56 protein-coding genes and 1 pseudogene (1 of these 57 only partly in view) are annotated in these 57,135 nt (G+C 70.7%); 12 read left to right on the top strand and 45 right to left on the bottom strand.

Features of this window, described 5'->3' with window-relative positions; genetic code table 11:
• Positions 1–1,642: the 3' portion of a TrkH family potassium uptake protein gene (locus tag K933_RS04240; RefSeq protein WP_049947581.1), read on the top strand. The gene continues 38 nt to the left of window position 1, outside the view; the window shows 1,642 of its 1,680 coding nt (coding positions 39–1,680); its start codon lies beyond the left edge, outside the window; its stop codon occupies positions 1,640–1,642.
• A gap of 232 nt (positions 1,643–1,874) precedes the next feature.
• Complete coding sequence (locus K933_RS19185; protein WP_268744619.1) at positions 1,875–2,006, top strand: DUF7503 family protein; 132 nt, start codon at positions 1,875–1,877, stop codon at positions 2,004–2,006.
• Here K933_RS19185 and K933_RS04235 read toward each other — a convergent pair whose 3' ends face one another.
• From K933_RS04235 to K933_RS04210, 6 genes are all read right to left on the bottom strand, one after another.
• Positions 2,007–4,013 (bottom strand): hypothetical protein, encoded by a 2,007-nt coding sequence (locus K933_RS04235; protein WP_023393452.1) that lies wholly within the window; start codon positions 4,011–4,013, stop codon positions 2,007–2,009.
• Positions 4,014–4,142: 129 nt separating this feature from the next.
• Entirely contained in the window at positions 4,143–5,768 is a 1,626-nt protein-coding gene (locus K933_RS04230; RefSeq protein ID WP_023393451.1) for a TrkH family potassium uptake protein, read from the bottom strand.
• 81 nt (positions 5,769–5,849) lie between these two features.
• Positions 5,850–7,187, bottom strand: coding sequence for a Trk system potassium transporter TrkA (gene trkA / locus K933_RS04225; protein WP_023393450.1), 1,338 nt, complete (start codon positions 7,185–7,187; stop codon positions 5,850–5,852).
• A gap of 78 nt (positions 7,188–7,265) precedes the next feature.
• On the bottom strand, positions 7,266–7,958 hold the full coding sequence (locus tag K933_RS04220; RefSeq protein ID WP_023393449.1) for a DUF4166 domain-containing protein: 693 nt from the start codon (positions 7,956–7,958) through the stop codon (positions 7,266–7,268).
• A gap of 110 nt (positions 7,959–8,068) precedes the next feature.
• The gene (locus K933_RS04215; RefSeq protein ID WP_023393448.1) at positions 8,069–8,938 is read right to left on the bottom strand and encodes an SDR family oxidoreductase; all 870 of its coding nucleotides are present in this window, start codon (positions 8,936–8,938) and stop codon (positions 8,069–8,071) included.
• Between the two features lie 52 nt (positions 8,939–8,990).
• Entirely contained in the window at positions 8,991–9,533 is a 543-nt protein-coding gene (locus tag K933_RS04210) for an SRPBCC family protein (protein ID WP_023393447.1), read from the bottom strand.
• Positions 9,534–9,640: 107 nt separating this feature from the next.
• Here K933_RS04210 and K933_RS04205 point away from each other — a divergent pair, with 107 nt between their 5' ends.
• A complete protein-coding gene (locus tag K933_RS04205; RefSeq protein WP_023393446.1) occupies positions 9,641–10,831 on the top strand; it encodes an ABC transporter substrate-binding protein in 1,191 nt (396 codons plus the stop codon).
• A 67-nt stretch (positions 10,832–10,898) separates the two neighbouring features.
• Here K933_RS04205 and K933_RS04200 read toward each other — a convergent pair whose 3' ends face one another.
• Positions 10,899–12,170: a glycosyltransferase gene (locus K933_RS04200; protein ID WP_023393445.1), complete on the bottom strand. Its 1,272-nt coding sequence runs from the start codon at positions 12,168–12,170 to the stop codon at positions 10,899–10,901.
• Between the two features lie 216 nt (positions 12,171–12,386).
• Here K933_RS04200 and K933_RS04195 point away from each other — a divergent pair, with 216 nt between their 5' ends.
• Entirely contained in the window at positions 12,387–14,348 is a 1,962-nt protein-coding gene (locus tag K933_RS04195; protein WP_023393444.1) for an ABC transporter ATP-binding protein, read from the top strand.
• 109 nt (positions 14,349–14,457) lie between these two features.
• On the top strand, positions 14,458–15,621 hold the full coding sequence (gene coaBC, locus K933_RS04190) for a bifunctional phosphopantothenoylcysteine decarboxylase/phosphopantothenate--cysteine ligase CoaBC (RefSeq protein ID WP_023393443.1): 1,164 nt from the start codon (positions 14,458–14,460) through the stop codon (positions 15,619–15,621).
• 13 nt (positions 15,622–15,634) lie between these two features.
• Here coaBC and mnhG read toward each other — a convergent pair whose 3' ends face one another.
• From mnhG to mbhE, 7 genes are all read right to left on the bottom strand, one after another.
• Entirely contained in the window at positions 15,635–16,045 is a 411-nt protein-coding gene (gene mnhG, locus K933_RS04185) for a monovalent cation/H(+) antiporter subunit G (protein WP_023393442.1), read from the bottom strand.
• A complete protein-coding gene (locus K933_RS04180) occupies positions 16,042–16,356 on the bottom strand; it encodes a monovalent cation/H+ antiporter complex subunit F (protein WP_023393441.1) in 315 nt (104 codons plus the stop codon). Before K933_RS04180 ends, mnhG begins: the two co-directional genes overlap by 4 nt.
• On the bottom strand, positions 16,349–16,933 hold the full coding sequence (locus K933_RS04175; protein ID WP_200862283.1) for a Na+/H+ antiporter subunit E: 585 nt from the start codon (positions 16,931–16,933) through the stop codon (positions 16,349–16,351). The genes K933_RS04180 and K933_RS04175 overlap by 8 nt, the downstream gene beginning before the upstream one ends.
• Positions 16,930–18,639 carry a complex I subunit 5 family protein gene (locus K933_RS04170; protein ID WP_023393439.1) on the bottom strand — a complete coding sequence of 570 codons (1,710 nt, stop codon included), beginning with the start codon at positions 18,637–18,639 and terminating at the stop codon, positions 16,930–16,932. The genes K933_RS04175 and K933_RS04170 overlap by 4 nt, the downstream gene beginning before the upstream one ends.
• Entirely contained in the window at positions 18,639–19,037 is a 399-nt protein-coding gene (locus tag K933_RS04165; protein ID WP_023393438.1) for a sodium:proton antiporter, read from the bottom strand. The genes K933_RS04170 and K933_RS04165 overlap by 1 nt, the downstream gene beginning before the upstream one ends.
• Positions 19,034–19,501, bottom strand: a complete 468-nt coding sequence (locus tag K933_RS04160; RefSeq protein WP_049947587.1) for an MnhB domain-containing protein — start codon at positions 19,499–19,501, stop codon at positions 19,034–19,036. The genes K933_RS04165 and K933_RS04160 overlap by 4 nt, the downstream gene beginning before the upstream one ends.
• A 62-nt stretch (positions 19,502–19,563) precedes the next feature.
• A complete protein-coding gene (gene mbhE / locus K933_RS04155) occupies positions 19,564–22,002 on the bottom strand; it encodes a hydrogen gas-evolving membrane-bound hydrogenase subunit E (protein ID WP_023393436.1) in 2,439 nt (812 codons plus the stop codon).
• Positions 22,003–22,221: 219 nt separating this feature from the next.
• Between mbhE and hpt the strand changes: the two genes are divergently transcribed.
• From hpt to K933_RS04135, 4 genes are all read left to right on the top strand, one after another.
• Complete coding sequence (gene hpt, locus K933_RS04150; protein WP_023393435.1) at positions 22,222–22,788, top strand: hypoxanthine/guanine phosphoribosyltransferase; 567 nt, start codon at positions 22,222–22,224, stop codon at positions 22,786–22,788.
• A gap of 102 nt (positions 22,789–22,890) precedes the next feature.
• Entirely contained in the window at positions 22,891–23,328 is a 438-nt protein-coding gene (locus K933_RS04145; RefSeq protein WP_023393434.1) for a hypothetical protein, read from the top strand.
• Positions 23,329–23,403: 75 nt separating this feature from the next.
• A complete protein-coding gene (locus K933_RS04140; protein WP_023393433.1) occupies positions 23,404–23,646 on the top strand; it encodes a hypothetical protein in 243 nt (80 codons plus the stop codon).
• Between the two features lie 2 nt (positions 23,647–23,648).
• Positions 23,649–24,239, top strand: coding sequence for a hypothetical protein (locus K933_RS04135; protein ID WP_049947580.1), 591 nt, complete (start codon positions 23,649–23,651; stop codon positions 24,237–24,239).
• A gap of 71 nt (positions 24,240–24,310) precedes the next feature.
• Here the strand turns inward: K933_RS04135 and K933_RS04130 are convergent, their stop codons facing one another.
• The 10 genes from K933_RS04130 to K933_RS04085 form a co-directional block, all read right to left on the bottom strand.
• Positions 24,311–24,571 (bottom strand): hypothetical protein, encoded by a 261-nt coding sequence (locus tag K933_RS04130; RefSeq protein ID WP_023393431.1) that lies wholly within the window; start codon positions 24,569–24,571, stop codon positions 24,311–24,313.
• Positions 24,572–24,688: 117 nt separating this feature from the next.
• Positions 24,689–25,159: a hypothetical protein gene (locus K933_RS04125; RefSeq protein WP_023393430.1), complete on the bottom strand. Its 471-nt coding sequence runs from the start codon at positions 25,157–25,159 to the stop codon at positions 24,689–24,691.
• Positions 25,152–25,628 carry a hypothetical protein gene (locus tag K933_RS04120; protein ID WP_023393429.1) on the bottom strand — a complete coding sequence of 159 codons (477 nt, stop codon included), beginning with the start codon at positions 25,626–25,628 and terminating at the stop codon, positions 25,152–25,154. The genes K933_RS04125 and K933_RS04120 overlap by 8 nt, the downstream gene beginning before the upstream one ends.
• A gap of 55 nt (positions 25,629–25,683) precedes the next feature.
• The gene (locus tag K933_RS04115) at positions 25,684–27,066 is read right to left on the bottom strand and encodes an ABC transporter ATP-binding protein (protein WP_023393428.1); all 1,383 of its coding nucleotides are present in this window, start codon (positions 27,064–27,066) and stop codon (positions 25,684–25,686) included.
• A complete protein-coding gene (locus K933_RS04110) occupies positions 27,036–28,193 on the bottom strand; it encodes an ABC transporter ATP-binding protein (protein WP_023393427.1) in 1,158 nt (385 codons plus the stop codon). Before K933_RS04110 ends, K933_RS04115 begins: the two co-directional genes overlap by 31 nt.
• A gap of 6 nt (positions 28,194–28,199) precedes the next feature.
• Positions 28,200–29,162 (bottom strand): ABC transporter permease, encoded by a 963-nt coding sequence (locus K933_RS04105; protein ID WP_023393426.1) that lies wholly within the window; start codon positions 29,160–29,162, stop codon positions 28,200–28,202.
• Positions 29,162–30,127 (bottom strand): ABC transporter permease, encoded by a 966-nt coding sequence (locus K933_RS04100; protein ID WP_023393425.1) that lies wholly within the window; start codon positions 30,125–30,127, stop codon positions 29,162–29,164. Before K933_RS04100 ends, K933_RS04105 begins: the two co-directional genes overlap by 1 nt.
• A 182-nt stretch (positions 30,128–30,309) precedes the next feature.
• Positions 30,310–32,403, bottom strand: a complete 2,094-nt coding sequence (locus tag K933_RS04095) for an ABC transporter substrate-binding protein (protein WP_023393424.1) — start codon at positions 32,401–32,403, stop codon at positions 30,310–30,312.
• Positions 32,404–32,538: 135 nt separating this feature from the next.
• Entirely contained in the window at positions 32,539–32,817 is a 279-nt protein-coding gene (locus K933_RS04090; protein ID WP_023393423.1) for a hypothetical protein, read from the bottom strand.
• A 132-nt stretch (positions 32,818–32,949) separates the two neighbouring features.
• Positions 32,950–33,234, bottom strand: coding sequence for a transcriptional regulator (locus K933_RS04085; protein WP_023393422.1), 285 nt, complete (start codon positions 33,232–33,234; stop codon positions 32,950–32,952).
• Between the two features lie 162 nt (positions 33,235–33,396).
• On the opposite strand from K933_RS04085, the gene K933_RS04080 reads away from it, so the two are divergent.
• Positions 33,397–34,371, top strand: a complete 975-nt coding sequence (locus K933_RS04080; protein WP_023393421.1) for a sugar phosphate nucleotidyltransferase — start codon at positions 33,397–33,399, stop codon at positions 34,369–34,371.
• A gap of 40 nt (positions 34,372–34,411) precedes the next feature.
• Here the strand turns inward: K933_RS04080 and K933_RS04075 are convergent, their stop codons facing one another.
• Entirely contained in the window at positions 34,412–35,149 is a 738-nt protein-coding gene (locus K933_RS04075) for a diphthine--ammonia ligase (RefSeq protein WP_049947585.1), read from the bottom strand.
• Positions 35,150–35,253: 104 nt separating this feature from the next.
• On the opposite strand from K933_RS04075, the gene K933_RS04070 reads away from it, so the two are divergent.
• Positions 35,254–36,249: a M48 family metallopeptidase gene (locus K933_RS04070; protein ID WP_023393419.1), complete on the top strand. Its 996-nt coding sequence runs from the start codon at positions 35,254–35,256 to the stop codon at positions 36,247–36,249.
• A 43-nt stretch (positions 36,250–36,292) separates the two neighbouring features.
• On the opposite strand, the gene K933_RS04065 is transcribed toward K933_RS04070, so the two are convergent.
• From K933_RS04065 to purH, 15 genes and pseudogenes are all read right to left on the bottom strand, one after another.
• Positions 36,293–37,240 (bottom strand): phosphoadenosine phosphosulfate reductase family protein, encoded by a 948-nt coding sequence (locus K933_RS04065; RefSeq protein WP_394295675.1) that lies wholly within the window; start codon positions 37,238–37,240, stop codon positions 36,293–36,295.
• Positions 37,241–37,466: 226 nt separating this feature from the next.
• Positions 37,467–38,435 (bottom strand): phosphoadenosine phosphosulfate reductase family protein, encoded by a 969-nt coding sequence (locus K933_RS04060; RefSeq protein ID WP_023393417.1) that lies wholly within the window; start codon positions 38,433–38,435, stop codon positions 37,467–37,469.
• 418 nt (positions 38,436–38,853) lie between these two features.
• Positions 38,854–39,138, bottom strand: a complete 285-nt coding sequence (locus K933_RS04055; protein WP_023393416.1) for a hypothetical protein — start codon at positions 39,136–39,138, stop codon at positions 38,854–38,856.
• Between the two features lie 152 nt (positions 39,139–39,290).
• A pseudogene (locus K933_RS18955) lies at positions 39,291–39,564 on the bottom strand (helix-turn-helix domain-containing protein); the annotation flags it as partial.
• 148 nt (positions 39,565–39,712) lie between these two features.
• The gene (locus K933_RS04045) at positions 39,713–40,273 is read right to left on the bottom strand and encodes a DUF7110 family protein (RefSeq protein WP_023393414.1); all 561 of its coding nucleotides are present in this window, start codon (positions 40,271–40,273) and stop codon (positions 39,713–39,715) included.
• 84 nt (positions 40,274–40,357) lie between these two features.
• A complete protein-coding gene (locus K933_RS04040; RefSeq protein ID WP_023393413.1) occupies positions 40,358–40,717 on the bottom strand; it encodes a glutaredoxin family protein in 360 nt (119 codons plus the stop codon).
• A gap of 73 nt (positions 40,718–40,790) precedes the next feature.
• The gene (gfcR, locus tag K933_RS04035) at positions 40,791–41,429 is read right to left on the bottom strand and encodes a transcriptional regulator GfcR (protein WP_023393412.1); all 639 of its coding nucleotides are present in this window, start codon (positions 41,427–41,429) and stop codon (positions 40,791–40,793) included.
• On the bottom strand, positions 41,426–42,490 hold the full coding sequence (locus tag K933_RS04030; RefSeq protein WP_023393411.1) for a glucose 1-dehydrogenase: 1,065 nt from the start codon (positions 42,488–42,490) through the stop codon (positions 41,426–41,428). Before K933_RS04030 ends, gfcR begins: the two co-directional genes overlap by 4 nt.
• A gap of 216 nt (positions 42,491–42,706) precedes the next feature.
• On the bottom strand, positions 42,707–43,498 hold the full coding sequence (psmA, locus tag K933_RS04025) for an archaeal proteasome endopeptidase complex subunit alpha (protein ID WP_023393410.1): 792 nt from the start codon (positions 43,496–43,498) through the stop codon (positions 42,707–42,709).
• 2 nt (positions 43,499–43,500) lie between these two features.
• Positions 43,501–43,986, bottom strand: a complete 486-nt coding sequence (locus K933_RS04020; protein WP_023393409.1) for an Rpp14/Pop5 family protein — start codon at positions 43,984–43,986, stop codon at positions 43,501–43,503.
• Between the two features lie 13 nt (positions 43,987–43,999).
• Positions 44,000–44,659 (bottom strand): class I SAM-dependent methyltransferase, encoded by a 660-nt coding sequence (locus K933_RS04015; RefSeq protein WP_023393408.1) that lies wholly within the window; start codon positions 44,657–44,659, stop codon positions 44,000–44,002.
• Positions 44,640–45,431: an RNase P subunit p30 family protein gene (locus K933_RS04010; RefSeq protein ID WP_023393407.1), complete on the bottom strand. Its 792-nt coding sequence runs from the start codon at positions 45,429–45,431 to the stop codon at positions 44,640–44,642. The genes K933_RS04015 and K933_RS04010 overlap by 20 nt, the downstream gene beginning before the upstream one ends.
• Positions 45,424–47,913: a dihydropteroate synthase gene (gene folP / locus K933_RS04005; protein WP_023393406.1), complete on the bottom strand. Its 2,490-nt coding sequence runs from the start codon at positions 47,911–47,913 to the stop codon at positions 45,424–45,426. The genes K933_RS04010 and folP overlap by 8 nt, the downstream gene beginning before the upstream one ends.
• Positions 47,914–48,065: 152 nt before the next feature.
• Positions 48,066–48,554, bottom strand: coding sequence for a universal stress protein (locus K933_RS04000; protein WP_023393405.1), 489 nt, complete (start codon positions 48,552–48,554; stop codon positions 48,066–48,068).
• Positions 48,555–48,860: 306 nt separating this feature from the next.
• Positions 48,861–50,453 (bottom strand): bifunctional phosphoribosylaminoimidazolecarboxamide formyltransferase/IMP cyclohydrolase, encoded by a 1,593-nt coding sequence (gene purH, locus K933_RS03995; protein ID WP_023393404.1) that lies wholly within the window; start codon positions 50,451–50,453, stop codon positions 48,861–48,863.
• A gap of 169 nt (positions 50,454–50,622) precedes the next feature.
• Here purH and purB point away from each other — a divergent pair, with 169 nt between their 5' ends.
• Positions 50,623–52,035, top strand: coding sequence for an adenylosuccinate lyase (gene purB / locus K933_RS03990; RefSeq protein ID WP_023393403.1), 1,413 nt, complete (start codon positions 50,623–50,625; stop codon positions 52,033–52,035).
• A 323-nt stretch (positions 52,036–52,358) separates the two neighbouring features.
• Here the strand turns inward: purB and K933_RS03985 are convergent, their stop codons facing one another.
• The 5 genes from K933_RS03985 to lysA form a co-directional block, all read right to left on the bottom strand.
• Positions 52,359–52,712, bottom strand: a complete 354-nt coding sequence (locus tag K933_RS03985; RefSeq protein WP_023393402.1) for a helix-turn-helix transcriptional regulator — start codon at positions 52,710–52,712, stop codon at positions 52,359–52,361.
• Positions 52,713–52,815: 103 nt separating this feature from the next.
• Positions 52,816–53,592, bottom strand: coding sequence for an NRDE family protein (locus K933_RS03980; RefSeq protein WP_023393401.1), 777 nt, complete (start codon positions 53,590–53,592; stop codon positions 52,816–52,818).
• A gap of 64 nt (positions 53,593–53,656) precedes the next feature.
• On the bottom strand, positions 53,657–54,859 hold the full coding sequence (locus K933_RS03975) for a M20/M25/M40 family metallo-hydrolase (RefSeq protein WP_023393400.1): 1,203 nt from the start codon (positions 54,857–54,859) through the stop codon (positions 53,657–53,659).
• Positions 54,856–55,842: a diaminopimelate epimerase gene (gene dapF / locus K933_RS03970; RefSeq protein ID WP_023393399.1), complete on the bottom strand. Its 987-nt coding sequence runs from the start codon at positions 55,840–55,842 to the stop codon at positions 54,856–54,858. Before dapF ends, K933_RS03975 begins: the two co-directional genes overlap by 4 nt.
• A partial coding sequence (lysA, locus tag K933_RS03965) for a diaminopimelate decarboxylase (RefSeq protein ID WP_023393398.1) occupies positions 55,839–57,135 on the bottom strand: 1,297 nt, incomplete at its 5' end. The genes dapF and lysA, both read right to left, overlap by 4 nt.

Genomic DNA, 57,135 nt, shown 5'->3' with positions numbered 1-57,135 from the left:
CGCCGCGACCGTCGCGCGCGACGTCGGGTCGCTCCTGGTGATGCAGGCGACGATGATGACGGGCTCGGCCGCCGTCGCGCTCGCCTTCCGCGAGTGGTATCCGGCGCTGGCGTTCCTGCTCGCGGGCGGGCTCACGGTCGCCGTCGGCTTCGGCGTGCGGCGGCGGTTCGCCGACGCGTCCAACCCCGAGATGAAACACGGGATGGTGATCGCCGCGGCTGGCTGGCTCACGACCGCGATGTTCGGCGCGCTCCCGTTCCTCTTCGCCGCGTATCTCACCCCCGCCGAGGTGATGGCGACGTTCGTGCCGGCGGGCGCCGATTGGGAGGCGGCGACGGTCGGAGGCGTCACCTCGCAGTCGTCGCTGGTCTACTTCCGGAACCCGCTACACGCGCTGTTCGAGTCGATGTCCGGGTGGACCGGGTCGGGGCTCACGATGGCGATCCACGAGCCGTCGCTGCCGCACGCGTTCCAGTGGTGGCGGTCGTTCATCCAGTGGGTCGGCGGCGTCGGCGTGATCGTGCTCACCGTCTCCATCCTCGCCCGGCCGGGGAGCGGGAGCTACGCGCTCTACCGCGGCGAGGCCCGCGAGGAGCGCATCCACCCGAGCGTGATTTCGACGGTCCGGACGGTGTGGAAGATCTTCCTCGGCTACACCGCGCTGTCGGTGGCGGTGCTGTTCGTCGCGATCTCGCTCAGCGACTACGGCTCGCGACTGCCGCTCTGGGAGGTGGGTTGGCAGGCGCTCAACCACGCCATGACCGGGCTGTCGACCGGCGGGTTCTCCGTGACCGACAACTCGATCGCGACGTACGACTCGCCGCTGATCGAGGGGGTGCTCCTCCCCGTGATGGCGCTGGGGGCGATCGCGTTCCCGGTCCACTACGTCGTCCTCCGCGAGCGGGACCTCTCGTCGCTGTACGAGGACCTCCAGACCCGGTGGCTGTTCACCCTGTTCGCGGTCGGGACGGCCGTGCTCGCGGCGCAGAACGCCGCCACCGTCGCGACGGCCGCGGACGCGTTCACTCCGACCGGGTGGCTGGGTCTCGGCCCCGTCGTCGGTGCGGCCCGCGCCGACGCGTTCCGCGACTCCGCCTTCCAGTTCGTGAGCGCGCTGTCGTGTACCGGCTTCCAGTCGGCGCCGATCGGCGACTGGAGCGCGGGCGGGAAGGTGATCGTCTCGGGCGCGATGGTGATCGGCGGCGCCGCCGGGTCGACCGTCGGCGGGATCAAGATCGTCCGCGCGTACACCGTCGGTCGGGGGATCCGCTGGCAGATCGGTCGGGTGTTCCTCCCCGGGAACGCCGTCGTGAACGTACGGTTCGGCGGCCGGACGCTCGACCGCGAGGAGATGGACCGGGAGTTCGCCGAGGCGTCGATCGTGACCCTGCTGTGGCTGGGCGTGCTCGGGGCGGCGTCGCTCGTGCTCGTCGACCTCGCGGGTCCGGGGTTCACGTACGCCGACGTGCTGTTCGAAGTCGCGTCCGCACAGGGGAACGTCGGGCTCTCGACGGGGATCACCGGCCCCGGGATGCCGTCGCTCGCGGAGGGGATGTTCCTGCTCAACATGTGGGTCGGCCGGCTGGAGATCATCCCGGTGCTCGTCTTCCTCCGGTCGCTGCTGTTCGGGATGGACCCGTAACCGCACGCCCGTAGGTACCGGTTTCTTACCGGTCAGGCAGTCGATACCGCTCCCTACCCCGGCGCCGTAGGGCGATCCTCTCCCGGTCGGTCGTCGACGTGCGTACCGACCCCATCCACTGTGAACTCGGACGGTCTCGATCCGGCAACGAGGTAGTACGTACGTACCTCGCGGCCCGGGTCGGCGTAGGAGGCGTGTAACTTTCTTCCTATGCTACTCTGAAACGAATGCGATGTCAGACAACCCCATCAAGGCGTACCTCGCGGAGCACCCGAAGGCCTGCGGTATCGTGTTCACGATGTGCATGCTACTCGCGAGCGCGAGTAACGCGGCGGCGATCGCCAGCGCCAACAACGGCCCGTAATCACAGCGAGTCGAAGTCGAGTTCGTCCGACCAGCGGAGTTCTAAATCGACGAGAAGCGGGTACCGTCGTCCTTCGGAGACCTCCTCGAACTGTTCCCGAGAGACCCGGTGGTGCGGCGTGACCCCGCCGACGACGTACTGGGTGCCGTCCTCCTCGAACCAGTCGGCGAGGAGGCTCCCGACCCCGAAGTTCCGAGTGGTGTACACGGCGTGGTCGAACTCGACTACGTCGGGAGCGGGTTGGTCGTGCGTGTTCACGACGAGGGCCGTCGGCGTCCCGCTGTTGGCCTGACACAGCGTCACCCCGGCGTCGCCCACCACCGAGTACGACCCGCCGACGACGTGGACCCGCTTGGCCACGTCGAGGACGCCGTGGAGGTCGAACCCGTAGTCGAGTAGCCGCGCCATCGTCCGCCCGACGTTGGTCGCCATGATGTTGCCCACGTCGCTGGTCGTCACCAGCCCGCCGATGGCGCCCGCGCGGACGAGTTGCATCCCCTGGTCGTACGACGAACACGCGTTGAGGAAGAACGCCTTCGCCCCGGTCGACTCCAGCGTGTGGAGGTCGAGGTGGCCGTCGGGGCACTTCATCCCCTCGGGGTCGACGTGGCCGACGAAGTGGAACAGGTCGTGCTCCTCCGCGAGTAGCGCGCGCAACTCGTCGGTCGAGCGGTCGAGTTCGACGTCGATGTCGAACTCCAGGTGGTCGCGGAAGCCGTACAGCCGTTCGGTCTCCTCGCGCATCGACGCCTCGTTACAGACCACGGTCACGTCGATGACGGCCGAGTCGGACGCCCGCTGGTCGAGGCGGTGGCGGTAGGCGTCGACCGTCGGTTTGGACGCGCCGGTTGGGTAGCCGTCGCCGACCCAGACGTGTCCGGAGGTGTCCGTCCGCGCGGGCGAGACGACGCGTTCGTTCGCGCCCGCGCCGCCGTCGGCGTCCGACCCCGCGCGGAAGAACGACTCGATCGAGTCGTCGCCCGCCGCGGAGTCGCCGTGGTCGACCGTCGACGGGTCGCGGACCGACGCCATGTCGTTGACCACGAACGGGAGGAGTTCGGCGCTCTCGGGGGTTGGCTCCACGTCGGCCGTCAGGTGCCACCCCACTAAGTCCGACAGCGGGTCGACCGGCACGTCGAAGTACGCCGCCAGCCGTTCGTCGAGCGGCAGGTCGTACAGCCGCTCGGGGTCGATGTCGACCCGGCGCTCGACGGCCGCCCGTTCGTGGAGGTCGACGTCGTAAAAGCCCTCGGTCCGGACGACACAGTCGAGCAGGAACGCGTGTTCGAGCAGCCGCTGGACCGACTCGAACAGCGGGTCGGCGTCGAGCGGGTACGACCGCCCGGCGGCGCACACCGCCGGCTCGTCGCCCGGAACCACGGTCGCGCCGAGGTAGTACGCGAGCGTCGCGACCGTGTACACGTCGTTCCAGCGGTCGGGGACGACCACCTCGACGCCGGTGTCGGGTGGCTCGGCGAACTCGGGGACCGCCACCTCGTCGCCGAACGCGACCAGCGGCGGGTGCCCGCGGAGGGTGGGGAACGACCGCTCGGGCGAGGTGGTCGCGAGCGCCGACCCGAACGTCGACACCGCGCGCATCAGCCCCCGCGGCGTCTCGGGGACGGTGACGGTGCCCGCCGGCCGGATGTGGAACGACCGCGCGCCGACAGAGACGTCGCGGTCGCCGTCGAACGACAGTTCGGTCCGCCGGCCGTCGTCGACCACCCGGAGCGGCCCCTCCGCGCGGAGGTAGAGCTTCATCGGCGCGGCGGTGACCTGGAACTCGTACGTGCCCGGGCCGAGGTCGACCGTCTCGTCGGGCGCCGTCGTCTCGACGAGGTCACCCCCCTCGTGGACGCAGAGCACGAACGACTGGTAGAACGCCACCCGGTCGGTCCGCACGCGGCACGCCGACTCGACCGGGAAGGTGAACGCGTCGGCGGACGCCGACGCGCGCGGCCCGTCGGCGTCGAGTCGGAGGACGGCGTCCTCGATGTCGTCGCGCACCACCAGGTCCCCCCCGACGTCGGAGAACGCGATCAGTCGACTCCACCCCCCAGCGCCTCCATCGGCCGGTGAGTTCGCTCGGACGAACAAAGGGTTGTCGCCCCGGAGCGGCCGGGGACGCGGAACGTGTCAGCGCCGCCAGTACTCCGGCGTGAGACAGACGAGCACCGGGAGGATCTCCAGCCGGCCGAGCCACATCAACACCACCATCAGCAGCTTCCCCGCCGCCGAGAAGGACCGGTAGCTCCCCATCGGGCCGACGACGCCGAACCCGGGACCGACGTTGCCGAGCGTCGAGGCGGCGGCGCTCATCACCTCGTAGACGGACTGCTCGCCGCCGACGCGCGCGCCGTCCAACAGGAGGAGGAACGCGCCGACGAAGAACAGCACGACGTACAGCAGGGTGAACGCGAAGATGCCGCGCACCGCCCGCTCGTCGACCGCCCGGCCGTTGAGCCGCACCGGCCGGACCGCCTGCGGGTGGCCGGTCGTGAACAGTTCTCGCCGGATCGCCTTCACGATGACCAGCCAGCGCACCATCTTCACCGCGCCGCCGGTCGACCCCGCCGACCCGCCGACGAACATCGCGAACAGTAGGGCGTACTGGGACGCCTGACTCCACGCGTTGAAGTCGGTGCTCGCGTACCCAGTCGTCGTCACGATCGACACCACCTGAAACAGCGCGTGCCGCACCGCCGGCTCCAGGCTGCCGCCGACGCGCTCGGACCACGTCCGGAGGTACTCCGCGTCGTACGTCCCCCCGGCGGGCGCGGCGTCGACGAAGCCGCTCCCCGAGACCAACAGCGTCGCGAGCACCGCGGTGAGCGCCGCCATCACGCCCAGGTAGAAGCGGAACTCCCCGTCGCGCCACAGCCGACGGGGGTCGCCCGTGAGCGCGTGCCAGAACAGCGCGAAGTTGGTGCCCGCCGCGACCATGAACGGGATGATCACCCACTGGACCGCCGCGGAGAACGCCTCGATGCTCCGCGCCTCCGGGGAGAACCCCCCGGTCGGCATCGTCGTCAACCCGTGTGCGACCGCGTTGTACAGCGTCATATTCGGCGCCAGTCCCGGCAGTCCGACCGCCGGCCCGACGACGTGCATCCCGTACAGCAGGGTGATCTCCAGGGCGGTGAACCCGACGTACGCCCCCCACAGCACCCGGGCGGTCTCGGCGATCCGCGGGGTGAGTTTCTCGATGCCCGGGCCGGGCGCCTCCGCGTCCATGAGCTGTGCACCCCCGACGGAGAGTTCGGGGAGGATGGCGACGGCGAGGACGACGATCCCCATCCCGCCGAGCCACTGGGTGAGCTGTCGCCACAGCAGCACCCCGCGGGTGTGGCCGTCGAACGAGATGTCGCCGACGACCGTCGCGCCGGTCGTGGTGAACCCCGACATCGACTCGAACAGCGCGTTCGCGGGGCGGGCGAGCGACGACCCCGGCCGCGCGGCCGGCGCCACGCCGGGGACGCCGTACGCCTCGATCAGGTACGGGACCGCGCCGACGCACGCGACCGCCAACCAGGTGAGAGCGACCATGAGAAACCCCTCTCGGGCGCCCAGATCCGGGTCAGGGTCGAGCCGTTCGAGTCCGCCCCCGACCACCACCGCGAGCAGGACGGCGACGACGAACGGCGCGACCGTCTCGCCGTAGTACAGCGAGACGACCAGCGGCGCGAACAGCGGGACCGAGAGGTACCGAACGACGGTGCCGACCAGGCTCAGGCTGGCGCGGTAGTCGACGCGGACGTTCACGCCCGGAACGGGCGCGGGCGGCGGTTTGAACCTGCCGTTCTCCTCCGGTCGGTCCGCGGTCCGTCGGGCCGGCTCACGGGCTCACAGACGCGGGGTGACCTCGTCGGCGACGTCGGCGTCGGCGAACACGACGACGCGGTCACCGGGTTCGACGACCGTCTCCCCGCGGGGGACGACCAGGCTGTCGCCGCGGGTGATCGCGCCGATGACCAGCCCCTCGGGCAGGTCGGCGATCGACTCCTGGATGGAGCGGTTCGCGAGCGCGCTGTCGGCGTCGATCTCGATTTCGATCACCTCCGCGCGGTCGGACTCGATGATCGCGACGTTCTCGGCGCGGCCCTCGCGTGTAAAGCGGGTTATCTCCTCGGCGACGACCGCCCGCGGGCTGACGCCGATGTCGATGCCGACCGTCTCGAACAGGTCGACGTAGGCGGTCTGGTCGACGACCGCGACGGTGCGCTCGACGCCCAGCCGCTTGGCGAGCAGACACGACAGCAGGTTCTTCTCGTCGGAGTCGAGCGCCGCCACCAGCACGTCCGCCTCGCCGACGTGTTCGCGTTCGAGAAAGCCCACGTCGGTCGCGTCCGACTCCATCACGACCGTCCCGGGGAGTTCCTCCGCGAGCGAGCGGGCGCGGTCGGGGTCGCGCTCGACCAGTCGGGGGTCGAACCCGCGCTCCTCCAGCAGGCGGGCGGTGTGGTAGCCGATCTCGCTGCCGCCGACGACCACCACCTCCTCGTTGGTGCCGACGTGCTCGTGGGGGGCGACGTCGGCGGCGAACTCGCGGACGCTCTCGGGGCTGCCGATCACGACCACGCGGTCGCCGACGTCGATTGGGGTCTCCCCGCGCGGGATCACCACGTCGTCGTCGCGCAACAGCGCCGCGAACGTCAGCGAGTCGAACCGGTCGGCCTCGCTCACGGTCTGGTCGGCGATGGGGCTGTCCTCGCCCACCTCGAACTCGGCCATCTGGACGCGACCGTCCGCGAACGGGTCGACGTCGCGGGCGGCCGGCAGGCCGATCAAGCGAACGATGGACTCCGCGGTGAGGAGGTTCGTACACACCATGAAGTCGATGCCGAAGGCGGTGCCCGACCGCTGCCAGGTGTTGAGGAACTCGGTGTTCTTGATGCGCGCGATGGTGAACGCCTGACAGGTCGCCTTCGCGGTCGAACACGCGACGATGTTGGTCTCGTCGTCGTCGGTCGTCGCGATCACCATGTCGGCCTCGTGGATGCCCGCCTCCTCGAGCGTCGAGATGGCGGTGCCGTCGCCGCTGACGGTCAGCACGTCCAGCCGGTAGGTCAACTCCTCACACCGGCTCGGGTCGGACTCGACGATCACCACGTCGTGGCTGTCGTCGAGGTCCGCGGCGATGGACTCGCCGACCTGCCCCGCCCCGATGATCAGGACGCGCACGGCGGCGTCACCTCGGTCATGGACGTACGAGTCGAGCGGGGCGTATCAGGATTCCGGATCCCCGTGCGGCCCGCCCGCTCACCCGTCGGTCCCGGGAAGGGGAACCCCGCCGAGCGACGACCCGACCCGGTCGTCCCCGGTCGCGCGGAACTCGTTTTCGAACCGGCCGCGGTAGCCGAAGACCGGACCGACCGGGGCCAAAATCGGGGTGGTTATCTCCGCTTCGACCCGGAACTCGTCGGCGTCGTCGTCGTACCGGTCGCGGAGGGTGCCGCGCGCCGAGAGGAGGCCGGGGAGCGGGAGGAACCGGTCGCCGGCGCGGAGCCACTGGTCGCCGACCCGGAGCGCGAGCGCGTCGCCCTCGACGCCGAGGTGGACGTCGGCGACGACCGCGCCGTGGTGGCCGAAGTAGTCGGCGAGACAGCCCCGCTCGGGGTTCCACCGGAGGGTGTCGACGAACTCCCGCGGCGGGTCGGTGTCGAACCGCCGGCGGAGGAACAGCGCCTCCCGGCCCGCGTCGTCGACGAACGCCTCGGCGGCGACGGTGAAGGGGACGTGGGTCCCGGCCTCGGGGAAGAGGAAGTCGTCGAGCGTCCCGAGCCACAGCGCCGGCAGCGCGAGGGGGTTCCGGTCGACCCGGTCCATCACGCCGCGGCCGACGGCGGTCCGGCCGTCGCCCGCGGTGAGGCCGTACCGCTCGCGGATCGCCGGGTGGAGGTCGTCCCAGTCGTCGCCGAGCGCGCGCTCGAACAGCCCCGTCACCGTCGCCACCGCCGAACCGCGGATGTAGGGTGAGTGATGTGCCCGCGTACACGCCGGTCCGCCATTACTGTTCGGTGCCGACGACCGGAGCGTCGGCGTCTCCGGCCGGCGGTCGGCGCCTACCGCCGGAGGTACTCGCGCAGGCGGAGCATCGCCGCCTCGTCGACGCCGAACGCGCCGACGTCGTTGTCGGCGACGGTGTTGTCGAGTCGGAGGACGCGGTACTGGTCGAGACCGAACGGGACCCACGGGAGCAGTTCGGCCGCGCCGAACGCGACGGCGGCGGCCGGGAGCGGCACCGGCACGACGAGACGGACGCGCCGGACCAGCCGCGCGAGTTCCGCGAGCGTGAGCACCTCCGGCCCGCCCAAGCGGTACACCCGGCCGACGTGGCGGGCGTCGGTCACGCCGTCGGCGAGCATCGGTGCGAGGTCGCCGACCCACAGCGGCTGGAGCCGCATCGCGTCGCCGCCGCCGGGGAGGAACGCGACCCCCGGCGGGACGACCGACCGGACGAACGGGAGGATCGCACAGCCGTCGCCGAAGACGACCGACGGGCGGTACACCACCCACTCGAGGTCGGAGCGCCGGACCAGCCGCTCCGCGCGGCGCTTGGCCGCGAAGTAGGCGGTGTGGGCGCCGCCGTCGACGCCCAGCCCGCTGATCTGGACGAACCGGTCGACGCCGCGCTCCCCGCAGGCGCGGACGAGGTTGCGCGTCCCCCCGCGGTGGACGGCGTCGTGGCTCCGACCGCGCGGCTGGACGTGCGAGGGGAGCGCCACCAGGTTGACGACCGCGTCGTGGCCCGCCACCGCGTCCGAGAGGTGGTCCGGGTCGGTCACGTCGACGGCGGCGGTGTCGACGCCCGGCGGGAGTCCGCTCGGGTCGGGCGACCGCGACGCCGCGGTGACGGCGTGGCCGCGGTCGGCCAGCACCGCACACAGCGACCGGCCGACGAACCCCGTCCCCCCGGCGACGAACACGTTCACGGTCGGGGGTCGGCCGGCGGCGGGATAAGCGGGTCCATCGGCCGCGCCGCGCTCAGAGCTCCGCGGAGTTCGTGTCGACGTCGAGCCTGACCGGCCGGTCGCGCCCCTCCAGGTCGCGGACCGCGCGTTTCACGACCCGCTCGGCCTCCTCGCGCACCAGCGGCGTGACCTTGTCGAGCACCCAGCCGAACGACACCATCGCGGGCAGCGACACCGCGGAGGCGTCGGCCGACTCGGCGTCGAACTGCACCTCGAACCGCACCTCACACCCCGATTCGGCGTCGGCGGGCGCGTCCGCGGGGAGCGAATCGAGGGGGTCGATCTGCCACGCGCCGTGGGCGTCGATGTCCTTCACGACCCGCCAGTCGATCCGGTAGGGCGGGTCGACGTCGGTCACCTCCGAGTGGGCGGTGTAGGTGAGCTTCCACCACGAGAAGCGCATCGCGTACCGGCTCCCCGCGCCGCCGTCGCCGCCGGTCCGTTCGACCGAGTCGAGGTACTCCGAGTAGCGCTCGTAGCGGGGGAACTCCAGGAGGAACTCGTACACCGTCTCCGGGTCGGCGTACACGTCGGTCGAGACGACGAGTCGGTCCATGCGGGCGGGTCCGGGGCGAATCGGGTAAGCGTTCCGGGCCGCCGCCGTATCGTTCGGCTCGCCTAAACTCCGATGGCCTTTTGTCGGTTTAGGCTAGCCCAATCCGTATGGACCACGCACCGAACCGACGGCGGTTCCTCGGCGCGAGCGCCGGACTGGTGGCTGCGCTGGCCGGGTGTGCCGGCGGCGACGGGACGACGACCGACGCGGGCGACGGCGGCGCGGCGTCGACCGCGGCCACGGGGACCGACACGGCGACCGACACTTCGACCGAGACCGAGGCGTCGGAGACGGACGCGGCGTCCGGCAGCTACACGGTGTCGATGGAGCCGGTCGGCGACGTGACGTTCGAGTCGGTGCCGGAGGTCTGGGTGGCGAACAACGGCAGTTGGGGCGACATGGGTGTCGCGCTCGGACGCGACCAGCCGCTCGGTGTCTGGCTCCCCAGCCGGTGGCACACCCAGTACTACGACGACATCCCCGACGTGAGTGTCGACCAGGAGGCGCTCCAACAGCTGTGGGGCGACAGCGGCGTCGACAAGGAGCGGTTCTACGAGATGGACGCCGACGTCCACGTGATGGACCCCAACTTCCTCATGAACCGGGGGTCGTGGGAGCAGTCCGACATCGACGAGATCGTCGAGAACGTCGGCCCCTTCTACGGCAACAGCATCTTCTCGACGGGCTACGCCTGGCACGAGGACTACCAGTACTACACGCTGTACGAGGCGTTCGAGAAGGTGGCCGAGATGTTCCAGGAGACCGAGCGCTACGAGGCGTTCAGCGCGCTCCACGACGAGTTCCTCACCCGCGTCTCGGACGTCGTCCCCGACGAGGGCGCGCGGCCCGGCGTGGCGGTCATGTGGGCGAGCGGCGACGAACCGGAGACGTTCTCGCCGTACCTGGTCGGCGACGGGACGAGCTTCAAGCAGTGGCGCGACCTGCAGGTCGACGACGCGCTCGCGAACACGGACGTGCGCGACTTCCACGCCAACCGCGGCGAGGTCGACTACGAGACCCTCCTGGAGATCGACCCGGACGTGCTGTTGCTCCGCGGTCACGAGGCCCAGACCGCCGAGGAGTTCGACGACACGGTCGTCGAGTTCATGCGGAACCACGAGGTGGCGAGTTCGCTCACCGCCGTCGAGGAGGGCGACGTGTACCGCGGCGGACCGCTGTACCAGGGTCCCATCTCGAATCTCGTCTTGACCGAACGGGGCGCCAGCCAACTGTACGGCGTCGAGGAGGAACTGTTCGACCGCCAGCGCGTCGCCGACATCGTCACCGGCGAGTTCTGACCGCGGCGGTCGAGCGCCGCCGGCGCGGCCGCTACGGCCGGCTGAGGTGCCGATGGCGCGGTCGGCGTCAGTCCTCGAACGCGGTCGGATGGACGCCGTCGGCCGACTCGCGCACCAGCCGTTCGGTGCCGTCGTGGTCGCTGAGGTCGCCGGTCGCGAGGCCGGGGTTGACCGCCTCGACCGTCTCGGGGGGAACCTTCTCGGTCACCTCGAACTCCTCGACCGGGCGCAAGATTCCCCACAGCGACCCCGCGGAGTGTGCGACCACGGCGACCGGCGTGAGTGTGAGAAACAGCGGCCACAGAAGCGGACTCTTCCGGTAGGCGCGGACGCCGAGGAGCATGTAGACGAACAGCATCCCGAGCAGCGCCGTCGAGAGGAGCCCGTACGCCGTGGCGCTCGACGGGGCGTCGAACGCGCCGAAGGCGCCGAACGCGAGCGACGGGGCGTCGAGCGCGAGCAGCGACGCGGCGACGAGCACCGGCACGAACGGGGAGAACGCCCACGCGACGACCCGCGTAGCGTACAGCGGCCGGTACCGGAGCGGGAGGAGGTGGTCGTCGGCGACGGTCCCCGACATCCACCGCCGTCGCTGCCGGAGCATCGCCCGGATCGAGGGAGGCGCTTGGTTGCGGAACCGCTTGTCCAGGAGGCGGTAGTCGACGTCTCGGACCGACGCGGCGTACCAGAGGAAGTTGGTGTCCTCGGTGAGCGTCCGTCGGTCCCACCCGAGTTCCGACTCGACGTCGTGTCGAACCGCGAACCCGCCGCCCCACGCGTACAGCGGGTAGCGCAGGCGGTGGAAGCCGAACTGCTCGAACTGGTAGCCGACCCGGAACACCTCACAGAGGTACGCCAGCCGCGACCCGGTGTAGATGGGCTTCTCGGTGAACTGCACGACGTCGGCGTCCGGCAGGCCCGTGAACTCGGTGACGACGGTGTCCTCGTCGAGGTAGAGGACGTACTCCCTATCGCAGTCGACGTGCCGGCGCGCCCACTCGACCGCCCGGCCCTTGTTCGTCGCCCGGCAGTCGAACGCGTCGGGGACGACGTGGACCGTCGCGCCGTCGACGTCGACCCCGCGTTCGGCGACCACACGAACGTCCGCGACGCCGTCGGGAATCGCGTCGACGGTGCCCTGCACCACCGCCTCGGCGTCGACCGTCAGCACGCGGACCTGCACCTCGTCGAGCCCCCACGCCTCCTCGTCGCCCGCCCGCCACCCGCGGGCGAGTACGGTGGTCTCGACGAGCCACCAGAGCGCCGACAGCCCGTAGACGACGAGCAGCCCCCACAGCAGCAGCGCCACACCCGACCGGACCGACAGGAGTTCGACCACGGTCGCCCCTCGCGGGAGACCGTCGATAAGTCCGTCCGTCCGGTTATCGCCGGTGGTAGCGTCGGGGGCGCGTCGGTCGACTGGTGGCTCGCGTCGTCCGTCGAGTCCCCGGTCGCTCGGGGGCCGCCCTCCCGGCCGACGGTGCCGTTCGCCGGGCGTCCGCGCCCGTCGAGCCGGGGAACATAAGGTCGCGCGTCGTGTTTCGAATCGTAACGAATGAGTGCCGACGAGGAGAGCGTCTTCGACGTCTACCGCGACCGGGTCGACCGGCCGCTCTACCGGCTGTTCACGGAGTACGGTCTCGACGAGTGGCCGTGGCTGGTGGTCGGGATGGTCGGCAACGTCGTCGCCCGGGTGTCGAGTCTGCTCCCGGCGGTGGTGCTCGGGGCGGCCATCGACAGCGCGCTCGACGGCGACGAGGCGTACGAACTGCCGCTGGTCCCCGCGAGCCTCCTCCCGACGAACGCACCCGACATCGAACAGTTCTGGTTCTCCGTCGGGCTGATCGTGGCGTCGTTCCTCGTCACCGCGGTGCTCACGTGGGTGTACGGCGTCTCCGCCAACAACTTCGCCCACCGCGTGATGCACGCGGTCCGGACCGACTCGTACACGAAGATGCAGGATCTGGACATGTGGTTCTTCGACGACAAGCAGACGGGCGAGGTGATGTCGGTGCTCAACAACGACGCCACCAACCTCGAACGCTTCCTCGACGACGCGCTCCAGAACTCCGTCCGCATCGGCGTGATGCTGCTCGGCATCGGCGTCGTCCTCTTCTTGGAGAACGCCCAACTCGCGTTCGTCACGCTCGTCGCCGTCCCGGTGATGGTGGCGTTCACCTACTGGTTCATGAAGACGGTCGAGCCGCGGTACGTCGCCCAACGGGAGGCGGTGGCCGACCTCAACACCCGGCTGGAGAACGCGGTCGGCGGGATGGAACTGGTCAAGACCACCGGCACGGAGACGTACGAGACCGAACGGGTCGAGGACACCTCCTACGACTACTTCCGGAAGACGCTGGCGATGCTCCGGCTCAACTACGTCTACCGGCCGGGGATGGAACTGCTCGCTGGCGTCTCGTTCGGCGTCACGTTCGTCGTCGGCGGTCTCTGGCTCATCACCGGCGCCGCGCCGGGGCCGCTCTCGGGAGAGTTGACCGCTGGCGCGTTCGTCACGTTCATCCTGCTCTCCCAGCGGTTCGTCACGCCGCTCGCGGAGGTGTCGAACATCGTCTCGCAGTACGAGAACGCGAAAGCCTCCTGCGAGCGCGTGTTCGGGTTACAGGACATCCCCCGGCGGGTCACCGACGAGCCCGACGCCGTGGAACTCGACGACGTGGACGGACGCGTCGAGTACGACGGCGTGAGCTTCCGGTACGCCGAGAGCACGGACGCCGCGGCGGGCGTCGAGGGCGACGCCGAGACGGTGATCCGGGACGTGAACTTCGAGGTCGAACCCGGGAACACGCTCGCGCTCGTCGGCCCGACGGGCGCGGGGAAGTCGACGCTGTTGAAGTTGCTCCTCCGGCTGTACGACGTCAGCGACGGGGCGGTCCGCGTCGACGGCCACGACGTGCGCGACGTGACCGCCCGCAGCCTCCGGCGGTCGATCGGCTACGTCTCGCAGGACACCTACCTGTTCGACGGCTCGGTCGCGGAGAACGTCCGCTACGGCCGGTTCGACGCGAGCGACGAGGCGGTCCACGACGCCGCCCGCGCCGCCGAGGCGCACGAGTTCATCACCAACCTCCCCGACGGCTACGACACCCAGATCGGCGAGCGCGGCGTGAAGCTGTCGGGCGGCCAGCGCCAGCGGCTCTCCATCGCGCGGACCGTCCTCCAGGACCCCGAGATCCTCGTGCTCGACGAGGCCACGTCGTCGGTCGACACGGAGACGGAGATGCTGATCCAGCGGTCGCTCGACACCCTGGCCGCCGACCGCACCACGTTCATCATCGCCCACCGGCTGTCGACCGTGCGTGACGCCGACGGGATCATCGTGTTGGAGGACGGCGAGGTGGTCGAACGCGGCACCCACGACGACCTGCTCGCGGAGGACGGCCTGTACGCCAAGCTCTGGGGCGTCCAGGCGGGCGAGATCGAGTCGCTCCCCGAGGAGTTCGTCGAGCGGGCGCGCGCCCGACAGGCCGAGACGGTCGTCTCGGGGAACGACGACTGAGCGGCGACCCGGCGGCGGTCGACCGCGACCCGCCCGTCGCCGGGCGGCGGCGGACGGCGGTGGCGACGCCGGGGTTCACTTTTACCACGTTCCCCCGCAAACTCCGGGCATGAGCGACCTCCTCGCGGGCGCGAACGTCGCGCTCGGCGTCTCGGGCAGTATCGCGGCGGTCACGACCGTCGAGTTGGCCCACGAACTCCGGCGGCGCGGCGCGTCCGTCCGCGCGGTGATGACCGACGCCGCCCGCGGTATCGTCCACCCGTGGGCGGTCGAGTTCGCGACCGACCACGACGTGGTGACCGAACTCACCGGCCGGGTCGAACACGTCGAACTGTGCGGCCGCGACGGCTGGGCGGACGTGCTGTTGCTCGCGCCCGCCACCGCGAACACGGTGGGGAAGGTCGCCGCCGCCGTCGACGACACGCCCGTGACGACCTGCGCGACCACCGCGCTCGGGGCGGGCGTGCCGGTCGTAGTCGCGCCGGCGATGCACGAGCCGATGTACGACCACCCCGGCGTGTCGGACGCGTTCGACCGGGTGGAGTCGTGGGGCGTCCGCTTCGTCGACCCGCGGATCGAGGAGGGGAAGGCCAAGGTCGCCTCCGAGGGGGCCATCGTGACGGAGACGGCGCGCGCGGCGGGTGATTGCCCCCTGGACGGGCGGCGGGTGGTCGTCACGTCGGGCGCGACGAGCGAGCGGGTCGACCCGATACGCGTGTTGACCAACCGGGCGTCGGGCCGGACGGGCCGGGCGGTCGCCCGCGCGTGTCGCGCCGCGGGCGCGGACGTGACGCTACTCCACGACGGGCCCGACGTGCCGTACGCCGACGGCCGGCGGGTGGAGTCGGCCGCCGAGATGACCGACGCCGCCGTCGACGCCTGCGCGGGCGCCGACGCGCTGGTGTCGGCCGCGGCGATATCGGACTACACGGTCGCGGCGAGCGACGAGAAGATCCGGTCGGGCGCGGAGTCGCTGACGCTCGAACTCGAACCCACCCCGAAACTGCTCGACACCGTCCGCGAGGCGTACCCCGACCTCGCGATGGTCGGGTTCAAAGCCGAAAGCGAGGGCGACGACGACGCGCTCGTCGACCGCGCGCGGGCGACGCTCGACCGCGCGGGACTGGCGTTCGTCGTCGGCAACGACGCGGGCGTGATGGGCGAGGCGGGGACGCGGGCGCTCGTGGTCCGCGCCGACTCCGTCGCCGAGTACGAGGGGTCGAAACTCGGACTCGGGGTCCGCGTGGCCGAGGAGTTGGCCGCCGAGTTGTGACCCGGCCACCCCGTCAGTCGTCGTCCGCGGGGTCGTCCGGCCGCGACCCCGTCGTCCCCGGCCAGGTGACGCCCGCCTCGAACTCGACGCCCATCCGCTGGGCCGCCCGCGAGATCATGTGCCCGCCGGTCGGCGCCGTGAGGAACAGGAACGCGATGGTCACGAGCGCCTTCAGCCCGTTGCCGCCGGGACCGAAGTACACCCACGCCGCGAGCGCGTTACCCGACGCGCCCAGCGTCGTCGCCTTCGAGGTGGCGTGCAGGCGGTTGTACACGTTCGGCAGCCGGAGTAGCCCGACCGTCCCGATGGTGAGGAAGAACAGCCCCACGACCGTCAGCGCGATGACGAGCGCCGCGCGGACCGGTCCGACTGGTCCCGCGCCGCCGCCCGCGGCCGCGAGCAGGACCGGGTCGACTCCGGTCATTCGATGATGTCCCCCTCGGTGACGTACCGAGCGACGGTGACGGTGCTGATGAACCCGATGATGGCGAGCACGAGGCTCACGTCGACGAAGATGCCGCCGTTCCCGCCGGAGTCGGTGGCGCGGAGCACGGCGAACACCAGCGCGATGGCGACGACGTTCGTCCCGATGACGTCCAACGCGACCACCCGGTCGGGCGTCGTCGGGCCGCGGATCACCCGGTAGCCGACCGCGAGCGTCAACAGCGCCGACAGCGCGAGCGCGCCCGACAGCACCGTCGGCAGCGCGTCCACGACGGGACCCGCGCTACTCATCGGTCCCACCTCCCTCCCCGTCGCCGTTCGCCTCCACCCGGTCGGGGACGGGGTCGCCGGGTTTCAGTTCCTCGTTGAAGATGACGAGCGCGTAGTCCTCCCACGTGCGGATGGTGTCGAGGATGTCTTCGCCGTTGATGCTGTGGACGTAGAGGCTGTTGGCGTCGTCGTCGTAATCCATGGTGAGGGTGCCGGGCGTGAGCGTGATGCTGTTGGCGATGGTCGTCACCGCGACGTCCGAGCGGACCCGCAGCGGCACTTCGACCACCGCCGGGTCGATGGGGAGCGACGGCGCGATGACGATGCGCGCGACGTCGAGGTTGGCGACCAGCAGTTCCTTGAGGAACGCGAACGCGTAGAGGACGGCGTACGGCGCGACGCGGAGCGTCCGGGCGGTCGGCGGCCCGCGGTAGAAGTTGCGGAGGCCGTACGCCACCGGGACGCTCACGGCGAGTCCGATCAGTCCCTCCTCGGCGATACGGACGAGTCCCGTCTCCGGCGGCAACAGCGGGACGCCCCTGACGAACAGCCAGAGGACGGTGAACGTCAGCGCGTTGACGACCCAGCGGCGCATCAGTGCCCACCCCCCTCGCCGCCGGGCTGGGTGGCGGGGTCGAACACGGCCGAGACGTACCCCTGCGTGTCGGTCGCGGCGTGGGCGGCGTGTGCAGCCGCGTCGACGACGAACTCGACGCCGACGCCGAAGCCGACGATACACAGCGCGAGCGCGACCAGCGTCGTCACCTGGACCGCGAGCGCACGGTCGGTGGCGTCGCTTCCGCCCCCGTTGGTCCCGCCGTCGGTCGCCGCGTCGCCGCCCGCACCGACGCCGCGCCACCGCTCGGGGAGCACCGTCCGGACCGTCTCGGAGGGTTCACCCCAGAAGACGGCATTCCACGCGCGCGTCACGTACGCGATGGTGAGCACCGCCCCCCCGAGCGCGACGGCGAGCGCCACCCCCGCGCCGGGCGTCCCGCCCGCCATCGCCTCGGTCGCGGTCCGGAACACCAGCAGTTTGCCGAAGAAGCCGACCAGCGGCGGCACGCCGATCAGCGACAGCCCCCCGAGCAGGAACGACGCCGCCACGAGCGGCGTGCGCGCGGCCAGCCCGCCCAGGCGGTCGAGCCGGGTCGTCCCGACCGTGGCGTGGAGCGTCCCCGAGGCGAGAAACAGCAGCGACTTCGCGAGCGCGTGGTTGAACGCGTACACGAGCGCCGCCGCGACGCCGAGCGCCGCGAGCGTGCGCTCGGCGCCCGCGAACGCCACCGTCAGGTCGGGGGCGGCCATCCCCACCCCGAGCGGCAGGACGATGAACCCAACCTGCCCGACGCTGGAGAAGGCCAACAGCCCGTCGACGTCGTCGCGACCGACCGCGCCCACCCCGCCGTAGACGATGGACGCGCCCGCCATCAGCGCCAGGATGGGTCCGACGTACGCGAACGTCGCGGTGTTGGCGTACGCACCGCCCGCGAACACCGTGAAGAACAGCCGGATGATGGCGTACACGCCCACCTTCTTCACCACGCCCGCGAGCACCGCCGTCACGGGCGCGGGCGCCGCGCGGTAGGCCGCGGGCACCCAGAAGTGGAACGGGACGACGCCCGCCTTGAGCGCGAACACGGCCAGGAGGAGCGACGCCAGCCCGAGCGTCGGCGCGAGTTCGACGCCGTACGCCGCGGGGTCGGCCAGCCGCCGGGCCATATCCGCCATGTTGAGCGTGCCCGTCGTCGCGTACAGCCCGCCGATGGCGACGAGCATCACAGCCGACGCGAGCAGGTTCAACACGACGTAGTTGAGCGCGGCGCGGGTGTGCTCGCGGCCGGAGTAGAAGAGGACGAGCACGTAACTCGACATCAACATCACCTCGAACCAGACGAACAGGTTGAACAGGTCGCCCGTGAGGAACGCGCCGGAGACGCCCGCCATCATGAAGTGAAAGAGGGGGTGGTACGACAGCCGCTGACCGAACTCGTCGACGTACGTCGACCCGAAGACGACGGCCGCGAGACCGACGACCGCCGCCAGCCCGAGCATGAACGCCGACAGCGCGTCGGCGACCAGCGTGATGCCGTACGGCGCCGGCCAGTTGGAGACGTAGTAGGGGACGACCGTCGGCCCCGACAGCACCACGCGGTCGAACAGCACCGCGACGACCGCGAAGTACGCGACGCCGCCGAGCACGCTCGTCGCCCGCTGGGCGCGCGCGTCGAAGCGGGTCACGAGCGTGAGGACGGCGGTCGCGAGCGCGACCAGGATGGGGGCGACGACGACCGGACTCGCCACTACCGCTCACCCCCCTCGACGGGGCCGCGGTCCCGGTCCGCGTCGTCGGCACCGTCGACCAGCCCCCGCCCGAGGTCGTACACGTCGATGGTGCCGTGCTCCTCGTACACCCGGTAGGTGAGCACGAGCGCGAGCGCGGTCGTCCCGAACCCGATGACGATGGCGGTCAGCACCAGCGCCTGCACCAGCGGGTCGGTCGGGGTCGCCGCGCCCTCCTCGCCGAAGCGGCCGATGGGCGCGACGCCCGCCAGCCCCCCCATCGTGACGAGGTAGACGTTCGCGGACTGGGAGATGATGGTGACGCCCCACACCACCCGCACCACGTCGCGGCGGAGCACGAGATACGTCCCCAGCGTGAACAGCACGCCGAGCACGCCCGCGAGTATCCACTGGGTCACTCGGTCCCCACCTCCCCGAGCACCGTGAGCAGCCCCCCGACGACGGTGAAGTAGACGCCGAGGTCGAATGCGAACGCGGAGGCCACCTCCATGTGGCCGTACAGCGGCAGCCCCTCCAGCATCGCCACCGCCTGCGTGAGGAACGGGAAGCCGAAGGCGAGCGGGACGAGACCGCTCGCGAGCGCCACCACCAGTCCGGCGGTGAACAGCCACCGGTAGTACTCGACCGCGCGGTGGGTGTCGTCGGCGGTGTCGAGACCGAGCAGGTCCGACTGGAGGTACGCCTGGCCGAAGACGACGTACACCAGGACGAACGCCGTCGCGGTCAACACCGCGCCGATGAACCCGCCGCCGGGCTGGTTGTGTCCCTGGAGGAGGAGCGCGACCGCCGTGAGCAGGATGATCGGGACGGTCACCCGGACGACCGTCCGCGCGATGACGGTGGTGTGGCGCTCGTAGCCCAGGCTGGGCCCCGACTCGGCGTCGGGCGCGTCCTCGGCGGTCCCCGCTCCCGCGTCGGCGCCGCTCACCGCGCTTCCCCCCGGCTACGCATCCGGATCAGCGTGAGCACCGACAGCGCCGCCATGGCGACGACGGATATCTCCCCCATCGTGTCCATCGCTCTGAGGTCCACCAGAATCACGTTGACGATGTTCGCCCCGCCGCCGTAGTCGAAGAACACCGGGGCGTGGTGCTCGCCGGGCGGTAGCCCCGCGAGTTCGACCAGCCGCGTCGCGATGCTGTCGGGCGACCCCGCGGTGGCGAGCAGGACGGTGAGGAACACCGTCCCCCCGACCGCGACCGAGAGGACGGCGTCGCGGGCCGCGACCAGCCGCTCGGGACTGCCGTAGTACGCCGGGAGCCTGTCGAGCACCAGGAGGAAGATGACGAGCACGAGCGTCTCGACCACCAACTGGGTCAACGCGAGGTCGGGCGCGTCCGCGAGGATGTAGAAGATGGCGACCATGAACCCGAGGATGGAGAGGGTGAGCACGCCGGCGACGTGGGAGGGGGCGACCGTCACCGCGGCCGCACCCACGAGCGCGACTCCCAACACGAGCACCACGGCGACGGTCGTTCCCTCCGCGAGTTCCACCGCGGGGAGACCGACGCCCGCGGCGAGGTACGCGCCGAGCGCGAGCGCCGCCGTGCCGGCGAGCGCCCACGCGGCGTACGTCCGGAGTAGCCCCGTCTGTACGCGCGGGACGACCGACTTCGACCCCGCGGTCAGCCCCTCGACGCCGTTGTCGTACCACCAGTTGGCGCGGACCGGCCCGCGGAGCAGGCTCCGGATCCCGTCGTGGATCCGGTCGTACTGGGGCCACAGCAGCGCGCCGACCCCGATGGTGATGGCGCTCATGAGCACGTACGGCGAGAGTTCGGTCGGCAGGTGGACCGAGAAGGAGTGGGCCTCGCCGACGGCCGCGCTGGCGTACACGTCGCCGACGATGGCGTCGATGGCGACGTTCGGCACCGCGCTGATGACCGCCACGGCGACACCGAGAACCGCGGGCGGCGCGAGCATCGCGACCGGCGGGCGGTGGACCTCGCCGAGCGACGGCCGGCGGTCGCCGAGGAACAGCGAGAGGAACTTGATCGAGTAGAGGAACGTGAACACCGAGCCGAACACCGCAACGGCCGGGAACAGCCACGTCAGCCCGCCGAACTCCTCGCCGAGATACCACATCGACTCGAACAGCAGTTCCTTTGAGTAGAATCCGTTGAACGGCGGGATACCCGCCATCGACAGCGACGCCAGCCCCGCGAGCACCGCCGTCACCGGGAGGTCGTGTCGCAGCCCCCCGAGCGAGGAGATGTCGCGGGTTCCCGCCTCGTGGGATATGATTCCGGCGACGAGAAACAGCGTCGCCTTGAACGACGCGTGGTTGAGGATGTGGAACGCGCCGGTCTCGGCGCCGTAGGTGTTCGCCGCGCCGAAGCCGGCGACGATCAGCCCGAGGTGGGAGGCGGTCGAGTACGCCAGCAGTTCCTTGATGTCGGTCGCACCGACCGCGAGTATCGCGGTGACGGTCATCGTGAGTAGCCCGAGCGTCACGAGCACCCACGTCCACGCGGGCAGGGCGCTCGCCGCCGCGGCGGCGGCCTCGGCGGCCGCCTCCCCCTCGCCGTGGTCGCCGGAGTCGAACGGCGCGAGGAAGAACGGCCGGAACCGGCCGACGAGATAGACGCCGGCTTTCACCATCGTCGCCGAGTGGAGGAACGCCGAGACGGGCGTGGGCGCCTCCATCGCGTTGGGCAGCCAGACGTGGAAGGGGACCTGCGCGGACTTGGTGGCCGCCCCCAGGCCGACGAGCAGCAGCGTCGGGAGGAACAGCCCGGCGGTCCGGAGCGTCTCGACGGTCGCATCGGCGTTCGCGAGCAGCGAGCCGTCGCCGGCGATCAGGGTGGTGCCGCCGGCCCACGAGAGCGCGAGGAAGCCGACGAGCATGAACAGCCCGCCGGAGACGGTGATCAGCATCGACTTGCGGGCGGCGTACTGCGACGACTCGTCGGTCGTGTAGTGGCCGATGAGCACGAACGACGAGAGGCTCGTCAGCTCCCAGAAGGTGAACAGCGCGAACAGGTCGCCCGCGAGCGCGACCCCGAGCATCGACCCCATGAACGCCAACAGCGTGGCGTAGTACTTCGCCTGGCCGGGTTCGCCGTGCATGTACCCCCCCGAGTACGTGAGGATGAGGACGCCGACCCCCGAGGCGAGAAACGCGATCAACAGCGCCAGCCCGTCGACGTAGAAGGCGAGCGAGACGCCCAACGAGGGCACCCACTCGACGCGGGCGACGCCGTGTGCGCCCGTCGCGTACAGGCGGGCGACGAGCGCGAGACAGACCGCCGCGACCGCCGCCGCGTAGTAGGCGGTGCGCTCGCCCAACGCTCGGTAGACGAGCGGGGTGAGCGCCGCCCCCACGAACGGCAGAAAGACGACGGCGAGAACGGTTTCGAGCACACCGAAGGGGTGGGGTGTCCCCGACTTAGGTGTTGTCAAACCGACCACGGGGAGTAACGAGATCGTCAGCTCAAACGCGGCTCGCTGTCGATCCGAGAGACGACTTTATCTTTTAGATCCGGTTCGCGTCCCGAAGCGCGTGCGCCCGGGCGGCGAGGGGCCGCCGCCGGGCGGCCGGCGATCCGCCATCTTTTACCGGGCGGTCGAAGTACCGGCGACATGGACCAACTGCGGCAGTCCCTGCTCGACGCGCCCATCATCGAGAAGGGAGAGTACCAGTACTTCGTCCACCCGATCAGCGACGGCGTCCCGATGCTCGAACCCGACCTGCTCCGGGAGATCGCCGTCCGGATCATCCGGAAGGCGGAGATCGAGGACGTGGACAAGATCGTCACGCCCGCGGCGATGGGGATCCACATCTCGACGGCGCTGTCGCTGATGACCGACATCCCGCTGGTCGTGATCCGCAAGCGGGGGTACGGGCTGGAGGGCGAGGTGTCGCTCTCCCAGCAGACGGGCTACTCCGAGTCGGAGATGTACATCAACGACGTGTTCGAGGGCGACCGGGTGCTCGTACTCGACGACGTGCTCTCGACGGGCGGGACGATGGAGGCGATCCTCGACGCGCTCACCCACATCGGCGCCGACGTGGTCGACGTGGTCGCGGTGATCAAGAAGGCGGGTCCGAACAAGCTCGACGACACCGACTACCAGGTCAAGACGCTGATCAACGTCGAAGTCGAGGATGGCGCCGTCGTCGTCGTCGACGACGAGGGCGACGGGTAGCGGCCGGCGTCACAGGCGTCGCGGGCGTTGGGAGTGTCGCGGGCGTTGGGAGTGTCGCGGGCGTCGCGGGGGGTTTTTGGGCGCGCCGACCCGACGGGCGGTATGGTCTCCATCCGGTTTCTCCGACTGGTGAGTACGGTCCTCCTCGTGGTGGGCGCGCTCGCGTTCGGCGATGCGCTCCACCGGACGGTCGTCACCGGGGAACTGCCGATAACCTCGCCGCTGATGGTGTTCTACTACGTCTTCGGCGCGGCGTCGATCCTCCTCGGCTATCGGACCCGCCAGCCCGTCGGCCGGGCGTACGCGCTCGGGAGCGACGAGGAGCGCGAGTCGGCGGGTCGGGACGACCCGTCCGCCGCCGACCGCGGGGCGGGAGCGGGCGTCGACGGCGAGACCCGGCGCGAGGACGAACGGGGGGACGACGGCGAGTTCGACCCGGCGATGAGCCCGCTCGGCGGGAGCGCGCCGGGCGACGCGCGCGGCGACGACGAGCGGGCGGACGGAACCCCCGAGCGCGACCGGCCCGACGACGAGTCGTGAGCCGGCGGCGGGTGCGCCCCGGAGCCGCGGGAACGGGAGATATATACCCGGGGACGTGCGTGTGTGACGTAGACAATGAGGGTTCGACAGAGCGTCCCCGAACAGCTCCTGACGCCCATCAGCCTCGTGTCGCTCGGGGTCACCGTGACCGGCGCGGTCCTCGGGTACATCTTCCTGATGCTCGCGTTCACCCTGTATCTCGGACTCAACGGCCTCCCGTTGACTGACACCCAGTCGCTGCTGGTCGCCGGCACCGGCGTGGCTTGTCTCGCGGCCGGCTACGGTGGCTGGCGGGCCTTCCTCGCGTTCGCCAAGTGACGATGGGGGTCGACATCCGGGACCACCCCGACGCGCCGCCGACCGAGGAGCTACGGGAGTTCACGCTCGTCCCGATAGCGGGCGAGGAGATCCGACGCCGACGCGACGACGGCGAGGAACTCGTCGAGCGCAACCTCCGCGAGTCGCGCAGCGACGTGTACGTCGAGATGGAGCCCGACCCCACGTCGCGCGGTCCCGCCGACGACATCGGGACCGCCCTCTACCGGCTGGTCCAACTGTTCGGCACGCCGCAGTTCCCCGAGTTCGAGGCCGGCACGGACGTCGGCTGGCGCGACGACACCACGTTCAAGTACCTGTTCCGACTCACGACCGCCGACGCGGCCGCCCCCGACGCCGAGGGGAGCGACGGTGAAGGTGAGGGGACCGCCGCCGGCGACCGCGAACTCCCCGACGAGTGGCTGGTCACGGTGTTCGACTGGCACACCCAACTCGGCGTCGGTGTCGCGGGGTGGAGCGGCGACGACGTCGAACTCGACGAGTACGACGGCGCCGTCGGGCTGGTGACGCTCGCGCTGGTGACGAACCTGGTCACCGAACCCCTCCAGTGTGAGTACGAGGACATGTGGTACTGAGCGGCGCGACTCGACGGACCCCCGCTCGACTCGGCGCGCCCTTTCTCCCCGCCCGCGGTCGGACCCGCAACCTACCGGCCGGTCCGGACGTGCATCACGCCGAACGCGACCGCGAGCGCCGCGACGAACAGGCCGGCGAACACGGGGACGACGGTCGGCTCGTCGTACCACCCCGACCAGTAGCCCGCGTACGCGACGAGCACCAGCCCGGGAACCGACAGCAGGAAGAACAGCGAGGAGAGGTACGAGGCGAGCGTCGCGTCGTCGCCGTGCTCGGCGTACGTGCCGCGCTCGCGGACCGACTTCTCCTCGGTCGGTATCTCCTTCGGCATGCGCCGCGGTAGCGGTCCCGACGGCATAGGTGTGTCGTCACGGCGCGTCCCGAGTCGCCGAGTCGGCCCGCAGCCGTCTCGCGCGGGCGGCCCGACCGAGGTCGAACCGGCCGGCGGCTACGCCGTGACCCCGTCGTAGACGACCGCGAGCAGGTAGCCCACGATCTGGAGCGGGAACTGGTACATGAGCGAGGTGGTGATCACGTCGCGGAGTTCCGGCAGCAGCACCCACCCGCCGACGGTCGAGATGCCGAGCAGGTAGTAGGGCGCGACGGCGAACACCAGACCGAAGGCGGCGCCGCCGGCCCACGCGACGCCGAACGCGACGATGCTCGTCCGGAGGTTCTGACAGAGGAGCTTCACCAGCGCCCCCGACAGCACGACCGCCACGCCCACCACCTCGGCGGACGCCCACGGCGCCGCGAGGTCGCCGAGCCGGAAGACGCTCGTCCCCATCGCGGCGACCAGGCCGGCCAACAGCCCGACGAACCCCACGGCCGTCCGACGCTGGAGCGCCGAGCCGTAGCTCGCGGTCGCCGGCCGGACGAGCGCCGCGTACACCTCCGAGCCGGCGTCGCGGTCAGACATCGACGCCGAACTCCCTCCCGAGCAGTTCCAGCCGGACCGTCCCGGAGACGGACGCCGACCCGTCGTCGACGGCCGTCCGGGCGCGTTCGACTCCGTCCGCCGGGAGGTCGAGCGTGACCGTCACCGTCCGCTCGCCGCCGGCGGGGACCGTCGTGGCGGGCACCGCGGCGCTGCGCCGGACCGACACGGGGTCGTCGTCGGCGAAGGGCGGGTCGCCGTCGTAGACGACGAGGTCGGCGCCGGTCGTCTCGACCGGCCGGTCGAGGGGGTTGTCGACCGCGAGTTCGACCGTGACGGTCGGCGGGTCGCCCTCGTGGACCGCGAACTCGCCGGCCGAGACGGCGACCGCGTCCCGCTGTTGCCACGTCAACTGCGAGCCGAACGTCGTGGCGAACGCGGAGCCGGTCACGAGCAGCAGGCCGGCCAACGCGACGAGGAGGACCTGTTGGACGCGCGAGGACCGTGGCATATGTAGTTTTTCTGTCGTCAGTCGTCTTGTGTTTTGTCGTATCCGGGCGAGCGCGTCAGTCCTCCGTCGGCGCGGCGGCGACCCCGCTGTCGGTCGCCGACGTCGCGTCGTCGCCGTAGAGGTGACACTCGACCGAGCGGCTCCCCGCGGTGCGCGGCTCGGGGTACTCGCGCTCGCAGACGGTGGTGACCACCCCGTCGAGCGCGCCGAGCGCGGCGTCGCGGTCGCCCCCGTTCAACGCCTCGGCGGCGTCGAACAGCGCCTCCCGCGCGTCGGACGGGAGGTCGACCGCCGTCAGGTCGACCCGGCTCCCGCCCGTCTCCATCTCCGTCTCCGAGCGGTACTCCTCGGGAACGTCGAGCGTCAGCCCGTGTTCGACCAGTTCCCGAGTGGGGTCGGAGGTGTCCGACCCGTCGACCGTCTCGGGTCCGATGTCGCTCCGTTCGACCTTGAGCTTGAACTGGAGTGCGCGCCGGAACGCGTCCTGGCTGCCAGTCCAGTCGTCCGGCGGGATGACGTGGGCACACCGCGGGTGGTACCGGCAGCCGCTCGGGGGGTTCCGCGGCGAGGGCACCTCGCCGGTGGCGTTCGCCCGCCGGCGCTCGTCGCCGAGCGCCACGTCCGGCACCGCGTCGAACAGCGCCTCCGAGTAGGGGTGTTTGGGGTCGGTGATGATGTCGTCCGTCGGTCCCTTCTCGATCATGTTGCCGAGGTACATGATCCCCGCACGACCGCACATGTACCGGATCAGCGAGAGGTCGTGGCTGATGAACAGGTACGTCAGCCCGTACTCGTCTTGGAGCCGCTTCATCAGGTTCAACACGCCCGCGCGGATCGACACGTCGAGCATCGACACCGGCTCGTCACACACCACGAAGTCGGGGTCGACCACGAGCGCGCGCGCGATGGCGACCCGCTGGCGCTCGCCGCCCGACAGTTCGTCGGGGAACGCGTCGAGGTAGACGTCCGCGGGACCGAGTCCCACGTCCTCGAGCACCTCCTTGACGCGCCGGCGGCGCTCGTCGTAGCTGTCGGCCATGTCGTTGATCTTGAGCGGCTCCTCCACCGTGTTGAACACGGTCATCCGCGGGTTCAGCGACTCGAAGGGGTCCTGGAAGATCATCTGGACCCGCTGGCGGAACTCCCGCTCCTCCTCGTTCGTCAGGTCGGTGATCTCCCGGCCGTCGAACCGGATCGTCCCCTCGGTCGGCTCGTACAGTTTCACCAGGAGCTTCCCGAGCGTCGTCTTGCCACAGCCCGACTCGCCGGCGATCCCGATCGTGTCGCCGCGTTGGATCTCGAACGAGACGCCGTCGACTGCCCGCACGGGCTGTGGCTCGCGTCCCAGGACGGTGTCGACGATGCCCTGCGACAGGTCGAACAGCTTGCGAACGTTCTCTACTTCGACTAGCGGCTCTCTATCGTCTGTTCCGTCCATGTTTCTTCCTTGGTAGCTTGGGTTCGGATCGTGTCGAGTTCGTCGACTCGGTAACACGCCGATCGGTGCGCCCGCTGGTCGGCCGCCTCGACCAGTCGACCGGTCTCGATGGCCTCCTCCACGTCGTACATCGGCGGGTGCGAGGAGTGACACTCCTCGATGGCGAACGGACACCGCGCGCGGAACCGACAGCCCTCCTCGGGGTCGCGCAGCGTCGGCGGGGTGCCGGGGATCGAGACGAGTTCCTGGTCGGCCTCCGTGATCGTCGGGAAGGAGTTCTTCAGCCCGAGCGTGTACGGGTTGGACGTCTCCTCGAAGATGTCGCGGGTCCGCCCCGACTCCATTATCTTCCCGCCGTACATCACCGCCATCCGGTCGCAGATCTCCGCCATCACCGAGATGTCGTGGCTGATGACGAGGATCGAGACGCCGAACTCCTCTTGGATCGCCTCCAGTTCCTCGAGGATGCGGTCCTGGATGATCACGTCGAGCGCGGTGGTCGGCTCGTCCGCGATCAGCATGTCGGGGTTGCACGCCATCGCCATGGCGATCACGGCGCGCTGTTTCATCCCGCCCGAGAACTGGTGGGCGTAGTCGTCCGCCCGCTCGGGTTCGATCCCGACGCGTTCGAGCAGGTCGCGCGCTCGGTCGTCGGCCTCCTGTTTCGGAGTCTCCGGCTCGTGTCGCAATATCGCCTCGGTGATCTGGTCGCCGACCTTGTAGACGGGGTTGAGCGCGTTCATCGCCGACTGGGGGATGAGCGCGATGTCCCGCCACCGGACGTCGCGGATCTGGCTGTTCGACAGCGCGGCGAGGTCGGTCTTGCCGTCCCCGCGGACCGGCTTGTCGGGGTCGTCGATCACCGCCTGCTTCGCCTCGCCGTGGTCGTCCTCCCACGCCGGGAGGGTGCCGTCGTACCAGACGTGTCCCGACTCGACGTAGCCGTTCGAGTCGAGCAGGTGGATCAGGCTCTTGGCGAGCGTCGTCTTGCCGCAGCCCGACTCGCCGACCAGTCCGTACGTCTCGCCCGCCTCGACGTCGAACGAGACGTGGTCGACCGCGTGAACCGCCGAGTCGTCGTCGACCGCGTACCGAACCGAGAGGTCTTCTACTTCGAGTAGTGTCATGTTGAGTTACTGTTGTGGGTTGGTCACGTCCTCCATCGAGAAGCCGATGAAGTAGAACGCCGCCGCGAGGAGCATCAGCGCCAGCCCCGGCGGGATCAGCCACCACCACGCTTGGAAGACGTAGCCGCTGTTCTGGATGTTGCGGAGCATGATCCCCCACGACAACGAGGTGAAGTCGGCCAGCCCGAGGTACGCGAGCGACGCCTGCGCGAGGATCGCCCCCGCGGCGTCCTGTGCGAGGTAGACGAACGACAGCGGGAGCACGTTCGGCATGATGTGCCGGAAGATGATCCGGGTGTCCGACGCGCCCGCCACCTTCGCCGACTCGACGTACGACCGCTCCTTCAGCGAGAGCGTCTCGCCGCGGATGACGATGCAGTTGTTGAGCCACGAGGTGACCGCGATACCGATGATGATGTTCGTCGTCGACATCCCCCGGATCGCCACGAGGACGATGAGGAACGGCAGGAACGGCAGGCCGTACATGATGTCGACGAACCGCTGGATCGTCTCGTCGATCCACGTGTCGCCGTAGAAGCCCGAGATCAGCCCGAGCGGTACGCCGACCAGCGTCGACAGCAGTCCCGCCGCCAGCCCGATGTACATCGCGTTGTACGCCGAGTAGATCAGGAGCGTGAGGACCCCCTGGCCGTCCGAGTTGGTGCCGAGCGGCGCGAAGAACGGGTCGCCGAACGCGGGCGGGTGCGGGAGCGTCTCGATCTGTTCGGCGCTCAGTCGCGCGTCGAACGGCGGTTCGCCCAGGTACGCGACCCACTGGGTCGAGTGGGGCGCGAACACCCCGGGGAACAGCGCCCACAGCACGTAGACGACGAAGATGAACAGGCCGACGACGCCCATCCGGTGTTCGGTGAACCGGCTCCACCCCGAGCGGAGGCGTTCGAACCGCGGCTCCCACCGCTTTCTGGCCGCTTCGAGAGTCGACCGGTCGTCGGAGCGTTCGGTCGCCATCACTCACCCTCCCCGAACTTGATCCGCGGGTCCAGATACGTGTACACCACGTCGGTAAACAGCCGCATCACGACGATCAGCGCGGCGATGACGAAGAACGCCGCCTGCGCCACCGGGAAGTCCCGGCTCAACACGGCGTTGACGATGAGCTGTCCCATGCCGGGCCAACTGAACACGTTCTCGATGACGACCGCGCCGTCGATGATGAACGCCAGCCCGACGATCGCACCGGTCGCGACCGGGATGAGCGCGTTCCGAGCGGCGTGTTTGAGCATCACCGTCCGCTCGGAGAGTCCCTTCGCGCGTGCGAGGAAGACGTACCCCTCCTCGGTCACGTTGTTCATCGACGGCCGCATGATCAGCATCGCGCCCACCCAGCCGATGAACGAGACGCTCAGGAGTGGCAACGCGAGGTGGTACAGCACGTCGCGCATCACCGTAAACGCCGTCCACTCGAACTCGGGGAACTGCGTGAACATGTACGAACTCGGCAGCCAGCCGAGGTGGTAGTTGAACAGCCAGATGAACAGCCACGCGATCCAAAACGAGGGCATCGAGTACATCAGCAGCGACGAACTGAAGATGCTCTTGTCCTTGTTCGACCCGCGCCACCAGCCGAGGTACATGCCGACCAGCGGCCCGACGATGTAGCCGACGATGAACGTCGACCCGAACAGGATCAGCGTCCGCGGAAGCCGGCGGAGCATGAGTTCCGAGACCGCGGTGCTGTACGTGGGCGAGCGGCCGAAGTCGCCCGTCTGGTAGTTGATCATGAACTGGACGTACTGCCGCCAGAGGGGCTCGTTGAGCCCCCACGTCTCCCGGATGCGCTCGATCTGTTCGCGCGTCATCTGCGGGTTGATCATGCTGGTGATGAACGACCCCGGCATGCTCCGGAGGAGCACGAACAGGAGGCTCATGATGACCAAGAGGGTCAGGTAGGAGACGACGATTCGTTTCGCCAAGTATCGTCCACTAATTCTGGTCATGGGGTGTCAGACCGTGCGTCTTGCGGTAAATCACTGGGGGATGAGTTATGAAGGTGTTGCATCGGTACCGGACGTTAAACGCGCGTGCGACGGCGTATAGACCGAAACCGAAACTGGCGCGGCGGGCGAGGGGTGGGCCCGCGACGGTCGCCCGAGGGTTACTCCGAGCCCGAACCGGCCTGGTGGACCTGGAGCATCTGGACGCCGAGGTACGTCGACCCCGGACCGGGGATGTCGCCGAGGAACCCGTCCCACTCGGCGGAGTTGACGGGCCACTTGACGACGTTGTACATGGTGACCATCGTCGGGAAGTCGAGGTAGATCTTCTCGACGGCCTCGCGGGCGGCCGCGTTACGCGCCTCGGTGTCGAGCGACGTCCGCGCCGTCGAGATGAGGTCGTCGGCGGTGGCGTCCTCGAAGAGACCGTACCCCATCGGGTTGTTGAGCGACGTGGACGTGTTGTTCTCCTCGTCGTCGCCCTCGGCGACCGAGTGGTCGTCCGCGTTGTCGCTGTGGAACAGCCCGTACAGCGTGTTGGTCGCGAACGGCGAGAGGTTGACCCACCCCATCTCGAACATGTCGAAGTTCTCCTCGGAGTACACCCGGGTCAGCGCGGTGTTGAACGACAGCACCTGCTGTTCGACCGGGATGCCGATCTGCTGGAGCATGGAGACCCAGTTCTCGGTCATCTTCGCCATCTGCGGCGAGTCCTGCGGCGGGTCGACGAACATCGTCAGCGGGCCGTCGTTGATCGAGGTGATCGTCTCGCCGTCGACGCGGATCTCCTGGTCGGGGTCCGCGTCGGACTGCCGGAGCACCGACGACTCGACCGGGCCGAACGTGTACTCGTGTTTCGGCTCCGTCTGGCTGGCGGTGACGCCCGTCAGGCTCCCCGGGTAGTCGAACCCGGCGTACGTGCCGCCCTCGCCGGTGATCATCTGCCCCTCGGTGAGGAACGAGCGGACCCCGTCGACGTCGACGGCGCCCGGCGAGTCACCCTGCCGGAAGTCGAACGCGTTCGTGGCCGGCGCGGTCAGCAGTTCGGCGTTGTTGCTCGTCTCGGGCCGGACCGCGGTGTACCCCGGCGGCATGACGAAGTCGCCCTTCTGGGCGTAGCCGCGCTGGAGCTGTTGGACCCAGTAGACGTCGTCGAAGGCGAACCCGAGGACCTGCCGGAACGGCAGGTCGTCGAGCGGGGTGCGACGGAGGTTGAACGAGACGTGGCTGTACCCCGTGTCGAACCCGTCGACGAGTTCCACTCCGTCGGTGTTCTCCACCTCGTCGATGCTCGACGTCCGGATGTTGTCGTACAGCGAGTCGATCTCCCCTTCGAGGAACGCCTGGGTGAGCGCCGACTCGCTGGAGTAGACGCTGATCCGCATCGCGTCGATGAACGGCCCGCCCGCGATGATGCCGTTGACCTCCTCGCGCCACGGCAGGCTCGCGAGGTTGTACTCGCCCTCGCGTTCGGCGAACGACACCTCGATCGAGGTGTCGGGCTGGTACTGCGTGACCACGCCCGGCCCGAGACCGACGGGTCCGTCGTTCTCGTACGGCTGGTAGGTGCTGAAGTCGGAGACGCCCTCCCACTTGTGTTTCGGGAGGATCGGGATGCCGAACTGGTCGAACGCGAACGTCCCGACGGGGCTGTTGAGGATCATCTCGCAGTCCCAGTCGCTCTCGTCGGACATGCTGACCTCGTCGATGGCGTTCAGCGAGGCGACGTACGCGCCCGGCATCTGTTCGAGCAGGTAGTTGTACGACCAGACGACCTGCTCGGCGGTGAACTCCGTCCCGTCGTTCCACGTCAGCCCGTCGGTGCGGACGTTGAACAGGAGTCGAACGTTGGGCTGGTCGTCGTCGCCGGTCTCGTCCATCTCCTCCGACGTCCAGTCGGTGAAGACGTTCGGGTGCATCTCGAAGTTGACCGGGTCGATCGCCGCGCCCGACTCGTAGATACGGTCGGTGATGACCCCGGAGTAGGCGGACGACGACGCGATGGGGTTGATGTTGTTTGGCGGCTGCCCCATCCCGAAGTTGAAGATGCCCCCCTCCTCGATGTCCTCGGCGCTCCCGGCCTCGGTCGGCGTCGACTCGGTCGTCTCGGTCCCCTCGGAGGTCGTCCCCTCGGACGTGGTCTCGGTACCCTCGTCGCCCCCGCCCGAACAGCCGGCGAGCCCGAGCGACACCGCGGCGACCCCGGTTCCCTTCATGAACCGGCGCCGCCCGGAATCGGTCTGGTTGTCGGACATACGCACCCTCGTAACAGTATCCCATACTTAAGGTTGTGGTATCGACCCGACGGGAACCGATACATTCACCACAAGGAAATCCGATAAGAAAACAAACAGGGTGTCGATCCGGGGACTCGCTTCGAGTCGTCTACTTTACTCCCGGGAGAACAACACTTCGTTCGCCCGGAACCCGAAGTAGATCGTCATCACGAGCGCCGCCATCCCGCCCGAGAGGTACGTCTCGGCGGGCGCCGACGTCACCCCCCGCTGTGCGAGTTCCATCCCGAGGAACGCCCACCCGCACGCGAACAGACAGCCGACCGCGAACGCCGCGAGTCCGGGTCCCTCCCGGTCGCTCGCGTGGAGGAGCACCCCGACCGTCAGCACCGCCCCGCCGATCAGCGCGAACACCGTCCGCGTGCCGACTGGCATACCCGCCGTAGTGGGCCGGACAGAATAAAGCATCCGACGCCGGCCGGGGGCGTCCCGCGGCGGTAGGGAACCGGGACTCGGCGTGCGCGGACGGCCGCGTCGGACGGGACGAACCGTCCCCGCCGCGGGCGCTCACCGCTCCTCGATGGTGAAGACGGGGTCGGCGATGCTCTCGCTCTTGCAGTCTGGACACCGCGAGGGGGCGTTCAGCGGGTCGTCGAACCCGTCGAAGCCGCAGTCCTCGCACTCGGGGGGCGCGACGAGCAGTTCCGCCTCCTCGGTCGACTGCGCGACGTGACGGAGGTGTTCGTACACCTGTGGCGTCGGGACCGCCAGGTCCGCGGCGATGTCCGTCGCGGTGGCGGGCGCGTCGCGGAGGCGGTCGGCGATCCGCTGGCGGGTCGTCCGCTCCGGCATACGGACGACGAGGGGACCCCGAACCGAGACCCTTTCGGCCCGTATCGGGGGATGACCCCGGTTCGAGTGCCGCGCCGGCGACCTGTACCGTTCGTTTTTGTGACGGGTTCGGTGAGACACACAAAAACGACTTAACCGTGCCCGTGGACCCACCGGTATAGCATGAAGGCAGTCGTACTTGCCGGCGGGTACGCGACTCGACTCTGGCCGATCACTCGACACCGGCCGAAGATGTTCCTCCCGGTCGGCGACGGCACCGTCATCGACCAGGTGTTCGACGACTTCGAGAACGACGACCGGGTCGACGAGGTGTTCGTGAGCACGAACGAGCGGTTCGCCGACCGCTTCGAGGAGTACCTCGCCGACTCCGAGTTCGACAAGCCGACCGTCTCCGTCGAGGACACCAGCGCCGAGTCCGAGAAGTTCGGCGTCGTCGGCGCGCTCGCCCAACTGGTCGACCGCGAGAACGTCGACGACGACCTCGTGGTGGTCGCCGGCGACAACCTCATCTCGTTCGGCATGTCGGAGTTCATCGACTTCTTCGAGTCGAAGGGCGCCTCCACGCTCGCGGCGTACGACGTGGAGACGGCCGAACGCGCGAAGGCGTACGGCATCGTCGACCTCGACGGCGACCGGGTGGTCGACTTCCAGGAGAAGCCCGAAGACCCCAAGAGCACGCTCGTCTCCATCGCGTGTTACGCGTACACGCGGGAGACGCTCCCGAAGCTGGAGACGTACCTCGAGAACGGCAACAACCCCGACGAGCCGGGCTGGTTCATCCAGTGGCTACAGAGCCGCGAGGACGTGTACGCGTTCACCTTCGACGACGCGTGGTTCGACATCGGGACGCCCGAGTCGTACCTCGAAGCCGTCGCGTGGTCGCTCGGCGGCGACAACTACGTCCACCCCGACGCCACCGTCGAGAACTCCGAGATGGGCGACAACGTCCACGTGATGGCGGGCGCGGAGGTGACCGACTCGTCGCTCGACCGCTCGGTCGTGTTCGAGAACGCCATCATCCGCGACGCCGACATCCGCGAGTCGATCATCGACGAGGAGACGATCATCGACGGTCTCGACCTCTCGGGCGCGCTCATCGGCGCGCACTCCGAACTGCACGACGGCATCGACGGGTAACGACGGCCGACGAACGGTGCCAGCACCGCCCGCCGGCGGGTTACGACTCCTCGGGGTCGCCGAGACGCGCGTCGGTCACGCGGACCCGGCCGCGCGACCCCTCCCACTCCGTCCCGTAGTCGAGTTCGACCGGCCGGTCCATGTGCGGCCCGTCGGTGACGAACGTCTCGAACTCTCCCCCCTCGCCGAGGAGGTGGACGCCGTACTCGTCGCCGAGTCGCTCCAGTTCGTCGAACGCGGCGGCGTCGAGCGTCCGCCCCAGCCACGACTCGTCGAGACCGGCGGCCGCCACCTGTAGGACCGTGATTTCGAAGCCGGCGTCGAGCATCTCGTCGGCGAGCGCGCGCGGGTCGCGCTGCCACAGCGGCGCGAACAGGTCGACCCCCAGCCGCTCGCACATCGCCTCGATCCGGGAGGTCTGGTAGTCGCTCTCGACGGCGCCGGCGGTCACGCCCGCGAGCGGCAGGTCGGCCGAGAGATCGCGGAGCGCCGCCTCCATCGGCTCCAGTTCGGCGTCGCCCTGCGCGCCGGAGTCGACGGCGGCGCCGGCGTCGAAGTCGTCGGGTTCGACCTCCACGAGTTCGATCCCGATACTCTCGGCCGCGAGCGTCGCGAGCCGCGTCTCGGGGACGTGGTACATGTACGAGTCGCCGGCCGGGTGGACGGTCAGGAGTCGGCGGACGGCCAACCCCTCCTCGAGCGCGCGGTAGAGCGCCCACGAGGAGTCCTTCCCGCCCGAGAAGAGCCCCACCCACGCCGCCTCGCTCGCGGAGTCCATCATGCGGTGAGGGTGGGCGGTCGACCGCTATACCGGTGACGGTTCCCGACCCGTCGTCGGTACGGACCCCAACCGTTTCGACGGAGCGGCCCGTACCCGGTTCCGTGCGACGGACCGGATTCGGTCTCCGCGCCCTCATGGTCGCCGTGGGCGCCCTCACGATCGCGACGTACACGGCGGCGGCGTACCTGCTGTACGAGGGTGTCCGGGTCGTCTGGGCGAACCGTCCCGACCCGCTCGCGTTCGGCGCCCTCCTCCTCGGAGCGACGGTGCTGTCGGGCTACCTGACCTACCGGCTCGGGACCGCGCGCGCGCTCGCCGGTCTCGACGCGCGCCCGCTCCCGCGCGACCTCGCGCCGAGCGTCCACCGGATCCGCGACCGCCTCGCCGAGTCGATGGACCTCGAAGCGCCGGCGCTGTACGTCGCCCGCCTCGGCGAGCCGAACGCGCTCGCGCTCGGCGGGAGTCGGCCGGCGCTGGTGCTCGACTACACCCTGTTCGGCCTGCTCGACCCGCCGGAACTGGAGGGCGTGTTGGCGCACGAACTCGCGCACGTCGAGGGGTACGACAGCCTCACACAGGCGTTCGCGTACAGTTTCGTCCAGACGGTCGCCGGGGCGGTCGCGCTCGTGCTCGCGCCGCTGGCGTTCGTCGCCGGCGGACTCGCCCGCGGCGTCGCGCTCGTGCGCGGGTCGCCCGAGTCGTGGCGCCGGACCGCGCTCGGCCGGGTCCGGACCGGCCTGTTACAGGGGGTGACTCTCCTGTTGGTCGGGCTGACGATGTTCGTCCGCGCCTACTCGCGGCGCCGGGAGCACGCCGCCGACGACCGCGCGGTCGAGGTGACCGGCCGGCCGCTCGCGCTCGCGCGCGCGCTCGGAAAGATAGACCGTGCGGCCGGCGGCTCGGTGCCGCTCCCGCCGCTGTACCGGCGGCGCGACGGGGCCGAGGAGGAGCACCCGCTGGTCCGACTGCTGTCGACCCACCCCCCGATGGACGAGCGGGTCGCCCGCCTCCGGGCGCGTACCGTCGAGGAGGGCGACCGCGAGTCGCGGTGGACGCGGATCCCGATCGAACCCGGGACCGGCAACCGGCGGCGGTGACGCGGTCACACGGTCACCCGGTCGGAGCGGGCCGGGTCGGCGTTCACATGTACCCGAGGTCGCGTAACCGGCCCATCAGGTCCTCCTTGTCCTGCGCGCGGCCCGCGCGCTCGCCGCCGTCGCCGAGGTCCTGTACCCACGCGGGGTCGTCCGCGGCCGCGCCGGAGCCGCTCTCGGTTCCGAGCGAGCGGAACCCCTCCCAGTACTTGGGCGAGACGGGGAGATCCTCGACGGCGACCCCCGTCGGGAGGTCGGCCGCCGACTCGGGGGCGTGCCCCTCGGGGTAGCCCTCGACGGCGTCGGGGACGACGACGTTCCAGAACGCGTCCCACACCGCGCGCTCGTCGAACTGGAGGACCGGCTGGACCCGGTCGTGCGAGGGGGCGCGCTCGTCGTCGTGGCGGGGCGAGAAGAACGTCTCCTCGGCGCGCGCCTCCTGTTCGTCCCACCGGACGCCCGAGAAGGCGGCGTCGAACCCGCCCGCGCGGAGCGCGTCGTTGAGCGGCACCGTCTTCAGCAGGTGGTTCCCCGCCAGCGAGTCGGGGTCGAACGTCAGCGTCTCGCCGTCGTAGTCGAGTCGGTCGAGCTCGGCGCGGGTCTCGCCGTCGAGGTCCGCGACCGCGAACTCGTCGCCGACCGCGGGGTCGAGCGCCGCGAACCGCTCGTTGCGGACGACCCGGAGGTCGAGGTCCCACTCGTCGGCCCACCGCTCGGCGAACGCGAGCGTCTCGGGGAAGTGCGCGAAGTGGTCGATGAAGAGTACGGGCGGGACCGCCTCGCCGCGTTCGCGCGCCACCTCCCGGACGACGTAGAGGACGAGCGTGGAGTCCTTGCCGCCGGTCCAGAGCACGACCGGGCGGTCGTACGCGTCGAGTGCGGTCGCGGTCACCGCGGCGGCCTGTTCGAGTTTGGCCGCGAGCGTCGGGTAGTCGGCCGCGCTCGTCCCGGTACCCGCCTCGTAGTCGACGTCGCGTGGAGCGGTGGCAGTCACGTCCGAACGGACGGCGGCTCGGAGCATAACCGTACACGCACAGCCGCTATCACGGTGCACGCGCCACCGCGGGCGGGCCAGTAGTCCGGTTCGCTCGGCGGAGCGGTCGGGGGCGGCGTGTCCGGTCGACGCCCGCGCCGAGCGGTCGACCGACGCGGCGGCTGGTCGGTCGACGGTCGCTCGAAAAGAACGGTACGGTCGCCGGAAGGCGGCTACGCGCCCGACTTTACATGTAGCCGAGGTCGCGCAGGCGCTCCATCAAGTCCTCCTTGTCCTGAGCGCGGCCCGCGCGCTCGGTGGTGTTCTCGATGTCCTGGAGCCACGCCGGCTCGTTGTCGGCCTTCTCGGTCGACACCTCGCTGCCGAGCGAGCGGAAGCCGGCGAAGTACTTCGGCGACACCGGGATGTCCTCTTGGGTCAGACCCTCGGGCAGGTCGGTGTCCGACTGCGGGACGTGCCCCTCGGGGTAGCCCTCGACCGTGTCCGGGACGACGAAGTTCCAGAAGACGTCCCACACCGCGCGCTCGTCGAACTGGAGGATCGGCTGGATCCGGTCGTGCGGCGGGTAGATCTCGGGGTCGTGGCGGGGCGAGAAGAACGTCTCGTCGGCGCGCGCCTCCTGTTCGTCCCACCGGACGCCCGAGATGATCCCGTCGATGTCGTACTCCTCGAGCGTGTCGTTGAGCGCGACCGTCTTCAGCAGGTGGTTGCCGACGTACGTGTCGAGCAGGAACGGGAACGTGTCCTCCTCGTACTCCAGCAGGTCGCGGACGTGGTGCTGGTTGTGCTCCGAGAGCTCCGAGACGGGGATGTCGTCGCCGGGTTCGAGGTCGTGTTCCTCGGCGTACGCACCGACGTCCTCGTTGCGCGCGTAGATCACGTCGAGGCCCCACTCGTCGGCCCAGTGGTCGACGAAGTCGTGGATCTCCTCGAAGTGCTGGTAGTGGTCGATGAACACCGTCGGCGGGAGTTCGAGGTCGTGCTGTTCACACACCTCCTTCACGAAGTACAGCGTGAGCGTGGAGTCCTTCCCGCCGGTCCACATCACGGCCGGGTTCTCGTACTGTTCGAGGCCGGTCTTCGTGACCTCGATCGCCTTCTCGATCTTGTGTTCGAGCGACGGGTAGTCCTCGGGGGACTCGCCTTCGCCGTCGCCGTAGTCCACGTCGAGGTACTCTGGGAAGTCCTCTGGCATGTACTAATGAGATATAATTGCCCGATAAAGAATATTGGGGCTTTACTCCCGCGAACTGCCGCGCAGACGCCGGCTACCGTGTACATCGGTCACATGGATCTCGGTGGTGTCGGGGCATCCCCACGACCCGGCGGATCGCTGGTCGTCCGGTCTCGAAGCGGCGGTAGCTCCGACCGATCGCGGGTATCGACGGCCTACGTTCGGTGATCGATCGCTGCGCGTCGGTTTTCCGGGTTGGCGGGGTGGCGACTCGACGGCCGGAAGATGGCCACCAGCCGTCACACTCGGGAGCGAGTGGCCGCTCCGCGCACGCCGAGTCGACGCCGATTGCTTCGACGCGGGAGAGTCGCGCGCGTCGACCGGCCGGTAGCGGGTGGGGCGCGGCGGAGTCGGGGACCGCGACCCGACTCACCGGCGCTCACGTCTGGCTCTGGTAGAAGAGAACCGCGATCGCCAGCCCGACGAACACGTCGGGGAGGAAGACGAACGGGCCGATGCCCGGCCGCAGCGGGAACCCGAAGAGGACGGGGACGTACGGGTTCGACGTGACCGCATACAGCAGGAGCGCGACGCTCAACACGAGCATGCTCCGCGTGTACTTGTTCGGCAGGTCGCGGTAGAGACCGGCGTACGTCGCCGTCAGCGCCACCAGCATGACGAGGGTGAACGTCGTGACGAACAGTTCGACCCGGATGAGGAGCACCAGCAGTTCCGGCGGTGGTCCGCCCGGCGGGAACGGGAACAGTTCGAGCGCGGCGGCGGCGACGCCGACGAGGACCGCCGCGCCGGTGACGAGCGCCGTCTTGGCGAGCGCGGAGCGTTCACGTATCGTGACGTATCCCCGCTGTCGCTGAGGTCGATGTCGGCCTGGTCGGCCACCTCGTCGAGGACGTCGAGGTTCCGGGTCATCCGGTCGGTCAGGAAGTACATCTTCCCGTAGTCGTCGCCCTGCGTCGTGAGGACGGCGCTCTCCTCGAGCACTTCGAGGTGGTGCTGGACCGTCTTGTAGTTCAAGTCGAGTTCCTCGGCGAGTTGGTTCGTGTTCATCGGGCGCTCCTGGAGCGTGCGGACGATACGGAGGCGGTTCCGGCCGCCCCGCGCCGATAAGCCACCAGAGCACCTGCCGCATCGGGTAACTACCCACCTAAGAGACGGAGATAGGTTCTGAGTTCCGGTGTTCCCGGAGGCGCTGCCGCTCCGAGGGCGGCTGCTGTCGAGTGACCGACGTGATAGACGTGGCCGACGGCGAGGAGACGATCCGACGGGTCGCGGCGACGTTAGCTGATGAACTTGTTGTCGCGCCAGTTGACGCCGCCGTCGCCGCCGTTCTGGCGCGGACTCTCGACGACTTCGACGCTGGCGGGGCGTTCCTCACCCTCGACGATCCGGTGGGCGCGGAGTTCGCCGTCCACCTCGGTGATCGCGGTGAGCGTCCCCTTCTCCGACAGCAGCGCGATCTCGCGGAGCACCTCGAACATGGGGAACTGGAGCGCGGTGTTCTGGAGCACCGTCTCGCGGTCGCCCTTGAAACAGGCGAACTCCACGAGTTCGCTCGGAATCTCCTCCTCCTCCTCTTGCATCCACCCGCCGCCCGTCTTCGGCGGCTCCTCCTCGTAGACGCGCGTCTCCGAGACGCTCGCCTTCAACTGGGCGGTGGGGGTGTACTTGCTGATCTCCTCGTCGGAGGAGACGGCCTTGATGATGAGCGTGTTGTTCCGTCGGGTGATGTCGATGTCGTCTATCTTGTCCGGGAGCTTCGGGTTCGAATCGAAGTGGTCTTGTACGTCCTCAAGTGGCAGTTCGAGCGTCGAGTGAAGTCGGTATACACGGCCTGACATGGTGGGTGTGGGAGTCGGACTGGATTTTCTGCGTGACGCCCGCTTAGCGGGTTATACGTGCCCTGTGCTTATATTAGCTCTGCCCTACGCGGGCGTCTCGTCGGCGCCAGCGAGGGCGTCGCCGAGTTCCCCCCGCTCGTCGAGTTCCGCGAGGATGTCGCTCCCCCCGACGAACTCGCCGTCGACGTACGTCTGCGGGATGGTCTCCCAGCCGCTGTGCTCGGAGAGCGCCGCCCGGAACGACTCCAGCGCGGGCAGGGTGTCGACCGTCTCGAACTCGTCGACGTGTCCGGAGATCAGTTCGAGCGCGCGCTTCGAGTAGCCGCACTGGGGCATCAACTGGTTGCCCTTCATGAACAGCACGACGTCGTTGTCCTCGATGGCGGTGTCGACGCGCTCTCGAACCTCATCGTCGGAGAGGTCGCTTCCGGGCTGGAACGTCATGGGTATACTACGGGCGGACGCCTTGAAAGGGGTTGCGCCGTCGGTGGACGCCGACCGGCGGTCACCCGACCGCTCACTCGCGCCCGACGCCGACGACCGTGATGAGCGAGTGGACCGGGACGCCGGCCACCTCGTCGAGTCCCTGCTTGTCGACGATGACCGCGCAGGCGACGGGATTACCCCCCTCCTCTTGGACCGCCTCGACCGTCTCCGTCAGCGTCGTCCCCGAGGTGACGGTGTCGTCGACGACGAAACAGTCCCGGTCGCGGATCGGCGCGAAGTTGCGCGAGAACCCGCCGCCGCGCTCGTCGATGTCGCCCTCGTTCCACTGGTGTTTCGCGGGCGCGTACGCCGCGAGGTCCGTGTCGAGTTCCCGGGCGATCGTCGTCGCCAGCGGCGTGCCCGCCTTCTCGATGCCGACCGTCAGGTCGACGTCCGCCCCCTCGTCGACGAGCAGGTCCGCCATCGCGCGCCCGATGTGGGTGAGCCGGGTGCTGTCGCGCCCGATGGCGTTCCAGTCGACGTGGATGTCCTGCGGCCCGCTGGGCACCCCTCCGACGCCCGAAGTGGGACCCGCCTCGGCCCCCGCGCGGTCGACCAGCCACGACGCCGTCTCCCGGGAGACGTTGAGTTCGTCCGCGATCTCCCCCTTCGACAGGCCCCGCTCGGCCAACTCGGTGGCGTCCTCAATGAGGTCGTCGACGTTCTTCATCGCGTCGAGAGTTCCACGGCCGTCTTGATAGTGGTGTCGTCATCCGCGAACGCGCGCTCGAACTCGTCGAGCCCGTACACCCCGGTCACCAACTCGTCGAGGAACCCCTCGGGCAGGTCCGCGAGCGTGTCGACCGCCCGCTCGAAGTGGCTCACGTTGGAGTTGACCGACCCGACGAGCGCCTTGTTGTGGAGGACGAGTTCGCGGTGGAACGCGCCGGCGTCCACCTCGATCTCCCACGGGTCCGGCACGCCCAACAGCACCGCCACGCCGTTGGGCGCGAGCGCGTGGACGGCGTCGAGCGCGTGCCGGGCGTACCCCGTCGCCTCGTACACCAGGTCCATCCCCTCGTAGGCGTCGGCCACCTCGGCGACGGGCGTCTCCCGCGAGTCGACGTACGTCGCCCCCAACTCCTCGATCAGGTCGACCGTCGGGTCGGGCCGGTCGCGCCGGCCCAGACAGTACGTCCGGTCGACGCCCTCCGACACCATGGCGAGGGTGAGCAGTCCCAGGCTGCCGTTGCCCAACACGAGCGCCGACTCGGGCGTCCACTCGAACGCCGAGCGCGCGGCGCGCGCGTGTTCGAGCGCCTTCTCCGTGATCGATATCGGCTCGACCAGAAAGCCCAGGTCGGCCGCCTCGTCGGGGACCGGGACCAGGTACTCGGCGGGGCTGGTGACGTACTCGGCCATGAACCCGTGTGCGCCCACGATGCCGCGCTCGTGGTACTGGCCGTCGGGCGCCATGTCGGGTTCGCCGCGCGCGAAGTAGTCGTTCCCGCCGGGGTTCGGCGGCCGGCGCACCGTCGGGACGACGACCTGTCCCTCGTCGAGGTCGGTCCCGTTCGCGTCGGCGACGACGCCGACCGCCTCGTGGCCGAGCACCAGGTAGTCGTCGTCCGCGGGGAACCCGCCGTGACCCCCCGCGAGCACCTCGTGGTCGGTCCCGTCGACGCCGACCCGCAGCACCCGAACCAGCGCCTCGCCCGCCGCGGGTTCGGGCCGGGGTACGTCGACCAGCGTCGGTGTCGTCTCCCCCCGTCGCACCGCGATAGCGTCCATGAACACCGGTGGGCGTCCGTCGGCAAAAGGTTTATTCTACGCCGAGTAAAGATCCGACCGTCGGTGGGCGCGTCGCGTCCAGCCCACGTCGTCGACCCCCACCGCGTTTTTCGGCCGGCCGCTCCCCGCCCAGCCACGGCTGTGTCGGGTGGTTCCGGGCGGGAAAAGCGGCGTCGCGACGCGAGACGGCACGCGCCGGGAGACAGCGGGTCGGGGTTACTGCTCGCCCGACTGGTCGTCGCCGCCGTCGTCGCTCCCCGCCTCGTCGCCGGAGGCGAGCAGGTCGAACTCGTCGAGGTAGCCCTCGACGCTGGCGGCGTCGTGGTCGTGGTACTCCGGGTCGTCGGCGTCAATGGTGGCGAGACCGACCCCCTGGGGGGTGAGCCCCTCGTCGTCGTCGCCCGTCTCCGCGAGCGCGCCCAACGCGAGTTCGATACCCGCGTCGAGCGACAGCTCCTCGTCGTACCCCTCCTCGAGGTACTCGCGGACGTCCGTCCGGTTGGCGCCGATGGAGAGCGCCTTCCACTCGTAGGGAGTGCCGGAGGGGTCCGTCTCGAACAGGCGGGGCTCGCCGTCCTCGACGCCGCCGATGATGAGCGCGACGCCGAACGGCCGCGCGCCGCCGACCTGCGTGTACTGCTGGATGTGGTCGGTCACCGTCTTCGTCAGCGTCTCGATGCCCATCGCCTCGCCGTAGCGGAGGCGGTTCACCTGCGCCTGCCGACGCGCGAAGTCGATGAGCTGGCGCGCGTCGGCGACGTGGCCGGCGCTCGCGATGCCGATGTGGTCGTCGACCTTGTGGAGCTTCTCGACGGACTCCGGCTCCATCAGCGGCGAGCGCGACTGCTTGTCCGCGGCCAACACCACGCCGTCGGCCGTCCGGACCCCGATGCTCGCCGTCCCGCGTTTGACCGCCTCGCGCGCGTACTCGACCTGGTAGAGGCGACCGTCCGGGGAGAAGATAGTGATACCCCGGTCGTACGCCTGCTGTTGGGCTTGTCCCTGCATTGTTATGTATCGGAGATGTCGGCGTCCGTCGCGCCCACGAACCCCGACGGCGTCTCGATATCCACCGCGCCGTCGCGCGCGTGGCCCCGCCGTCGATCGGTCCCGAACACGACGTCTCTCTCGTCACGGATTCCGCCCGCGCGTCCTAAATACCTTTCCTCACACGCCCGGATCGTCCCCGAGACTCCCCGCACGCGGAGTCCGACCGGCGTCCCGTCCACCGCGTCGAGACACGCGAGCGCCGCCCGCGTCGCGTCCACCTCGTCGCGGCGCGCGCGCACCGCCGCCTCGCCCGCGCCCGCCGCGTGCGAAAAGCGGACCACCGTCACGTCGGCGTCGGCGCTGCCGGCGTCCCCCAGCAGGTTCTGGGCGGCGTACCACGCCTCCCGCTGGAACGCCCCCCGCGAGAGGCTCGCACCCGGCCACGTCTCGATGCCGACCGCGAGGTAGCGCCACCGGGGGCGGACGTGCTTCGGGAGGTGTTTCACTGGCTCCCCCGGCTCACTCGGCGCGCCCGTCGTCCGGGAGTCGCTCGGCCGTGATCACGCCGACCTGGTCGTGGACGCGGTCGACGTGCGTGACGGCGTAGCCGACCGACGTGAACATCTCGACCAGCGACCCGACCGTCGAGGGGTCGTCCACGCCGGGACCGTAGAACGGCTCGTCGGGGTCGGGCGACCCGAAGAACATCACGTCGCCGAGGACGATCCGACGCGGCCCGGGCGCGGTGAACCGCGCGTCGCTGCCGCCGCCGTCGAGTCCCGCCATCGTCTCGATCGCCTCCCGTTTCTCCGCCTCCCCGAGGTGGTGGAGCGCGAAGTTGGAGACGACGACGTTCGCCACGCCGTCGTAGTCGGGGTCGCGGAACTCGCCGTAGCCGAACTCGACGTTCTCCAGCCCCCGCTCGTCGGCCTTCTCTCTCGCGCGGTCGAGCATCCCGTCGCTGATGTCGCGGCCGACCACCCGCTCCGCCTCCGCGGCGAGTGCGAGCGCGATGGCGCCCGTCCCACATCCCACGTCGAGCACCGTGTCGGTCGCGCTCGGCGCGGCGCGTTCGATCACCAGGCTCGCGCACGCCTCGTACTCGGGCGTCTTGTCGTCGTCGTACGAGTCGGCGATCTCCGAGAACCGCTCGGCGTGCTCATCGATCGTCTTCTTCACACCCTCCCAGTCGGACCCCCGGGGAGATGAACGAATCGGACTGACGCTCGCGGTTGCGCGCCGCGAGCCGTCCCCACTCCGCGAGTCCCGCCCGCACCGCGTCGGCGGGGAACCCCACCGCCTCCCCCACCGCGACGAGGTCCCGCGGCGCGCGGAGTTCGAGGTGGGAGGCGGGCCGACCGCTCACGACGAACGGCGCGTCGTACTGAAAGACGAGTTCGCGTAGCTTCCGCAGCCCCTTGAGCGCCTTCACGCGCCGGCCGCCCGACGCCCGGAGCACGGGTCCGAAGTCGAACTCGACGCGGGTGCCGTGGGTCGCGGCCGCCTTCGCGAGCACGTGGTTGAAGTCGCCGTCGCCCGCCATCGGCCGCGCGAGCACGTCCACGCGGTCCTGCTCGACCGCGAACCGGTTGAGCGCGTCCGTCCCGCCGCGCACCGACAGGAGAGGGAACTCGGGTCGGAAGTTGCCGACGCTCCCGCTCGCGGAGTCGGGCGCGTCCGCGGCGATCTCCACCGCCGGCACCACGTCGACGCCGTACCGCGATTCGAGCGCGTCGGCGTCGAACTCGGCCCCACGCGTCCGGACGACGACGCCGCCGAAACCGTACTCGCGGGCGGCGCGGACGTACCGCGAGACGGTGGCGTCGCCCTCGGGGTGGGCCGTCACCGCCTCGTACGGCGGGTGGCTCGTCCCGCCGTCGTCGCTCGCGTCGTCGGTCCCGGCCGCGTCGCTGACGCCGTCGGTCCCGTCCGCGCCCGGTCCGTCACTCATCCTCGCCCGTGCCCGGCGGGTCGAACCCCTCGGGGTCGGCCGCGGCCGCCGCGACCCGGACCGCCCGAACGTTCTCCGCGGCGTCGTGGACGCGGACGATGTCGGCGCCGTTGGCGGCCGCGAGCGCGGTCGCCGCCACCGTCTCCGGGCCGGCGTCGCCGCCCTCGCCGCCGACGAGTTCGAACATCGACTTGTGGGAGTGGCCGAACAGGACGGGACAGCCCAGCGCGTCGAACTCGCCGAGTCGCCCGAGCATCTCGAAGTTCTCCCGCTTCGACTTGCCGAAGCCGACCCCGGGGTCGACGACCACGTGCTCGCGGGGGACGCCCGCCTTCTCCGCGAGCAGCACTCGCTCGCGCAACTGGTCGATCACGTCGCCGACCACGTCGTCGTACTCCACCCGGGTGTCGGGGTCGACCGGCGCGTCGATGCTGTGCATCACGATCACCGGCACGTCCCGCTCGGCCGCGAGGAATCGCATCTCGGGGTCCTCCAGCCCGGTCACGTCGTTGAGGAGGTCCGCGCCCGCGTCGAGTGCGGCTGCGGCGACCTCGGCCTTCCGGGTGTCGACGGACACCAGCGCGTCCACGCCGGCGATCGCCTCGATCACCGGGACGATCCGCGCGATCTCGTCTTCGACGGCCACCTCCTCGGCGCCGGGCCGGGTGCTCTCGCCGCCCACGTCGACGATGTCGACGCCCGCCTCGACCAACCGTTCGGCCCGCGCGAGTGCGTCCTCGCGGTCGAAGAACTCCCCGCCGTCGTGAAACGAGTCGGGCGTCACGTTGAGCACGCCCATCACCGCGGTCCCCTCCTCCCAGGGGTAGCCGCGGCCCGGCGGGCCGGCGTCGAGACCGGCCGCTCGGCGAACCCGGTCGGCCACGTCCGAGAGCCCGCCCGCCCCGTTCGGTCCGGCCGTCCCGCCCGCGCTCGCGCCGTCGAGGTCGGCGACCAGTCGCCGGAACGCGCCGAGCGTCCCCGTCAGCACCACCTCGTGGAGTTCGCCGCCGCCGTCGAGTCCCGACGTGACGCAGTCGCCGCCGACCGCGGGCATCCGTCGTTCGAGGACGGCCGCCTGCCGCTCGGTCACCCGCGTCTCGACGACGCGGTGGACCGCCTCCTCGCGCGCGCGGTCGACCGCGTCGGGCGGCGCGTTCGCCCCCCGGAGCACGTCGGCGGCGCGTTCGGGGGAGTCGACCGCCTTCGGCGTCGCCGTCCGCGTCCACGCGGTCCGCGCCTCCGCGACGCAGAACAGCGACCCCGCGAGCAGCACGCAGTCGTCGGCGCCGGCGGCGTCGCGGGCGGCCGAGAGCGCGTCCGGGACGCTCGGGTTCGGACGGACGTCCGCGTCGGTCGCGCGCTCGAACACGCGCGCGAGCACCTCGGGGTCCTCCGCGCGGTCGGTCGCGGGCGCGCAGGTCCGGACGGTCTCGGGGTCGGGCAGCGCGGCCGCCATCTCGTCGTGGTCCTTGTCGTGCATCGCGCCGAAGACGAGGTGGAGCGAGTCGAAGTCGAGTTCGTCGAGCGCGGCCGCGAGCGTCGCGCACGCGTCGGGGTTGTGCGCGCCGTCGAGCACGACGAACGGCTCGGTCTCTATCACCTCGAACCGGCCGGGCCAGTGGGCCGACCGGAGTCCGCGCGCGAGCGCCGCGTCGTCGACGCCGACCTGTCGGGCGAGCGCGGCCGCGACGCCCGCGTTGGTGGCCTGGTACGCGCCGAGCAGGGGAAGTCGCGTCTCCACCCGCCAGTCGTCGCCCGCCAGCGAGACGCGCGACTCCTGGTGGGTCACCGCGCCGCCGTACTCGGCGGTCACGTCCGCACCGTCGCCGGGACCGCCGACGGTCACCACCTCGCCCGCCACCTCCCGGACGGTGTCGAGGGCGGCTCCCGTCGTCGCGGTGACCAGCGGCGCGTCTGCGGGCGCGACCTTCGCTTTCGTCGTCGCTATCTCCTCGACGGTGTCGCCGAGCACCGCCGTGTGTTCGAGCGAGACGGTGGTGACGCACGCCGCGACGGGGTCGACGACGCTGGTCGCGTCGAGTTCGCCGCCCATCCCCACCTCCAGGACCGCGACGTCGACGTCCGCCCGCCCGAACCGCCAGACGCCCATCGCGGTCACGACCTCGAAGAACGTGAGCGGCTCGCCGTCGGCCGCGCGCTCGACCAGCCACGGCTTCGCCTCCTCGACGAACGCCGTCACCGCCCGCTCGGGGATCATCCGCCCGTCGACGCGGATCCGCTCGCGGAGGTCCTCGAAGTGCGGCGAGGTGTAGAGACCGACCGTCCGTCCGTCGGCGCGGAGCGTCGACTCCAGCATCCGCGCGACGCTCCCCTTCCCGTTCGACCCCGCCACCTGGACGAACTCGGTGCCCTCGTGGGGGTCGCCGAGGTGGGCGAGCAGGTCGCGCACCGACTCGGTGCCCGGGTCGACCTGAAAGCGACGGAGACCGAAGAGGAAGTTCGCCGCCTCGTAGTACTCCATACGCGCACGGACCGGCGGCCGGGGCTTGAGGCTAACGGAGCGGCACGGCCGGACGACCCACTCGCCTCCCGCCGCCGCGGTGCGCGACGACCCGGTCCCCCCGCCGGGTCACCGCGTCGTCGCGGGCCGACCGCCGCCGGCCGCGTTCCCGTTCAGTCCCGGACGAACGTCACCGGACAGGGCGCGCCGAGCATCACCGACTGGGCGGTGCTGCCGAACAGCGCCTTCCCCGCGGGCGACCGCTCGCGCCCGCCGATCACGACGCGGTCGGCGCCGACGGCATCCGCGATCTCGACGACGGAGTCGCCGCGGTTGCCGACCGCACCGCGGGCCTCGGCCTCGACGCCCTCGGCGGCGAGTCGCTTCTGGACGTCCCGGACGACGGTCATCCGCGCCGCGAGTTCGTCCGCGCCGATGTCGCCGCGGTCGGTGCCGACGACGCGGTCGACGGTGTCGTCGTACGTCGCCGGGTCGAACACGTGCGCGACGACGACCCGCGCGCCCGTCGGACCGGCGACCTCCCGGACCGCCTCGACCAGCGAGTCGACGCGCGCGCCGTCGGTGCCGCCGACCGCCAGCAGGATCGTCTCCAGTTCACTCGTCCCCGTTGCCTCCCCCGTCTCGCTCGCGTTTACGCTCATTACACCTCAACCTACGTGACGGGCGTCCTTAGGCGTTTCTGTGTCTTTACTATGGTTATAGTAATTTTTCATGGGCGGTAGCGGGAGTCTCGCTGTGGGGGCAGTAGCCCACGTCACCGCGAGCGAGGGCCGCCTCCGGCGGCCCGAGCGAGCGGCCCTTTTGGCATCACAGGACCGCTGCGCGGTCCTGTTGGCAGTCGGATTTCTCCGGAATCCGACAGCATGAACGGGTTTTGGCGGGGTGGCTCTCCGCAGCGGCCGGCTCCGCCGGCCGCGAGGAAGCCACCCCGTTAAAAGAGGTTCGTTCTAGGAGTGACGGAAGCTCCGGTCGCCCGTAAAGACCATCGCCATGTCGTGGTCGTCGGCCGCCGCTATCACGTCGTCGTCGTTGACGCTCCCGCCGGGCTGGATCACCGCTCGGATCCCGGCGTCGGCGGCCTCCTCGATGCCGTCGGGGAACGGGAAGAACGCGTCCGACGCCATCACCGCGCCGTCGGCGGACTTCCCCTCGGCGTCCTTCTCCGCCTTCATCGCCGCGAGCGTCACCGCGTCCACGCGGCTCACCTGCCCCATCCCCACCCCGACCGTCTCGGTGCCCGTCGCGAACAGGATGCCGTTCGACTTGACGTGTTTCATGACGCGCCACGCGAACAGCAGCGACTCGTACTCCTCGTCGGTGGGCGAACGCTCCGTGACGACTTCGAGGTCCGCCCGGGTCGGCGACTGGAAGTCGCGCTCCTGAACGAGGCGGCCGCCGACGACGGGTTTCTCGGTGAACCGCTCGCCGTACCGGTCGTCGCCCTCGCCCAACTCGCCCACGTCGAGCACCCGGAGGTTCGACTTCTCCGAGAGCGTCGCGAGCGCGTCGTCGGTGTAGCCGGGCGCGACCACCACCTCCTTGAACGAGTCGGCCACCCGCTCGGCCGTCTCGGCGTCGCACTCGCGGTTGAGCGCGACGATGCCGCCGAACGCCGACTTGGCGTCCGTCGAGAGCGCGTCGGCGTACGCGTCGGCGAGCGTCGCCGCCGTCGCACAGCCCGCGGGGTTGGTGTGTTTGATCACCGCGGCCGCGGGGTCGTCGAACTCCTTGACCAGGTTCAACGCGGCGTCGGCGTCGTTGTAGTTGTTGTACGACAGCGCCTTCGCCCCCTCGTTCAACTGCTCGGCGTCGACGACGTTCGCCTCCGTCGCCGTCGTGTCGGCGTACAGCGCGGCGTCCTGGTGGGGGTTCTCGCCGTACCGAAGCTCCCGCACCCGGTCCTCGCTGGTCGTCCGGCGCGCGGGCAGGTCGCCGCCCTCGTCGCCGTCGACGCGGACGGTCTCGGCGGCCTCGTCCACCTCGACGCGGCCCTCCGCGAACGCTGCCACCGCGCGGGGGTACGCGCGGAACTCCGCCTCGTGGAGCACGCGCTCCTTCAGCGACGCCTCGTCGTCGCCCTCGTAGACGGGGACCGCCTCCTGGGTGACGATGGGGCCGCCGTCGACGTCCTCGGTGACGACGTGGACGGTACAGCCGGTCTGTTTGACGCCCGCGTCGAGCACCCGCTCGTGGGCGTTCCGCCCCTTGAACGACGGCAGCAGCGACGGGTGGACGTTGAGCGTCGTCGGCGTCGTGTCGATGAACTCGTCGGTGAGCACGCGCATGTACCCGTCGAGACAGACCAGGTCGACGTCGTACGCCGACAGCGCCTCCACCACGCGCGCCTCGTGGGCCTCGCGCTCCTCGTCCTCGTCGCGTTGGACCACCTCGGTCGGAATGCCGCGCTCGGCTGCCGCCTCCAGCACCGGCGCGTCGGCGTCGTTCGTGAGCACCACCGCCAACTCGGCCCCGCCGGGGGCGCGGTCCGCGATGGCCAGGAGGTTCCGCCCGCGGTTGCTCGCCATGCCGGCTACCTGCATACGCGACCGCTCCCGCGCCGACGGAAAAACGGTTGCGGTCCGGCCCGCGGGCGTATGCATCCACGTGGATACGGATGCCGTCGAAGTGCGCTGACACCCGCGAGAGTATGCAAGCTCGTGGCCAGACGCGACCGGAACGACTTTCCCCGCCGCGGCGGCATCGGCGGGCGTGAACCTCCCCCGCGACGACCCGCTCGCGGCCGTCTCGCCGCTCGACGGCCGGTACGCGAGTCGGACGGAGCCGCTGGTCCCGTACGCGAGCGAGGCGGCGCTCGTCCGCGCGCGCGTCCGCGTCGAAGTCGAGTACCTGTGTGCGCTCGCCGAGGCCGACGGCGTCGACCTGACGCTCTCGGAGGCCGAGCGCTCGGACCTCCGCGACTGTTACGAGTCGTTCGGCGCCGACGACGCCCGCCTGGTCAAGCGGTTGGAGACCGAGGGCGCCGAGGGGTACGACGCCACCAACCACGACGTGAAGGCGGTCGAGTACTTCCTCCGAACCCGGAGCCCCGAGCGGGTCCACCCGTGGATCCACTTCGGGCTGACCAGCGAGGACGTGAACAACCTCGCACAGCGCCTGCTCGTCGGGCCCGCCGTCGAGTCGGTGCTGGTGCCCGCGCTGCGGGAGGTGCGCGACGCCCTGACCGCGATGGCGCGGGAGCACCGCGACCTGCCGATGCTCGCGCGGACGCACGGTCAGCCCGCGACGCCGACGACGTTCGGCAAGGAGGCGGCGGTGTACGCCGCCCGCCTCGGCCGCGCGCTCGGGCGGGTGTCGGAGGCGACCGACGGCCTCTCGGGCAAACTCGCGGGCGCGTCGGGCACGTACGCCGCCCATCGCGCCGCCTACCCCGACGTGGACTGGCGCGGGTTCTCGGCGTCGTTCGTCCGGTCGCTCGGGCTGGAGCACACGCCGCTGTCGACGCAGGTCAATCCGTGTGACGACCTCGCGGCCCTCTTCGACGCGCTCCGGGGGGCGAACAACGTCCTCCTCGACTGCGACCGCGACATGTGGCTGTACGTCTCCGACCGCTATCTGGGACAGGAGACCGTCGACGGCGAGACGGGGTCGTCGACGATGCCCCACAAGGTGAACCCCATCGACTTCGAGAACAGCGAGGGGAACCTCTCGAAGGCCAACTCGGATCTCACGTTCCTCGCGGACTACGTCACCACCTCGCGGCTCCAGCGGGACCTCTCGGACTCGACGGTCAAACGGAACGTCGGCGCGGCGCTCGCCCACTGTCTGATCGGCTACACCAAGACCGACGCGGGGCTCTCGAAGGTGACGCCGAACGAGCGCGTCATGCGCGACGACCTCGAATCCAACCCCGAAGTGATCGGCGAGGCGGTCCAGACCGTCCTCCGACGGGAGGGCGACACCGACGCCTACGAGCGCGTGAAGCAACTGACGAGGGGGAGCCGCACGACGCTCGACGACTTCCGCGACCTGTTCGCGGAGTTGGACGTCTCCGAGTCGGTGCGGGAGGAGTTGAACGCGCTCACCCCCGCGACGTACGTGGGCTACGGCGGCGAACTCGTGGACGAGTTGGACGAACCGGAGGAACGCGACGGCGCGAACTGACACGCCGAGCGATGCTCGCCGACTCCCCGCCGGGACGTCGGGGGAGTCCGACGCGGCGACCCGAACCGCCGACACGCAACGACCCCGACCGCCGACACGCGGCGACCCGCCCGACCGGCGCGAGTGGGACCGGAAGGGGCCGCGTCGTGCGCGACGGCGGACGAACCGAGCACCGGAGCACGAGCGAACGCGAGCGAGCGAGGCACGCAGCGAGTCCCCCGAGCGCACGACGCGGGGGCTTCCGAGGCGGTTCGGTCGCTGTCGCTGCGGCGGCGAGCGGTCGGGAGAACCGGCGGACCAACGGCGTAGCGGTCGGCGAGAGCTCAGTACTCCTCGTACGCGAGGTTCATCAGCCACTGGGTGAACGCGTCGCCGTTGGGGTCTATCTCCTCCTCGCCGATGAACGGCGAGAGCATGTCCCCCGCCATCAGCAGCGAGAAGTCGAGGTCGGCGGCGGTGGGCTGGAGCAGGTAGGTGTTGTGGCCGTCGTACACCGCGTCCTCGCGTTCGATCAGGTCGAGTTCGTGGAGTTTGTCCGCGATGCGGCTGCCCTTCCGCGAGGAGACGTCGAGCTCCTTCCAGAAGTCGCTCTGGTGGATACCGCCCGACTGGCGGACGAGTTCCAGCCCCGCCCGTTCGTCGTCGGAGAGGTCGGCTTCGAGGTCCGAGACGCTCATACCCGACCTCTGGGGGCGGCGCCCGTTTAACTTTCGCCTTCCGGTTCGTCGTCCGTCCGGCTCTCGCGGGCCGGGCCGCCGCTCCGGTCGCCGTCGGCGACCGCTACGTCGCTCCGCCGCCGTCGCCCGCGCCGTCGTCGTCGACGACCACCTCGTACGCCGTCTCGCAGGGCGGCCCGTCGGCGAACTCGTAGCGCCGCCGGCCGCCAGTTCCCAACAGGAGCAGCGACGACGAGCGGGTGCCGTACCCGCGGTCGGTGTGGACGCAGACGCCGAACTCGTGATCGCCGAGCGCGTCGCCCGCCCGCGCCAACCACGGCTCCGCCGTCTCGCCGGGTTCGGGTCGCAGGGCGTCGAGCAGGCGACGGGCGTCGTGCGCCTCCTCGGGACCGGCCTCCGGCCGGCCGGCCGGCTCGAAGTACGTGCCGTCGTGGCCCACGTTCCCCACCACGTGCACCCCGGGGTCGAAGTTCGTCACCGACAGGTGGCCGTCCCACTCCAGCAACAGGGCCGCGTTCGCGTCCGCGAGCACGAGGTTGAACCCGTCGTACTCGTACTCGCGACACGACTCCTCGACCAGGCGCGCGGCGTCCTCCGCGGAGTCGGCGCGGAGGCAGTCGCGGACGAGCAGCCCGCGCGAGCGCTCGGCCGCCAGCCCCTCCACCCATCGGTTGGTGACGCCGGCGAACAGCCCCGACGGGGACTCGGTGTCGGCGTACCCCACCCACGTCCCGCCGGCCTCGGCGTCGCGGGGCGCGACGACCCCCGGTTCCAACTCGGCGGGCGGGTCGGAGGGGCGGTCGACCGCCTCGTCGCGGTTGGCCGCGACGACGACCGGCGCGTCGGCGAAGGCGCGCCACGCGAGGACGAGCGTACACATGGCTCCCGGCTACGGCGGGCAACGGGAAAAGGGGTCGCAGTCGCGGCCCGGAAGCGGGGTCCCGTCAGTCGAGCAGTCGACCGACGGCGTCGGTGACCGCCGTCGCCGCGGTCCGCACCCGGTCGACCCGGACGTACTCGCGGTCGCTGTGGGCGACGCCGCCCTCGTCGTCCGCGAGGTGGCCCGGTCCGAACACGACGGTCGGAGCGGGTGCGAAGTACGACGCCTCCGTCGCCGCGCCGAACGGCCGGACCGCGCCGTCGCCGCTGTCGCCGCCCGCGTCGGTCCCCTCGTGCGCGCGGTTCGTCCCGTCGGGCGCGTCGTTCGTCCCGTCGCCGCCGCGACCCGCCTCGCGCGCCGCCGCCGACACCGCCCGGACCAGTTCGTGCTCCGGGTCGGTGTCGAACGCTTCGAGGAACGGCGTCTCCCGGTCGGTCAGGTCGAAGCTCACCCCCACCGCGTCGGGAACCGCCCCGCGGACCGCGGCGGCGAGCGACTCCGCGAACCCGTCGGCGGTCTCGGGCGGCACCGACCGGCGGTCGAGCGTCACCCGGGCCTCGGCGGGCACCTGGTTCGACGCCTCGCCGCCCGCGACCCGAGTGGGGACGAGCGTCGGCGCGCCGAGTCTGGGGTGGGGGTCGCGCCCGTCGTCGAACCCGCGGACCGCCGCGAGCGCCCCCTCCAACGCCGCGACGGCGTTCGCGCCCGAGTCGGGCTGGGAGGCGTGTGCGGCGCTCCCCCGGAGGGTGAGAGTCCCCTCGAACCGCCCGCGGGCGGCGGTACAGACGTCGCAGTCGGTCGGCTCGCCGACGACGTAGGCGTCGCCCTCGACCGGGTCGACCCCGCCCGTCCCGCGGACCAGCGCGTCCGCGCCCGCCGAACTGGTCTCCTCGTCGGGCGTCACCGCGAGCGTCAGCCGGCCGCGCGCCGGCTCCGTCGCCAGAAACGCCGCGACCAGCGCCGCGAGCGGCCCCTTCGCGTCACAGGACCCGCGCCCCCTGATCACCCCGCCGTCGCGTTCGAACGGGACGTGCGGGGGCACCGTGTCGACGTGCGTGTTGAGCACGAGGTGCGGGCCGTCGGCGTCGCCCGCGCGAGTCGCGCGGACGTTGCCGGCGGCGTCGACCCGCGGCTCCGCGCCGTGTTCGCGCAGGCTGTCGACCAGCAGGTCGCGCATCGTCCCGGGCGACTCGTGCGACTCGACGCGGACCGCCTCTTCGAGGAACGCGACCGGGTCGAACGCCGCGGACCCCGCCGTACCGCTCATCGAGGGTCGGCCTCCAACTCGCCCGCGAACTCGCGTGTCGCCGGGCCGGTGAGCGTCGCCGGTCCCCCCGCGGGCACCGTCACCCGGAGGTCGCCGCCCGGCGGCGAGACGCGGAGCGACGCGCCGTCGGTCAGCCCGAGGCGGCGCGCGACGGCGACCACCGCCACCGCGCCGGTGCCGCACGCGCGTGTCTCGCCTTCGACACCGCGCTCGTACGTCCGCTGGCGGAACGCGACGGGGGCGTCGTCGGCGCCGTCCGCGGCGTCGGCGTCCGCCGCGTCCGCTCCGCTCGCGCCCGCCGCGTCCGTCCGCTCGTCGTCGCCGTCGTCGCCGTCGTCGGCGACGGACGCGAGCGTCACGTTCGCGCCCTCGGGGAACACGTCCGCGTGTCGGACCGGCGGCGCGACCGCATCGAGGTCGACCGCGTTCACGTCGTCGACGAACGCGACGGCGTGCGGGACGCCCGTGTTCACCGCGGTCACGGTCAGCCCCTCCACGTTCTCCTCCACGAGCGGTTCGCCGACCGCCTCCGACAGCGGGACCCGCTCGGGGTCGAACGACGGCCGCCCCATCTCCACCTCGACGGTCGCCGGGTCGGCCGCGCCCGCGCCGGGGTCGGTCACCGTCGCGCGCCGGTCGCCCGCCGGCGTGTCGAGTACGACCCGCCGTGCGCCGCAGTCGCGGGTCGCCCACAGCGCGGCACAGCGCGCGCCGTTGCCGCACATCTCCGCGATGGAGCCGTCGGGTTGGACCAGCGTCATCGGCACGCGCGGCGGCGTCGCCTCGGCGTCGAGCGAGAGGAACAACACGCCGTCCGCGCCGCGCCGGCCCTCGGACCGCTCGCCCGCGCGGACCCCCGTCTCGCGGTCGCAGTGGGCCGCCGCGAACGCCGCCCGGTCGGGCACGTCCGCGTCCGCCCGGACCACGAGGAAGTCGTTGCCCGTGCCGTGGTACTTCTCGAACGGGACGCGCGGGACGCTCACCGCTCACCCCCCGGCCCGTCGCCGTCGGCTCCCGCCGCGGGTTCCAGCCGCGTGAGGTCGGCGAGCGCCTCCCGTTCGCGGAGCACCGTCCCGTCGGGGGTCACGTCCGCGGGCCGCGGGCGGGAGTTGTACGTCGACGCCATCTCGTAGCCGTACGCCCCCGCGTTGCCGACGGCGAGGAGGTCCCCCCGCTCGGGCGACGGCAGCGGGCGGTCCTCGCAGAACGTGTCGCCGCTCTCACAGACCGGTCCCGCGACGGTGACCGGCAGTTCCTCGCGCGCGTCGGCGTCGGGCGCGAGCGAGCCGACGGGGTGGTACGCGCCGTACATCGCGGGGCGGAGCAGGTCAGTCATGCCCGCGTCGACGCCCGCGACGAGCGACTCGCGCGCCTCCTTCACCGTGTTCACGCGAGTCACGAGGACGCCCGCGTCGGCGACGACGTACCGCCCGGGTTCGACCGCCAGCCGGGCGTCCACGTCGCCGAGGGCGTCCCGCGTCGCCGCCGCCACCGCCTCCAGGTCGAGCGGGTCGTCCGTCTCGCGGTACGGGACGCCGAACCCGCCGCCGACGTCGACGTACTCCAACTCGCCCACGTCGCGAGCCAACTCGCCCATCCGCGCGACGAACTCGCGGTGTGCCTGCAGGTCCGCCTCGCCGTGGATGCCCGACCCCGCGTGGGCGTGTACGCCGACCACGTCGAACCCCTCGCGGGCGTCCGCGACGAGTTCGGCCGCGCGCTCTATCGGCACGCCGAACTTCGCGGCCGCGCCGGTCCGCACCTTCTCGTGGTGGCCCGCGCCGACGCCGGGGTTGACCCGGACGCAGACCCGGCCGTCGTACCCCCGTTCGCGCAGCCTGTCGAGCGTGTCGCGCGCGCCGACCGTCACCGTCAGGGCCGGGTGGTCGCCCCACCACGACACGACGGAGTCGAGGTCGCGTGCGGGCGGGTTGACCGCGGTGTAGTGGAGTCGCTCGCCCGAAAACCCGGCGTCGAGCGCCCGTCGGAGTTCGCCCGCCGACGCGCACTCGGCGTCGAGTCCCGCCTCGCGCACCGTCCCGAGCACCGCGCGCGCGGTGTTCGCCTTCACCGCGTAGCGCACGTCGGCGTCGGGGAACGCCGCGCGGAGGCGCGCGCAGTTCTCCCGCACGCGCTCGGGGTCGGTGACGTACAGCGGCGTGCCGTGGTCGGCCGCGCGGTCCCGGAGGGTCGCCGCGTCCCACTCGTCGAGTCGGCGGACCGCTCGCCCGCCGTCGCGGTCGGCCGCGTCGCCGCGCCGCTCGCTCCCGTCGGCG

This window comes from Candidatus Halobonum tyrrellensis G22, assembly GCF_000495475.1.
Lineage (GTDB): Archaea > Halobacteriota > Halobacteria > Halobacteriales > Haloferacaceae > Halobonum > Halobonum tyrrellense.
Note: the sequence above shows the minus strand (reverse complement) of the source record. Positions and strands in the feature narration are given on the sequence as shown.

Excerpts from the sequence above, each read along its gene's own strand:
- psmA (WP_023393410.1), bottom strand. The coding sequence starts at position 43,498 with ATGCAGGGACAAGCCCAACAGCAGGCGTACGACCGGGGTATCACTATC.
- K933_RS04060 (WP_023393417.1), bottom strand. The coding sequence starts at position 38,435 with ATGCCAGAGGACTTCCCAGAGTACCTCGACGTGGACTACGGCGACGGC.
- K933_RS04115 (WP_023393428.1), bottom strand. The coding sequence starts at position 27,066 with ATGGACGGAACAGACGATAGAGAGCCGCTAGTCGAAGTAGAGAACGTT.
- K933_RS04085 (WP_023393422.1), bottom strand. The coding sequence starts at position 33,234 with ATGCCGGAGCGGACGACCCGCCAGCGGATCGCCGACCGCCTCCGCGAC.
- coaBC (WP_023393443.1), top strand. The coding sequence starts at position 14,458 with ATGAGCGACCTCCTCGCGGGCGCGAACGTCGCGCTCGGCGTCTCGGGC.
- K933_RS03975 (WP_023393400.1), bottom strand. The coding sequence starts at position 54,859 with ATGAGCGGTACGGCGGGGTCCGCGGCGTTCGACCCGGTCGCGTTCCTC.
- K933_RS03980 (WP_023393401.1), bottom strand. The coding sequence starts at position 53,592 with ATGTGTACGCTCGTCCTCGCGTGGCGCGCCTTCGCCGACGCGCCGGTC.
- K933_RS04045 (WP_023393414.1), bottom strand. The coding sequence starts at position 40,273 with ATGTCAGGCCGTGTATACCGACTTCACTCGACGCTCGAACTGCCACTT.
- K933_RS04140 (WP_023393433.1), top strand. The coding sequence starts at position 23,404 with ATGAGGGTTCGACAGAGCGTCCCCGAACAGCTCCTGACGCCCATCAGC.
- K933_RS04080 (WP_023393421.1), top strand. The coding sequence starts at position 33,397 with ATGAAGGCAGTCGTACTTGCCGGCGGGTACGCGACTCGACTCTGGCCG.
- K933_RS04105 (WP_023393426.1), bottom strand. The coding sequence starts at position 29,162 with ATGGCGACCGAACGCTCCGACGACCGGTCGACTCTCGAAGCGGCCAGA.
- K933_RS04210 (WP_023393447.1), bottom strand. The coding sequence starts at position 9,533 with ATGGACCGACTCGTCGTCTCGACCGACGTGTACGCCGACCCGGAGACG.
- K933_RS04000 (WP_023393405.1), bottom strand. The coding sequence starts at position 48,554 with ATGAGCGTAAACGCGAGCGAGACGGGGGAGGCAACGGGGACGAGTGAA.
- K933_RS04010 (WP_023393407.1), bottom strand. The coding sequence starts at position 45,431 with ATGAGTGACGGACCGGGCGCGGACGGGACCGACGGCGTCAGCGACGCG.
- K933_RS04125 (WP_023393430.1), bottom strand. The coding sequence starts at position 25,159 with ATGTCTGACCGCGACGCCGGCTCGGAGGTGTACGCGGCGCTCGTCCGG.
- K933_RS04110 (WP_023393427.1), bottom strand. The coding sequence starts at position 28,193 with ATGACACTACTCGAAGTAGAAGACCTCTCGGTTCGGTACGCGGTCGAC.
- gfcR (WP_023393412.1), bottom strand. The coding sequence starts at position 41,429 with ATGAAGAACGTCGACGACCTCATTGAGGACGCCACCGAGTTGGCCGAG.
- K933_RS04095 (WP_023393424.1), bottom strand. The coding sequence starts at position 32,403 with ATGTCCGACAACCAGACCGATTCCGGGCGGCGCCGGTTCATGAAGGGA.
- K933_RS04130 (WP_023393431.1), bottom strand. The coding sequence starts at position 24,571 with ATGCCGAAGGAGATACCGACCGAGGAGAAGTCGGTCCGCGAGCGCGGC.
- folP (WP_023393406.1), bottom strand. The coding sequence starts at position 47,913 with ATGGAGTACTACGAGGCGGCGAACTTCCTCTTCGGTCTCCGTCGCTTT.
- K933_RS04135 (WP_049947580.1), top strand. The coding sequence starts at position 23,649 with ATGGGGGTCGACATCCGGGACCACCCCGACGCGCCGCCGACCGAGGAG.
- K933_RS04205 (WP_023393446.1), top strand. The coding sequence starts at position 9,641 with ATGGACCACGCACCGAACCGACGGCGGTTCCTCGGCGCGAGCGCCGGA.
- purH (WP_023393404.1), bottom strand. The coding sequence starts at position 50,453 with ATGCAGGTAGCCGGCATGGCGAGCAACCGCGGGCGGAACCTCCTGGCC.
- mnhG (WP_023393442.1), bottom strand. The coding sequence starts at position 16,045 with ATGACCGGAGTCGACCCGGTCCTGCTCGCGGCCGCGGGCGGCGGCGCG.
- K933_RS04180 (WP_023393441.1), bottom strand. The coding sequence starts at position 16,356 with ATGAGTAGCGCGGGTCCCGTCGTGGACGCGCTGCCGACGGTGCTGTCG.
- K933_RS04030 (WP_023393411.1), bottom strand. The coding sequence starts at position 42,490 with ATGGACGCTATCGCGGTGCGACGGGGGGAGACGACACCGACGCTGGTC.
- K933_RS04090 (WP_023393423.1), bottom strand. The coding sequence starts at position 32,817 with ATGCCAGTCGGCACGCGGACGGTGTTCGCGCTGATCGGCGGGGCGGTG.
- K933_RS04040 (WP_023393413.1), bottom strand. The coding sequence starts at position 40,717 with ATGACGTTCCAGCCCGGAAGCGACCTCTCCGACGATGAGGTTCGAGAG.
- K933_RS03985 (WP_023393402.1), bottom strand. The coding sequence starts at position 52,712 with ATGAGCGTCTCGGACCTCGAAGCCGACCTCTCCGACGACGAACGGGCG.
- K933_RS04075 (WP_049947585.1), bottom strand. The coding sequence starts at position 35,149 with ATGGACTCCGCGAGCGAGGCGGCGTGGGTGGGGCTCTTCTCGGGCGGG.
- K933_RS19185 (WP_268744619.1), top strand. The coding sequence starts at position 1,875 with ATGTCAGACAACCCCATCAAGGCGTACCTCGCGGAGCACCCGAAGGCC.
- K933_RS04120 (WP_023393429.1), bottom strand. The coding sequence starts at position 25,628 with ATGCCACGGTCCTCGCGCGTCCAACAGGTCCTCCTCGTCGCGTTGGCC.
- K933_RS04145 (WP_023393434.1), top strand. The coding sequence starts at position 22,891 with ATGGTCTCCATCCGGTTTCTCCGACTGGTGAGTACGGTCCTCCTCGTG.
- K933_RS04195 (WP_023393444.1), top strand. The coding sequence starts at position 12,387 with ATGAGTGCCGACGAGGAGAGCGTCTTCGACGTCTACCGCGACCGGGTC.
- hpt (WP_023393435.1), top strand. The coding sequence starts at position 22,222 with ATGGACCAACTGCGGCAGTCCCTGCTCGACGCGCCCATCATCGAGAAG.